This is a genomic window from Microbacterium sp. 67-17, from assembly GCF_001898325.1.
In the GTDB taxonomy this organism is placed as follows: Bacteria; Actinomycetota; Actinomycetes; order Actinomycetales; family Microbacteriaceae; genus Microbacterium; species Microbacterium schleiferi.
On the sequence record NZ_MKTR01000028.1, the window covers coordinates 1 to 52,910 of the forward strand.

Consider the following 52,910-nt stretch of genomic DNA (forward strand, 5'->3'; position numbering starts at 1 on the left):
CCCCACCATCGACGAGGCGGTGATACTCCCCGAGATCACCGCCGCCTAAACTCCCCACCATCGACGAGGCGGTGATACTCCCCGAGATCACCGCCGCCTAAACTAACGACAGCTGATCATCGCAACGAAGCCCCCACCATCGACGAGGCGGTGATACTCCCCGAGATCACCGCCGCCTAAACTAACGACAGCTGATCATCGCAACGAAGCGAAAGACCACCACTCAAACGGACGCGGCCCTGTCACGGCGGCGAGAGCGCTGGAGGTCACTGCAGCTGGCCGAGCTCGAGCATCTCACCGTCGAGGAAGAACGTCGGAGGGGAATGCTGAAGCTTCGGTTGACTCTGGGACTGCCAATGACCCCACCACGAACGGATGCTCGCGGTCTCACTGTCACCGTTCCAGCACGACGGCGAGGCCTTGACCCACGCCGATGCAGATCGCCACGACGGCGACGCCGCCTCCGCGTCGCGCAAGCTCATGCGCGGCATGCCCGAGAATGCGGCCCCCCGAAGCGCCCAGCGGATGGCCGATGGCCAGCGCTCCGCCGTGGATGTTGACCCGCTCAGGATCAAGTTCAGGCCACCCGGCGACGCATGCGAGCGACTGTGAAGCGAACGCCTCGTTGAGCTCGACCACGTCGACATCGGCCCAGGACCGGCCGGCGCGTGCGAGCGCCTTGTTCGCCGCCTCGATCGGCGCGATCGGGAACAGATGCGGATCGACGCCATGCGCCCCGCGTCCCGCAATCCGCGCGAGTGGCTCGCCGGGCAGCGCACCCTCCGCGGCGATCAGAACGGCGGAAGCGCCGTCGTTGATCGGCGAGGAGTTGCCGGCGGTGACGGTGCCTTCGCCGTCGCGCGCGAACAGCGGAGTAAGCCCGGCGAGCTTGTCCACGGAAGTGTCGTCCCGGATGCCCTCGTCGCGTGCCAGGTCGGCCCCTGGCACGTGCACGATCTCGCCATCGTAGACCCCGTCAGCCCACGCTTTAGCTGCCAGCCGGTGAGAGCGCACGGCGAACTCGTCCTGGGCATCTCGGGAGATTCCCCACTCTCGGGCGATCTTCTCCGCCGATTCTCCATTGGAGATGGTCCACTGCTTCGGCAGCTTCGGGTTGGTCATCCGCCACCCGATGGAGGTGTTCCACAGTGTCTGGTTACCGACCGCCGGCCACGGCCTCGGCGACTTCTCCACGATGAACGGCGCCCGGCTCATCGACTCCACTCCGCCGGCGAGCACGAGACCGGCGTCGCCGGTCTCGACAGCGCGGGCGGCCTGGATCACCGCTTCCAGCGACGACGAGCAGAGTCGGTTGACGGTCACGCCGGTGACACTGGTGGGGAAGCCTGCCAGCAGCGCCCCGAAACGGGCGACGTCGCGGTTGTCCTCTCCTGCTTGGTTCGCATCGCCGAAGATCACGTCATCGATGCGCGCGGGGTCGAGGCCCATGCGCGCGACGGTCGCCTTCATGACGACTGCGGCGAGATCGTCGGGCCGGATGCCGCTGAGCGCGCCACCCGCCCGCCCGAAGGGGGTGCGGACAGCATCGTAGACAAAGCTCGCGGTCATGGCGGGCTCCCTTCCGTGGTCGGCCGAGGGTCAGGCGAACGCCGATATTCCGGTGATCTGGCGGCCGATGATGAGCGACTGGATGAAGTCGGTCCCCTCATATGTGTGGACGACTTCCATGTCGGTGAGGTGGCGGGCGACGTGGTTCTCCAGAAGGAGTCCGTTGCCGCCGAGGAGGTCGCGGGCATCCCGGCAGAGTGCACGCGCGTGCTGGCCGGTGAACATCTTCGCGAGCGAGGCCTGTTCGTTCGTCAGTCGCCCTTCATCCTGCAGAGTGGCTGTGCGGAAGCAGAGCAACTGCATCGCGGTGAGATCGGCGAGCATGTTGGCCAGCTTGTTCTGCACCAGCTGGAAGCTGGCGATGGGCTTGCCGAACTGGACACGTTCCTGGACGTAGACCGCCGCTGCCTCGTACGCGGCGAGAGCGTGCCCGAGCGCCTCCCACGCGACGGCGCTGCGGGTGCGGTTGAGGATCGCGGAGACGTCACGGAATGAGGTCGACTTCGCCAGCTTGTTCCCGGCAGGGATCCTCAGTCCGGAGATCTCGATGTGCGCCTGCTGGATCGCGCGCTTAGCGATCTTCCCGGTGATCGCCTCCGCAGAGTACCCCTCGGGATACTGTCCGTCAGCGCCTTTCTCGAGCACGAATGCCTTCACTTTGGCATCCGCTGTGTCGCGGGCCCAGATGATGACGAGGTCCGCAACGTGTCCGAGCCCGATCCACCGTTTGGCACCGTCTATGACATACGCGCTCCCGTCGCGGCGGGCAGTGGTCTCCAGGGCGACGGAGTCGGAGCCGTGATCGGGCTCGGTCAGCGCGAACGCGCCGAGCTTGCGGAGGGCTGCCATTTCGGGCAGCCAGCGCTGCTTCTGCTCGTCGTCGCCGAGCAACGCGATGCTGCCCATCGCAAGTCCCGAGTGCACGGCATTGAGCGTGTTCACACTCCCGTCTCCACGAGACAGTTCCATCGCGACGAGGCCGGTCTGCAGTCGGGTCAGTCCCGGACAGCCGTAGCCCTGGATCGCGGTGCCCACGATTCCCAGCTCGCCCAGTGCGGGGAGGATCTGGTAAGGGAAGTCCGCTAACTCCCAGTACTCGTTGATAACTGGCAGGACCTCGGAATCCACGAATCCGCGCACACGTGTGATGAGATTGCGGTCGTCGTCGCCGAGAAGATCACCGATCTGATAAAAGTCCGTATCCACCGGATGTGCCGCCTTCGTGATCGTCATCTCTCAGCGTCCCTCTTTCCGAATCGCCGGGACGGTAACCCGATCGCCGACGTGGTCTTCATCGTCTTCCGCGACTTGCAGCCACCGTCGGACCGCCTCGCCATCCTGGTCGAGTGCAGGAGGCGCGGCGCGGTAACTCGCGGGGGTGCGGGAGAACGTTATGGGGTTGCGAATGGTGGGCACCGCGTGGTCGCCGGTGCCGGCCGCGACGCTGGGCTCCAGGCCGATCTTCGCAGCGAACTCGACGCCTCCACGGACATCCAGGACCGGCGCACACGGGACCTGCAACGGGCTGAAGATGTCGAACCACTCCCATGCGGTCTTGGTGACCAGCCGCGCTGTCAGCAGCGGGCGCAGGGCGTCTCGGTGCGCGCTGCGGTCTGCGTTGGACGCGAAGCGAGTGTCTGCGGCCAGCTGCGGCAGCCCGATGGCGTCGCAGAACGTAGCGAACTGCGCGTCGTTGCCGATCGCGAGCACCAGTTCCCCGTCATGGGTGCGAAACGGTGCGTAGGGGTAGATACTGGGGTGGTCATTGCCCATCCGGGTCGGAGACTGCCCGCTCAGCAGAAACCCGCCGGTCTGGTTGACCATGCCCGACAATGCGGAGGACAGCAGGTTCAGTTCGACGTGCTGTCCCTCTCCCGAGCGCTGTCGGTGGTAAAGGGCGGAGGTGATCGCGATGCACGTGTGCAACCCGGTGATCACATCGAACACCGCGACGCCCGCGCGGAACCCTTCCGTGTTCGGCGCGCCGGTCACGCTCATCAGTCCAGACAGCGCCTGTGCGAGCAGGTCGTAGCCGGCGAGCCCCGCGCCTCCCGCGGTACCGAAGCCGGTGATCGACGCATAGATCACACTGGGGTTCTCCCGCTTGACGGACTCGTAGTCCAAGCCGAATCGCCGGAGCCCGCCGGGTTTGAAGTTCTCTGTGACCACATCGGCTCGGGCCGCGAGACGCTGTGCGAGGACAAGGTCATCGGGGTTGCGGAAGTCCAGCACCACAGACTGCTTGTTCCTGTTAATGGAGAGGAAGTAGGTCGACTCGCCTCGGTACTCCGGTGGCCGGTAGCTGCGTGTCTCGTCCCCTAGCGGACTCTCCACCTTGATGACCGTCGCCCCGAGGTCCGCGAGCAGCATCGTGCAGTAGGGGCCAGCGAGTACCCGGCCGAAATCCGCGACCAGGAGACCCTCGAAAGGACCACCGGCCACGTCCTGCACCGTCCGGCCATCCGGGAGCGAGCTCTTCATCATCGGGAACACCTCAGTCGTCGTGTTCGTCCAGACTCCCAGCAGCCGTTTATGTCCGTCCAATACCTGATCAGGCACGTATTGATGCTCTAATCTCATGAAACGAGGGCTGTTCCAGAACGGCACACTCGAGGCTCCCCATTTCGACGCCACCCTGGTGGTGTCGAGGCGATGGGGCCGGGAGCGGCCCGCGCCTGGGCGTGATCAGCAATGAGGCTAAGGAGAACCCATGGGTAGCAGGCTTGCAGGCAAGGTCGCGATCGTCACCGGCGCGGCGAACGGGATGGGGCGCGCACATGTGCGCCGCCTCGCCCAGGAAGGGGCGAGCGTCCTCGCCACCGACGTCGACTCGGCCGGGCTCGAGCACACCGTCGCCGAAGCGAACCGTGACGGCGGGACGGTCGTGGGGCTGGAGCAGGATGTCGCGATCGCGGCGAGGTGGGACGAGATCGTGGCAGAAGCCGAGCAGCGTTTCGGCCGGCTCGACATTCTGGTCAACAACGCGGGGGTGCTCATCCTCAAGCCCGTCGAGGAGACCACAGAGGAGGAGTGGGACCTCATCTTCCGCATCAACGCCAAGGGTGTCTTCCTCGGCACCAAGGCCGCGGTGCCTGCTCTGGTCCGCGCAGGCGGGGGATCGATCGTGAACATCTCGTCGATCTACGGCATCATCGGCGCACCGAGCGCCGCCGCGTACGAGGCGTCAAAGGGCGCCGTCCGGCTGCTGACCAAGGCCAGCGCGGTGGACCTGGCCAAGTACGGCATCCGGGTGAACTCTGTGCATCCCGGTGTCATCGCCACCCCCATGACCACGGGGCTGCTGGCGACGCCGGAGTCGACGAAAGCCGTGCTGTCCACGACGATCCTCGACCGGCCCGGCCAGCCCGAGGAAGTCTCGAACGTCGTACTCTTCCTCGCCTCGGACGAGGCTTCCTTCGTCACCGGCGCCGAGTATGTCGTGGATGGCGGCTATACCGCGCAGTGATCTCGGTCGGCCGGGGTCTGCGCGACCCCGGCCGACTCATCCAGACTTGTATGCCAATCCACCTTCCATCGGTACGGATTATGCAATAATCCCTGGATGGATCTGCAGCAGCTGCGCACCTTCCTCGCCGTCGCCGAGGAACTGCACTTCGGACGGGCAGCCGAGCGCCTGCATATGGCGCAGCCGCCGATCAGCCGCGGCATCCAGCAGCTGGAGCGGGAGTTGGGTGCGCGGCTGTTCGAGCGGAGCACCCGCAAGGTAACGCTGACCTCGGTGGGCGAGGCCCTCGTCGCCCCCGCCCAGGAGGTCCTGGACGCGCTGGACCGGGTGAGCAGGGTCGCCCGCGCAGCCGGGACGGGCGAGATCGGTCACGTCCGTCTGGCGTACGCGGGTGCGTCCTCCAACGTGATGGTCGGATTGCTCGCCCGAGCAGTCAACCAGAACCACCCAGGCATCCACCTCGAGCTGCTCAGTCAGCACTTCGCCCAACCGGCGATGCAGCTGCTCACCCGCGGCGACATCGACATCGCCCTCGGCAGGTGGGACCACATTCCCGCCGCCGTGCGCACCCGCGTGATCGCTGTCGAGGAACTCGTCATCGCCGTCCCGGAGACCCACCGTCTAGCCGACGCCGGTGCCGTGTCGATCGCGCAGTTCGAGGGTGAGCCGTTCGTGTCGCTCCAACCGCAGACCGGCACGTTGCTGCTGGAGCGGCTGCGACAGATGAGTAGAGCCGCCGGGTTCAACGCCGATGTCGTCCAGCACGCACCGGACTCGTGGACGCTGATGTCCCTCGTCTCCGCCGAGATCGGCTGCTCATTGACCCTGTCCTCGGTGATCGACAGCATCGCCGACCCGCACTTGCGCTTCCTGCGCCTGACCGACGACGTCGCACCTGTCGAGCTGCGGATGGCGTGGCTGCGCGACAGCGACGACCGTGCCTTGCACGCCGTGCTCCGGTTGTCCGAATCCGTCCTCCCGACGCCGCAGGACTAAGCCTCGATCCACCGATGGACGGGGCGTTGAGCGAGCGTCGTGACGTAGAAATGCCCCTCTGATCAGGAAGAATAGAGCTTGCTTAGGGTTCTGTTCGTCTGGTCGGAGAGGCATCTCGTAGATGCAATTCAAGCACGCCCCCGCCGCAGTGTCTGCGGTGTTCGATGATCCGAATCTCGTGTCGGCCGCGGGGCTGGTGCCGATGCTCCGCCTGGCGCGTTCCGCGGGGTTGGACGAGCTCGCGCGTGAGCGGTTGAGCGTCCCGACGGATAAGGGCGCCAACGCGGGTGCGAAGGTGATGGCACTGGTCGCGGGCATGCTCGCCGGGGCGGACTCGATCGACGACATGAACCTGCTCCGCCATGGCGGAATGGGCCGGTTGTTCGACCGGACGTATGCGCCGTCGACGCTCGGGTCGTTCCTGCGGGAGTTCCGGTTCGGACACGTCCGCCAGCTCGACGCCGTCGCCTCCCGGGTGTTCGCGAATCTCGCTGTCGACGCGCCGCTGCTCCGAGCAGGCGATGGCGAGCGGGTGATGGTGGATCTGGACGACACCATCATCGAGGTCCACGGATACCAGAAGCAGGGCGCCGGTTTCGGGTACTCCGGCGTCCGGGGGCTGAACGCCCTCCTCGCCACGGCATCGACCACCTCGTCGGCGCCGGTGATCCTGGCCCAGCGGTTGCGGCAGGGGAAGACCGGGTCCCCGAAGGGGGCCGCGCGGATCGTCGGCGATGCTCTCGCCACCCTGCGCCGCACCCGCGCCGCGACCGGGGCCAGGCCGTTGCTGCGGGCGGACTCCGCGTTCTACGGACACGCGACCGTCGGCACCGCGATCAAGGCGGGCGCCGACGTGTCGGTGACCGTGAGGATGGACCCGGCGGTGAAGGCCGCGATCGCGACCATCCCGGATGATGCGTGGGAGATGATCGAGTACACCGACGCGATCCGTGACGAGACCACCGGGCAGCTGATCTCCAAAGCCGAGGTCGCCGAGGTCCCGTTCACCGCGTTCCGCTCGAGGAAGAAGGCGGAACAGGTCGCCGGACGGTTGGTGGTGCGGCGCATCCCCGATCTGAACCCGAGACAGGTGGAGCAGCCGACCCTGTTCGACGTCTACCGGCATCACGCGTTCTTCACCACCACAGCGAAGGAGGTGATGGACACGGTGGCCGCGGACAAGACCCACCGCGGTCACGCGATCATCGAGCAGGTCCACGCCGACCTCAAAGCGGGGCCGCTCGCGCACCTGCCCTCCGGGGTGTTCACCGCGAACAGCGCCTGGCTCGTCATCGCCGTGATCGCATTCAACCTCACCCGCGCTGCCGGTCTCGTCGCCGACCGAGCGGGACGGCTCGCGAGAGCAACGACCGCGACGATCCGCCGCACCCTGATCCACGTCCCCGCACGGCTGGCGCGCTCCGCGCGCCGAATCACGCTGCACCTGCCCGAGGCCTGGCCATGGCAGACCGCGTTCGACCGGCTCTTCACAGCCACGCACGCGCCACCGCCAACGGTGACCACCTGACCATCGCCGCAACGCGGCACGACCGAGGACCAAGTGGACGACCGGGATGCGACGCCCGGAACTCAACCCTGCCCTCGACGCGTCACCGCGCCCCGATCATGCCGCCCCGGCACACCCACGGCTCATCGGTGGATCGAGGCTAAGGGTCGCCAGGTATCAATCCGCCTGCCATTTGGTATTGGAGAGAATCAGAACGAAGTGGAAGCGTGGAGTCCACTGTGCGTATATCAACGGCGAGGACAACCATGCACGCATTCGCGATCTTCCAAGACGATCACACGGTGACCGATGTGGAATTGCCGACCCCGACCCCCGAAGGCACCGAAATCCTCCTGCGCGTGGTTCGGTCCGGGGTGTGCCACACCGACATGCACCTGCGTGAGGGGTACTACGATCTCGGCAGCCGGGGGCGTCTGAATCTGATCGACCGGGGCGTCACCTACCCGCTTGTCCTCGGCCATGAGGTCGTCGGCGTCGTCGAAGCGGCCGGCCCCGACGCCGACGGGGTCTCGCCGGGTGAGCATCGCCTTGTCTACCCATGGATCGGCGACGGCTCCTGCGACGCATGCCAGGCAGGTCACGAGAACCTGTGCCCCTCGCCCCGTAACCTCGGCGTCGCCCGCCACGGCGGGTATGCCGAGTTTATCCTCGTCCCGCACCCCCGTTACCTCCTCGACGTCACCGGGATCGAAGAGCGGTGGGCCGCAACTCTCGCCTGCTCCGGCCTGACCGCCTACAGTGCCGCGCGCAAGGCCCTTCCGGCCACCGCATCCGATCCGGTCGTGGTGATAGGCGCCGGCGGTGTCGGGTTGATGGCGATCGCCACGCTGCGCGCGCTCGGCCACGAAGCAGTCCTCGCGGTGGACCTGCAGGAGCGCAATCTGGAACTGGCGCGGCAGCTCGGAGCGACCACGACGATCTCCGCCCGCCAGGAAGACCTTGCCGCCGCCATCGTCGCCGGCGCCGGTGGGCCGGTCGCGGCGATCGTGGACTTCGTCAACAACTCCACAACAGCTCCCGCTGCGTTCGCCGCGCTCCGCAAGGGCGGAACGATGGTTCAGGTCGGGCTGTTCGGCGGAGAGCTGGTCATCCCCACCGCGTTGCTCACTCTGAAGATCATCACCATCCGCGGAAGCTTCGTCGGGTCCCTCGGCGAGCTCGAGGAGCTCGTCGGGCTCGCGCGGCGCGGCGCGCTCCCGCATCTCCCGATCATCGACGGGGAGTTGTCTGCGACGGCGGTGCAGGATGCGCTGGACCGGCTCGCCGCGGGCGGCGTGCCCGGCCGGATCGTGCTCAGCGCGTGACCGCGCCGGGCGTCCAGCCGGCCACGACTCACGCGTAGTCGAAGAAGCCGCGTCCCGTCTTGCGTCCCAGCTCCCCGGCCGCGACCTTGTCGCGGAGGATCTGCGGCGGGGCGAACCGCTCGCCGAGCGTCTCATAGAGGTATTCGGCGATCCCGAGACGCACGTCCAGCCCGACAAGATCGGAGGTGCGCAACGGACCTGTCGCGTGACGGTATCCCAGCACCATCGCCGTGTCGATGTCCTCAGCGCTGGCCACCCCCTCTTCGAGCATCCGCATCGCTTCCAGCGCGATTGCCGCGCCCAGGCGGGAGCTCGCGAAGCCGGGCGCGTCGTTGACGACGATCGGGGTCTTCCCCAGCGATGTCACCCACTGCTCCGCCCGTTGCCGCAGGTCCGGGTCGGTCGACGGCGTCAGCACGATCTCGACGAGTGACGAGGGCGGCACCGGATTGAAGAAGTGCAGTCCGCACACGCGCTCCGGCCTCGCCAGCTGCGCCGCGAGCCTTGTCACCGACAACGATGAGGTATTCGTGGCCAGCCACGCCGACTCCTCCACGATCCCCTCTGCTCTCTGCATCGCCTCGACCTTGAGTGCGAATGTCTCTGGGACAGCTTCGATCACGAGCTCGGCATTCCGCAGCGCCTCGTAGTCGGCGCTGGCCGCGACGCGGCCGGCGATTGCGTCGACGTCGACCGAGGCATCCCGCTCCGCGGCCTTGCGGATCCCATCGGCCAACCGCGCGGCGGCCGCGCCCGCCGCCGCCGGGTCACGTTCGATCACGGTGACCTGGGCGCCCGCCTGAGCGAACACTTGCGCGATACCGGCGCCCATGCGGCCGCCCCCGATCACGCCGACGGTGGAGGGAACAGTGATCATCGGGTCTCCTGAGAACGGTTGAGGAATCGGGTCATCAGCTGCGTCTTGGCGTCCGACTCGAACAGGATCGCCTGCGCGAGTTCGTCGACAAGGGGGTGGGCGTCCCGCGGCGCAGCGAGCACGCGCTTCGAGAGGCGGAGGGCGAGCGGATCCTGGCCAGCGATCCGATCGGCGACGGTATCCGCCGCGGCCGCTAACTGGTCGGGTTCATGCACCGAGGCCACCAACCCACACCGCAGCGCCTCCTCGGCGTCCAGCCGGCGCCCCGTGAACAGGATCTCCTTGGCCAGCGGCTCCCCCACCAGCTCGGCGAGCCGCCAGGTCGCCCCGGCCGCGGCCAGGATTCCGATCGCCGTCTCGGGGTTGCCGAACACGGCGCGGGTGGACGCGATCCGGATGTCGGCCGCGTACGCGAGTTCCGCACCGCCCCCGATCGCGAACCCGTCGACCGCGGCGATCACCGGCATAGGCAGCCGCGCGATACGGGTGAACAGCCCGGAGTTGATGCCGGCCAGCGCTTCGTCGCGGCCGCGCTCGAGCAGCTGCCGGATGTCTGCGCCAGCCGCGAACACACCCCGTTCGGGCGTGGAGGTTCCGGTGAGAATCAGGATGCGGGGCTCTCGCTCCAGGCTCGTGCATACCGCGTGAAGTTCGTCGACCATGTCGTCGTTGATCGCGTTTCGCACGTCAGGACGGTTCAGTTCGACGTGAAGCCGGTCCGCGCCCTCGCGGAGTATCAGAGTGGTCACCGTCCCAGCCTCCCATCACCGATCAATGCGCGTCCAATACCCGATCCACGTACATCTGATGCGCCATCGTCATCAATCTCGGCCGGGATCGGTATTGGACGAACTCGGCCACGGCGCGACAGGCTGAGTGGGCAGTACCGCGCCAGACGACCGCCGATCTGGGCGGGCGTGGCCCGAGAGACGCACGACAGCAATGAAGCGAGGAGACCACGATGGGTGCATACCGGACCATCAACCCAGCCACCGGCCAGACGGTCGCCGAGTACCCCGTGATCGGCGATGCGGACGTGGCCGACATCGTCGCCCGCTCGCACACGGCCTACCGCAGGTACCGGGAGCTGCCGCTCGCCGAACGGACGGGGATCCTGGCACGCGCGGCGCAACTGCACCGGGACCGCATCGATGAACTGAGCGCGCTGCTGACCCTCGAGGTCGGCAAACCCGTCACGCAGGCCCGCGGGGAAGTCGAGCTGGTCGCCTCGATCTACCAGTACTACGCCGACCACGCCGAAGCGTTTCTCACCGACGAGACCCTCGACATCGTCGGCGGAGGGGAAGCGCTCGTCCGCACCGAGCCGATCGGGCCGCTGTTGGGGATCATGCCGTGGAACTACCCGTACTACCAGGTGGCCCGGTTTGTCGCCCCCAACCTCGCACTGGGCAACACGATCATCCTCAAACACGCCCGCAACTGCCCGCAGTCCGCCCTCGCCATCGAACGCGTGCTCCACGATGCCGGGCTTCCGGCCGACGCGTACATCAACGCGTTCGTAGACAGCCGCCAGATCGCCGGCATCATCGCCGACCCGCGCGTGCAAGGGGTGTCGCTGACCGGCTCCGAGAAGGCGGGCTCGGCTGTCGGCGAGGTGGCCGGCAGGCATATGAAGAAGGTCGTCCTCGAGCTGGGCGGCTCGGACCCGTTCATCGTCCTGGAGGATGCTGACGTCGACGCGGCCGTGGCAGCCGGCGTGCGCGGCCGCATCGCCAACGGCGGCCAGGCGTGCACGGCATCCAAGCGGTTCATCGTCGTGGATGCCGTCTACGACGAGTTCTCCCGGAAGTTCATCGACGCGATCACGAAGATCACCCCCGACGACCCCACGGACCCCGACACGTTCCTCGGCCCGCTGGCGTCCGCGGATGCCGGCAAGGAGCTCGAGGAGCTCGTCGAGGACGCGGTCGCCAAGGGCGCCACCCTGCACATCGCCCCCGGTGCACGCCGAGAGGGCGCCTTCTACCCGCCCAGCGTGCTCACCGGGGTCACCCCGCCGATGCGAGCCTACGAGGAGGAGCTGTTCGGACCGACCGCGGTCGTGTACCGGGTGCCCTCCCCGCAGGCCGCGGTCGCCCTGGCCAACGAATCGCCCTTCGGGCTGTCCAGCAGCGTCTTCACGCAGGACCCTCTGGCGGCCGCGCAGATCGCCCGCGAACTGGAGGTCGGGATGGTGTGGATCAACAGCACCAGCCGCAGCGCACCGGACCTCCCCTTCGGCGGCGTGAAGCGCTCCGGCATCGGACGCGAGCTCGCCCGGTACGGCATGGACGAGTTCGCGAACAAGAAGCTCATCCGAACCCCCGCCTGATATCCCCGCGTAACGCCTCCGCCGCGCCGAGTACGCAACTGCGAATCCAGGCCTCCCTGGTCGGCAGGCGGGGGCGCTGTTTTCAGGAGATCAGGGTGTTCTGCCCGTCGAGACCGTACGCGCGCAGTTTCCGGTACAGCGTCGTGCGCCCGATACCGAGGATCTCCGCTGCACGCGAACGGTTTCCGTCCGCCTCCCGCAGCGCCGCATCGATCGCCCGGTACTCGGATGCGGCGATGCCGCGCAGCTGGCGGGCACGTGTGCGCATCTCGACGGGCAGAAGGTCGACGTCCAGGACGGTGCCGACGGGGCGGTACGCCACCATCGCGGCAATCAGAACCCGCAGCTCCGAGGCGCCACCAGGCCAGTCCCACCGGGAAAGCGCCTGCAGCAGAGCAGGGCTCAGTGTCACCGAGTGCTCCTGAGCGAGTCTCACGGCCAGGCCGATGACACGGTCTGGGTCATCGCGCAGCGCTGGGAGGTCGAGTCGCGGCCCCAGGCGGCCCAGGAAACTGAAGACGACGCCAGTCAGGTCGTCTGCGACACAGAACACCACCCGGGCGGACCGGACGGGATCTGCCGCGCCGGCCAATTGCTGCAGGACCGGGAAGTCAGCGTCGGTCAAAGACTCGACGCTGCGGACGACCACCGACGTGCCTGTGCTCAGCGCCTGCACCGCCGTGACCACGGCCCCCGGTTCCCGAAGCGCCGGGGCGTCGATGACGACCGGGTCGTGGCGGTCGCGTTCGCGCAGCCAGAGCTGGGCGAGAAGCGTCTTCCCGCTGTCGCGGGGACCGTGGATCGCGATGCACCCGCTGGTGCGACCGAGCACGTCGAGGTGCGCGGCAAGGCGGGAGAGTCGGGTGGGTTCCGGCGCTGCGGTCGGCTCGTCCTCGGGCAGTTCAACGAGGTAGATGCTCTCGCCTGCCCGATTCACGATGCGGCGGGCAGTGCTCGGCCGACCCGCGAGCAGGACGGATGCGACATCCCCCTGCCAATGGTGAGCCTGCAACTCGTCCCACAGCGTCACGTGCCGCTCGGCCGAGAGCATCGGCAACGCGCCCGTCGAGGCGAGCACGCCTCCTCGACCGATGGCCAGCACGCGGTGGCCGGCGGTGCCGCCCGCGAACCGGGCCAGCAGCGCCTGCAACTCCAGCGGTGCGGTGTTCAGGAGCGCGTCCTGGAGGTCACGAGCGGCCTGCTTCGCGATCGCGAGCATCGCGGGATGGGATGCCCCGACTGGAGAGGCGAGGGCGAGCGAGCCGATGACACGCTGCGAGAGGGGGTCGTGGATGGGGGCGCCGGCGCAGGCTAGGGTCTGCAGCCGGTCGTTGACGTGCTCGGCGCCGCGCACGAACACTGCGGATCTTTCCTCCATCGCCGTTCCGAGTCCGTTCGTGCCCAGCGCGGACTCCGAGAATTCGAATCCTTCGGCGGCGGACACCTTGTCGAGCCGTCTCGCGTGGCTCGGGTCGCCTACCTTTCGGGCGAGGATCCGTCCGGATCGGTCGCTGACCAGCAGCGCGACACGCATGTCAGCGAGTGATTCCGCCCATCGCGCCAGGACGGTCTCAGCGGTGTCCTGGAAGCGTCCCGCCAGTTCGGAGAACGGGTGGTAAGCAGGAGTCGCAGTCGGATCGCAGCCGCCACCGGTGGTGATCGAGCGACGCCAACTGCGCTCGATCACCGGGGGGACGTTCAGTGTTCGGGGAGTGAGACCGTGCGCGCCGACGCCAGCTTCGAGAAGGCGTTCACGAGCCTGCCGCACGCTCGCGGCGGAATAGGTGTCGATGGACATAGCTGGGACCTCGCGTCACTGCAAGTGGTCACACCCAGTATCCGCCTCCCTATTGGAACCCGCCAATACCTAATCCGCTGTGGATCTATCCTCTGTGCGCATGAGTCCATGGTGGTGGGGAAGCCGGTCGCGTTCGTAGGTGATGTCGGTGTAGCCGTGAGGAATGGGCTGGCCGTGGTCATCGAGGCCGACGAAGACGATCTTCTCGATCGTGAGAATGCGTTCACGAGTGATCATGTTGCGCACCTCGGCGCGCATCGTGAGGGAGGTGCGCCCGAACGCGGTGGCGCGCAGTCCCATCTCGATCAGATCGCCTTGTCGCGCGGAACTGACGAAGTCGATCTCGGAGATGTACTTGGTGACCGCCCGGGAGTTTCCGAGCTGGATGATGGCGTAGATCGCGGCCTCTTCATCGATCCAGCGCAGCAGGCTGCCGCCGAACAGGGTGCCGTGCGCGTTCAGGTCCTCGGGACGGACCCAGCGGCGTGACCGGAATGTGACGTCTGCTGACATGGAGTCGCTCATAGGACGACCGTAGGCCGGGAAGCACACTCCCGGCCTACGGTTACCGTCGATCAGGCCGGGACGGGCTGTCCGATGCTGAATCCTTCGAAGTCCTTCGCCTGGATCTCCGAGAGGAGGCCGCGGTAGGCGCCTAGGCCGCCGAGGTAGAACATCACGGCGTGCTTCTTGCCGGGGATGTTCGCCCCGAAGATCCACGAGTCGGTCTTGGGGAACAGCGTGTAGTTCGCGATCGTCGTGCAGGTCTCGGTCCATTCGTCCTCGACCTGCTGCGACACCTCGATGAGCCCGCCTCTCCGCTCCGCCTCGGTGACCAGGGTCGTGATGAACTCGACCTGCGCCTCGATGCTGGGCACCAGGTTGGTGAACGGCCCGTTGGGGCCGAGGATCATGAACATGTTCGGGAATCCGGCCGTCATGATGCCGAGGAAGCTGGTCGGGGCGTCGGCCCAGTGCTCGTCGACGCTCACCCCTCCGCGCCCGCGGATGTCGATGCGGCGGTAGTTGCCGTCGACCGCGTCGAACCCGGTAGCCAGCACGAGCACATCCAGCTCGTGCTCCACGCCGTCCGCGGTCTTCACGCCTCGCGGGGTGATCTCGACGATCGGGTTCTCCTTGATCGACACCAGCTTCACGTTGTCCTGGTTGTACACGTCGTAGTAGCCCTGGTTGCACAGCGGCCGCTTCGCATACGGCTGGGTCGGGGTGAGCAATCGCGCCGTCTCCGGATCCTTGACCGTCTCAGCGATCTTGCGGCGGATGAACGCAGCGGCTGCCTCGTTCGACTCCGGGTTGATAGCGATGTCGTTGAACGTGCCGAACATGAAATAGAATCCGTTGCCTCGGTCCCATGCCGCCTGGAACACGCGCTCCCGCTCGGCCTCGTCGACATCGGTGGCCGCGACGGTGGACTCCTCGAACCCGAACGCGACGCCCGAGTTGCGGACCTGCTCCCAGATCTCCGGGAACCGGGACTTGTAGTTCTCCACCTCTCCCGGCTCGACCGGTCCGTTGCCAGAGGGGACGCTGTATTGCGCGGAACGCTGGAACACGGTCAGGTGCGACACCTGCTTGGCTGCGGCGACGATGAACTGGGTTCCGGTCGAGCCGGTGCCGATGACGCCCACCCGCTTGCCCTCGATCGACAGGTCGTCCGGCCACTCCGCGGTGTGCACGAGGCGGCCTTCAAACGAGTCGATCCCGGGGATGTCGGGGATGTTGGTTGCTGCGAGCAGTCCCAGCGCCGTCACCACGTATCGGGCCGTGAAGGACTCTCCGGCGGAGGTGCCGACCGTCCAGGTGTTGGTGGCTTCGTCGAAGACGATCGACGTGACTTCGGTGTTCAGCCGGAAGTCCTTGCGGAGGTCGTACCGGTCGACGACGGTCTCAAGGTAGCGGAGGATGTCGGGCTGGTCGATGTACTTTCGCGCCCAGTCCCACTCCTGCAGCAGTTCGTCATCGAACGAGTATCGGTAGAAGGGGCTCTCCGTGTCGGACATGGCGCCGGGATACCGGTTCCAGTACCAGGTGCCTCCGATGCCGGCGCCCTTCTCGAAGCCGCGGACGCGCAGGCCGAGCTTGTCGCGCAGGGTGTGCAGCTGGTAGATGCCGCCGAAACCGGCGCCGACGACGATCGCGTCGAAGTCCGTGGTCTGTGTGGATGTCATGGTGCAACTCCTTCGTTGAATAAGCGGGGGTGTGTTGCAGGTCAGTGGCGAAGCCACTGGCCGATCGCCGCAAGCTCCGCGTCGACGTCCGCGTCGCGGCCAGCCAGGAACGGGTAGACGTGCTGCTGTCCTTCGGCGACATGCAGGGTGACGTCAACGCCGGCGCCCTTGGCGCGCTCTGCCACGCGGATGGCATTGTCGACCAACGACTCGACCGAACCGGCGTTGACGTACAGCGGGGGGAACCCGGTGAAATCCGCGTAGAGCGGGTTCGCGAGCGGCGCCGACGGGCTGGTGGTCGCCCCCAGCACGCCGGCGATCATGCCCTCCAGGAGCGGCACGGAGATCAGCGCGTCGGTCGCATCGTTGGTGACCAGCGTCGCGCCGCGGTTCTCCATGTCCAGCCACGGGGAGAACGCGATGACGTGCCCGGGCAGCGGCCGCCCCTTCGCCTTCAACGCCAACGGGATGGCGATGGCGAGATTGCCTCCCGCCGAGTCGCCGATCGTGGTGACGTCCTCGGGGTGGACCCCCCGCTCCAGCAGGGCCTCGAACGCCGCGACCCCGTCGTCTACCTGGGCGGGGTGCGGGTGCTCGGGCGCGCGACGGTAGTCCAGCACGAACGCTGTTACCCCGGCCGCCTTCGCGACGTGCGCGGCGAGCTTCCGGTGGCTGGCCGCAGAGCCGACGGCGAACCCGCCGCCGTGCGTGTAGAGGAGGACCTTGGAGCGATCGGCTCCGGCCGGGAACGCCCAGATGCCGGGCACGCCGCCGACCGTCTCCTCCTTGTAGGTGACATCTTCCGGTTCGATGGTCGGCTGATGCCATTCATCGAAGATGCTGCGGAACAGCCGCATGTCCAGCTCGTGAGTGGCCATGAGCTCGGACCAGCCCAGATACAGATCACGCAGGGCGCTCGGGACGACTGCGGTCGCGGTGGATGACGAGGACATCGCATAACTCCTTCGTTGATGCTCGGCGCCTGCAGGAACGAGGCGACCACTCGGTGGATGAGCTCTACTCTCAGGGAGGATTCCGCCACAGCGCTGTGCCGATTTGGAACAGCTCACCCGGGTTGCCCGGTGACCACGACAGAGATCGGCTCCGGCGCACGGCATGATCAGGATCCAGCGCACGAACGAGACCGGATCGGGCACGGTGCCAGACGATCAGCGCCGCCACGACGAGAGTCGCGGCGGTCACCGCCATTGCTCCGACCCAGCCGCTCTGCGTGAAGACCGTCGCCAGGACGAGACCGACAGCCGGGATTCCATCTCCACGGAGAGCGACGGCAGCACACGCCGGACGGCGAAGATCTACTCACCGCCACCGTCTCCGCTTCCGACGACGACGACAGCTTCGGCTTCTACTCCCGGCCCACCAAGGCCCACATCATCGCCGCCGGCATCCGCCGCACCGCATGAACGAGCGCCTCATGAACAGCCGCACCAGCCTCACCATCTACCCCGCCCACGACGAGCAAACCCTGCTCCCGCCGACGCCGATCCTCGTCGACGAGCACTACTTCGTCCGCGCCGGGCTCGAGCAACTCCCCGCCCGCCTCATCGGGTTCAGCCCCGCCGGCGCGCTCGCCATCACGGCGTGGGTTCACGACGTGTTCCGTGCCCCGGAGCTCGCACGCGACCTGTACCCGACTTTCATCATCGCCGGTCGCGTCCAGGCATATCCGATCCCCGCCGCCAGGGTCACCGTGCGCGAGCCCGCCGGCGTCGTCCAGGTCGTGATCACCGACCCTCGCGGCAAGAGATACCGGCCATACCTCGGCGAGGACCGCGACATTGCCGACCGCATCGCCGCGGCCTGGGGCTCCCACCGCGGATACTCCGCCACCGTCCAACCGATCACCTGACAATCACGAACGGAGACACCATGCGCTGCTTGATGTGCGAAGAGCCCACCACGATGTACATCCCCTCGGACGACGTCGACGGCATCGGGCTGCATAGCTGCGGTGTCTGCGGGTTCGAGATCGAAGGCCCCCGCGACGAACCCGCGCATGTCGCCGACCATCGGAAGCTCACTGCAACGACGACCTCGACGACGTGTGGGTTCCCGCTCGAGATGGCATGAACCCCTCGCGATTCCACGGTAGTTGGCAACGGTTTCAGGGCCAGGATTCCACGCGAAATGGCATTTTCCTACAGTTGGTCCGACTCAACTCAGATGCCCGCTTGCGGCAGGCAGATCGACCTAGAGTGTGTTAACGAGTGAGCAGCCGCGCCGTTCAGAGGCGAGGGCGATCGCCGACGGGGCGGCTCACTCTTCTCCTCATCCCGGTGTTGCTCAGCGCGACCGGCGTCCTCGATCTCCGCATTCCTTGGCCGTGGCTCCATGGCGAGTCCGCGGGGGATCGTCCGGTCGAGCACTCACCCCTGAGAGCCCTGTCAAGGTGAGCTGGACCGGGACAGCCGCTGGAGTGCTCTATCTCGCGTGGCTGGCGTCCGCAACCCTGCGCCCCGGCGGCAACGGGCTATTCGAGACACAATCCCACGCGCGCGACTCCCGGTCGAAGCTGTTCCGGATGGGGCTCGTCACCAACCTGCTCAACCCCAAGGCCGCTGTCATGTAACTCGCGATCATCCCGCAGTTCATAGATCACGGGCAGGGAAACACGACCGCTCAGGGATTCGTTCTCGGCGGAGTTCAGATCATCGTCAGGATGATCGTCAACTCCCTCATCGTGCTGGGCGCCGGCACAATCTCCGGATTCGTGTCGACGCGACTCACATGGATCCGGCACCCCGCTCGGCGCAGTGGCGGTCACGCTGGCCAGAGAGGTCCCGCAATGCATCTCGCCCCTGAACCGGGCGATCATGCTGCAGGACCTCCGTGAGACGCCGCTCAGATAGACCGTCCTCCGGAAGCTCGACGAGTACGAATGACCCTTTCTGAAGGGATTGAACAGGACTGTTGTTCTGCACAGACTCTGCTAGGTAGAGTGGGATTCCATCCGACGGAACCCGCCGTCGGTGAACAAAGGAGTTCCAGAATGCGCATCGTCTTGGTTCATGGAGGTTGGCAGGGTGGTTGGGCGTGGGACGGCGTTGTCGCTGAGCTCACGAAGGCAGGCCACGAGGTATGGGCCCCAACCTTGCAGGGTCACGGTGACAACGACGACCGTGCAGGTGTCACGCTCTCGACCATGGCGGACAATCTCATCGGCCGGATCGCCGACAAGGGGTGGGACCGGTTCGTAGTAGTCGGCCACAGTGGCGGCGGCCCGCTCATCCAACTCGTAGCTGAGGCGATGCCGGAGCAGGTGGAGCAGGCGATCTTCATCGACGCGTGGGTACTCGCCGACGGCGAGTCGATCAATGCGATCCTCCCCACCGAGTTGGCGAATTTCGCCCGTGGCACAGCCGCATCCTCGCCCGACCAGAGCGTGCCGATCCCGCCGCAGCTATTCATGACGGCTTTCTTGCAGGACGGATCGGAGGAGCTTCACGCGCAGGTCGAGCCCCGTCTGGTGCCGTCGCCTGGCGGTTGGCTCGACGAGCCGATCCGTCTTCGGACGGCCGGCACCGGTGACGTGCCGAGCGGCTACATCTTCCTGCAAGAGGATCGGGCTGTGCCGCAGGAGTTGTACCGCGCATCAGCAGACCGGCTCACGAACCCGACGACCGCGAGCTCGCCGGGGAGCCACATGGCCATGTTGACGCGCCCGGTGGAGCTGGCAGCAGCCATCGTCTCCGTTATGTCGTGACGACGTTTCGCTCTTTCGCGACTTCCGCTGGGACCGTCGCTTACGCCGAATGGCTGCCCGGCGGCCCCGCCCGTGCGACGGTGCTGCTCGTTCACGGCGGGGGGGTGGGCCCCGATGGCTGGAGTCGAGCGATCGGCGGGCGACCCGGGTGGGCGCCCCGTCTCGCCGAAGCCGGATACCGCGCGGTCGTGATGACGTGGCCTGGGTTGTCGGCTGGCGGCGCATGGGACCCCGACACGCGGCTGGATGGGGCGGCGGTCGCCGGCGCGATCGTGGAGCTAATCGCTGCGCTCGGCGTTCCGGTCGTCCTCGTGGTCCACTCCATGTCCGCCGCTTTCGGTTATCGGGTCGCTTTCCACCATCGGGATTCACTGATCGCCCTAGTCGCGCTGGCACCCGCTCCCCCCGGGGACATCCAGCCCGAGCCCGCCGTGCTGGAGGAGGACGCCGATCACATCGTCGTCCAGGGACGCCCGCTCACCTGGAGGCTTCCCCGTCGCGGCTGGTGGCATCCCGGATCAGAGTTCATCGAGACGAAGCTGGTCGGTGCAAGCGAGCAATTCCCACCCGGTCACCTGGACGAGCTCCGTTCGCAGCTGGTGCCAATCCCAGCCGGGCTCCTCCTCGAGCGGCAGAACGTTCGCGGTGCGCAGGTCCATATCGGCGACAGGGAGTTGGACGGCCTACCGACCCTCGTGATGGTCGGTACCCACGACACCGATCATCCGATCGAGTCGGACCGCGCGACTGCTGACTGGCTCGCCGAGCGAGGCGGCGATGTCAGGTTCGTCGCGTTGACGGCAGCGAACGTGGCTGGCAACGGCCACATGCTGATGCAGGAGTCGAACAGCGATGCGGTGCTCAACCTTGTAACGGAGTGGCTCGGTCCAAATGTACGCCCGCGGCGGTGAGGATGGTGCAGCTGATCGCGACCCGGGCGCCGGTCATCTCTGATGGCCCGAGTACAGCAGGAGCCGTTGCTCAGCAAGTTCCTGCAGCAGGAATCGCCAGAGATGCCCGTCGTTGAATGCGTCACCCAGGTCGGGCAGGTCGGCGAGATCGTTGTCGTCGATCGGCATAGGCTCGGCCCCTGCCTGCAGAACGGCGAGGTGCACGCGAGCCAGGCTGTCGACATTGATCGCGCGGATGACGGCCTGCGGGACGCTCTCGCCGACGGCGGTGAGGCCGTGACCGCGCAGGATGCCGACGGGCCGCGTGCCGAAATCGTCCGCCATGGCCGTCGCGCGTGCGTGGTTGCGGATCAGCGCAGACGAGGAATGCGCGGGGATGCCGCCGCGCGCCATCCGCATAGCGGGGATGTTGAAGGCACCGACAATCGGTAGCAACGTCCGTCCGGTCAGCGAGAACGCGACGACAGCCGGCGGATGCGCGTGGACGACGGATCGAGCCGCAGGATTGCGGCGCAGCAGCTCAAGATGCAGAGACAGCTCGTTCGGCGCCCGGTACCCGCCGGCGAGCTCGAACGATCCCTCAAGGGGCACGGCGAGGATGTCGTCGGCGGTGGTGAAACGCAGCCCTCGCTCCTGCGGTCCGCGGGCTCGGATGAGGACGGTGTCGTCGTCGACCCGCAGGCTGACGTGCCCGAGGATGTCGTCCACGAGCCCCCGGACCGCGAGCACGCGGCAAGCATTGGCGACGAGCATGCGTTCGTCGACGTAGTCGTTCATCATCCACTTCTCCTTCGAGGCGTGATCTCCGATTGCGAATTCCTGGAAAATCTAGCAGAATCAGATTCTGTCTTAAAGAAAACCGGTCTCGACCGACATCATCTTCAAGGCGCGGAATAGGACTCTGACATCAGGAAGCAGCGGCCCAATGGCGAGCAAGACGACGATCTTCGAGGACGTGCGGCGCGGCATGATCCCGGCGCACATCTATAACGACGAGGAGATCTTCGAGCAGGAGAAGAGCAAGCTCTTCAGCCGCGCGTGGATTTTCGTCGGACATGAATCCGAGATCCCTCAGCCCGGTGACTACGTGGTGCGGCATGTGCTCGACGACTCGTTTATCGTCGTGCGCGATGAGAGTGGTGAGATTCGGGCGCACTTCAACATGTGCCTGCACCGCGGGATGCAGGTATGCCGCGCCGAGGTCGGCAACGCCTCCCACTTCCGTTGCCCCTACCACGGGTGGTCATACCGCAACGACGGCCGGATTATGGGCCTCCCGTTCCACGAGGAGGCCTACGGGGGTGAGGCAGGGTTCAACAAGAAGGGTGCACGACTGCTCCCGGCGCCGAACCTCGACACATACAACGGTCTGATCTTCATCAGCATGGACCCGAACGCGCCGACCCTGCGGGAATACATCGGCGACTTCGCGTTCTACCTCGACTACTACACGGGGCAGAGCGCCAAGGGCATCGAGCTGCGTGGCCCGCAGCGGTGGCGCGTCAAGGCGAACTGGAAGATCGGCGCCGAGAACTTCGCCGGCGACATGTATCACACGCCCCAGACCCACACCTCGGTCGTCGAGATCGGGTTGTTCCGTGAGCCGAAGGCGGAGAAGCGCAAGGACGGCAACACGTACTGGGCCGGCAACGGCGGCGGCACGACCTACAAGCTCCCGCCTGGCAGCCTCGAGGAGCGGCTGCGCTACGTCGGATATCCCGACGCGATGATCGAGCGGATGAAGGAGCAATGGTCGCCTGAGCAGCTCGATGTGATTGGCCGTGACGGGTTCATGATCTCTGCGGCATCGCTCTTCCCGAACATGAGTTTCGTGCACAACTGGCCGAAGGTGGAGGACGGGGACGACGTGCTGCCCTTCATCTCGATCCGTTCGTGGCAGCCCATTAGCGAGAACGAGACGGAGGTCTACTCCTGGTTCGCGGTCGATGCCGAGGCGCCGGAGGAGTTCAAGGATCTCTCGTACAAGGCCTACCTGATGTGCTTCGGTAGCACGGGAATGTTCGAGCAGGACGATGTCGAGAACTGGGTCTCGCTGACCACGACTGCCAAGGGTTCGATGGCTCGACGGCTCCTGCTCAACAGTCGGATGGGGACTCTCAAAGACGACACTCCGGTCGTCGCTGCGCTGACTCCTGAACAGTTCGCCGGTCCAGGCGTCGCGCACGTTGGTTACGGCGAGTACAACCAGCGTCATCTGCTCGATCGCTGGGCCGACTACCTCGACACCGATGACGAAGTCGAGGTGCAGGTCGCGAGCATCGGTACAGGCATCACCAACAACGGGGAGGCACCCGCATGATGAACACCGAGACCGGTGTCCAGATATCCGAGCAATCGCCTCTCGGCGCCCACGCCACGCGCGCCGATCGAGTCGGGCGGTCCCTATTGTTCTCCGACGAACTGCATCTCGAGGCGCATCGTTGGTTGATTGAAGAGGCTTACACCCTCGACGAGCAACGGTACGAGCACTGGCTTGAGACGCTTACAGAGGATATTCACTACATCATGCCGGTGCGTCAGACGACGGCTCTCGGGTCTTCCTTCACGACGGCGAGGGGGATGTCGCACTGGGACGAGAATAAGTACTCGCTCAGCCGCCGGGTCGCGCGATTCCTGACTGAACACGCTTGGACGGAGGACCCTCCCTCACGCCTGCGTCATTACGTGACGAACGTGCGCGTGTTCCTGTCCTCGGTCGAGGACGAGCTCATCGTCGACTCCGCCGTCCTGCTGTTCCGCAGCCGGGGAGACGTCAACGAGCCGTCAATCATCTCCGCTCACCGCGAGGACGTATTGCGTCGCGTCGGTGACGACCTGCAGCTGGCACGTCGGGTGATCATGGTGGACGAGTCGGTGCTCCGCACCCAGAACCTGGCGATCTTCCTGTGAGCGGCCTCGACTGGGAGGGTGCCGACGTCGATCGTGATGCCGCGGCGGCTGCGGCGGCGGAGCGCGAGCGTCTTATTGCCCGCACCGTCGGAGAGCCGCTCGTCATCGCCAACGAGTTTTCGGAGATCGAAGTGCGCCGCGTGGAAACTCACAACGGCACGAGGCTACTGATCGACGCCCCGAAAACTGGCCAGTGGATCGCGATCGACCCCATGGAACTCGAGGCCCTCACCTGGCAGACCACGCAGACGTTCTCCGAGATGATCGCGCGGCCTGACCAGCCGATGTTCCCCGAAATGCGACCGCAGTAGAAAGGAGAGACCGATGGCACGGATCATCGCAGACCGCAGCGCCTGCCAGGGCTACGCCAATTGCGTTGTCGCCGCGGGCGACTACTTCGACCTCGATGACGACGCCCTAGTGATCGTTCTGCGCGAGGACCTGCCCGACAGTGACCGCAAGCGAGTAGAGGAGGCGGCGCGCAGCTGCCCCGTCTCCGCCTTGGTTGTGGAGGACTGACGTGTCCCGGGTCGTCATCGTCGGCGCCTCTGTTGGTGGGCTCAAGACCGCCCAAGCCCTTCGAAGCGAGGGGTTCGAGGGCGAGATCGTCCTGATTGACCAGGAACGCCATCCCACCTACGACAAACCTCCGCTCTCGAAGAAGTACCTCACCGGTGAGACGGCGCGACACGAGATCGAACTTCTTTCCGAGCACGAGACGCGGGGGATCGGAGCCATCTCAATCTTCGGCACGCCCGCGGCATCCCTCAACCTCGAAGGCCAGGTTGTGACGCTCGCGGACGGTACAGCCGTCTCATACGACACACTCGTGATCGCCACCGGGTCACGCGCCCGTCGCTCTCCGTGGGGTGAAGGTGAGCATATTCACTTGCTGCGTACCAGCGGCGATGCCGAGCGCTTGCGGGATGAGCTGGCCACAGCGCGGCACCTTGTGGTCATCGGCGCAGGCTTCATCGGGGGGGAGGCTGCCGCAACCGCGATCACGGCGGGCGTACGGGTCAGCATGGTTGACCCGTTCCCGGCGCCGATGTCGCGGGTGCTCAATGCCGAAGTCGGCCAGATCTTCAGCCGCAAGTATGCCCAGGAGGGCGTCGAGGAGTACTTCGGAAGGACAGTCGAAGGCGTCGAACAGACGGCAGACGGGGTGCGCGTGGTGCTCGATGGCGGCGAGATCATCGAGGCCGATGCAGCTCTCGTCGGTATCGGAGCTGTGGTCAACACAGAGTGGCTCGAGGGTTCCGGCATCGAACTCGACAACGGGGTGACCTGCGACTCTGGGCTGCGGGCCATCGGGCATCCTGAGATCTTTGCCGTCGGCGATATCGCACGTTGGGCGAGTGCGTCGCGCAACGTCTCGCTGCGCCTCGAACATTGGACCAATGCCGTTGATCAGGCTCGCGTCGTCGCACACAACATCGTCCACCCTGATGATTGCGAGGACTACGACACGACCGAGTATGTCTGGAGCGACCAGTACGACTGGAAGATCCAGGTGGTCGGGCGCACCGGCGCCGACGACATCGTCATCATCGGGTCCGAGGAGGACCAGCGCTTCGCCGTGCTCTACTCGGAGAGTGACGACTCACTGACCGGCGCGCTCGTCGTCAACTGGCCGCGGGCGCTCGTTAACACGCGGCGAGCGGTGGCTACGAGAACCGATCGAGCCGAGGTCGCGGCGCGCCTGACCGGCGACGGCGCGCGGTCGGTCACGCCCGCGGTCTGAGGATGGTCCCCGTGACCACAAGGCGATACGATTTCTGTTGTGCAGAAATCGCCCGGCGACGGTGTAGCGCCCCAATACCCGATCGAGTCAGTGGACAACGCACTGCGGTTGCTCCTCCTTCTTGGCGAGCGTACGGAGGAGGTAAGGCTGACCGACGTCAGCGCCGAACTCGGGGTGGCGTCTTCGACGGCGCACCGCATCCTCGCAATGCTCATCTGGCGCGGATTTGCCCGTCAGGATCCGCGCACGAAGACCTACGGTCCGGGTCCGACACTCACGAGCGTGGCCTTCTCGATTTTCCGGCGCATGGATCTTCCGCGCCTGGCGCAGCCGATCCTCGAGGATCTCAGTTCCTCGATGGGCGAGACGAGCCATCTCGGCATCCTCGAAGGCGCGAACGTCCGCTTCATCGCGGCGTCCGAGCCGGCGGCGGCAGTCCGCGTCGCCTCACGCCTTGGACGGGAGATCCCGGCGTACGCGACCTCGACCGGCAAGGCGATGCTTGCCAGCCTGCCGACAGAACAGCTCGGGCGCTTGTTCCCAACGGACTCGCTCCCCGCGGTGACCTCGCACACCGTTCAGTCCCTTGCGGACCTCGAGAAGGAACTCGAAGCCGTTCGGCGCCAGGGCTACTCGACGAACCGCGAGGAGAGCGAGGACGGTGTGGCGTCGGTCGCAGTCTCGGTCGCGAACTCAGCGGGCATCAATCTCGCCATCAACCTCGCTGCCCCAGTCCATCGTCTTCCGGTCTCGAAAGTCGCGACCTTCGGGCGAGCACTCAAGGACGCCTCGATGCGGTTGAGCGAGGCGTTGGGCTAATCACGGGGGTGCTCCAGTGAACCCCGCCCCGATCCCCCTCCTCCACGGACACTCGATTCCGCGTCTGGGTCTCGGCACGTGGCCGCTCGAGGGCGACGCGGTGCACGAGATGGTCGCGCTGGCGCTCGACATCGGCTATCGACTGATCGACACGTCTCACAAGTACCTCAACGAGGAACCGGTTGGCGCGGCGATCCGAGAGAGCGGGATCGCTCGCGAGGAGATCTTCGTCACCAGCAAGTTCAACAAGGAGGATCACAGCGTAGATGGTGTCCAGCGCGCCTATGACGAGAGCCTCCGACGGACCGGGCTCGACTACCTCGATCTATTCCTCATTCACTGGCCAGTGCCTTGGCTCGACACCTATGTTGCGGCGTGGCGGGGTCTTGTAAGACTCGTCGAGCAGGGGCGGGTCGGAGCAATCGGCGTCTCAAACTTCAAACGACCACATCTGGAACGGATCGTCGCCGCTACCGGACGCGTGCCCGACGTCAACCAGATCCAACTGAGTGCCGACCTGGCGCGCGACGATATCCGTGATCTGCACAAGCGGTGGGGCATCGTGACCGAGGCCTGGAGTCCGCTCGGGCGCGGAGGCCCCTTGCTCACAGATCCCGTCGTGGTAGACATCGCAGACCGGGTCGGTCGCACCCCCGCGCAGGTGTTGTTGCGGTGGCATGTGCAGCACAACATCGTCCCGATTCCGCGCGCGGACGACCCCAGACAGCTGCGGGAGAACGCGCAGATCTTCGATTTCAACCTCACTCACGACGACCTTGCGGAGCTGAGGAACCTCGATCGCGGTGAATCAGCGGCACGAGATTCCGACTCAAAAGAGAACGGACATTAGCGCGTTTCTCCCTGACTCGATCGCGTTTCAAGTTTCAGGGGCCGAGCGATCACGTCGAATCCGGAAACGATCAATTTCGGGATGCGTGCGGAGGCTAACCGTTGTCGAGCAGTTCGAGCAGCCGTGTAGTTACGCGCCAGGTTCGGACTGTCATCTGTTGAAACATCGGCATAGCGAGTACGCGCTGAACGCGGGTCTTGGTCGCTTGCGCGGCTACCCGCGAGAAGTACAGGACACCCGGCCCGATTGCCATCGCGTCGACGCCCTCGCGCATTTCGGGAAGATCTGCAAACGCCGCTTCGGCCGTGAGGGGATCCTTTACGAAGAACACTTCGCTGCGTAGCCGATCTGATCCGTGGTCCGATGGTGCTTGGGCGATAATCGCTGCTAGCTTCCAACAACGTCGCCGGCCAGTACGGTCGGAACCAAGACAGTGCTCAACGCTGTAACCGGGCTCTATGCAGCCCCACGAATTTTCTGCCCGAAGGAACAATGCTGACGAGCTACACGGAAGATTCAAACTCGATGCTGGAGTCGGCTGGCGATGCGGCAGAGGATGACTGCTCGGCTTCCGATTCGGAACCATGCGAGAGGTCGCCGGGGGCCGGTTAGGCGCACCTTGCGGGCGCGGGTCGTCACTGCGATCACGGTTCCCTCGTCGAGTACCTCTTCCAGCGAATTCAGCATGCCGTCGAGGCCTCGTGCAGCATCCGGTCCGTGCCACGCTGTCTGCTCGCCGTAGGGGATATCGGTGACCACGACATTGGGGCGTCGCCCGTTCAACGCGCGCCGGAGTTGTGCGGGGTCGAAGACGTCGGCTGGTGCGATGTTGTAGTCGAATGAGCCGTCGCCTGACGCGAGCCGGCGAGCGAGTCGCTGTGCAGCGGCGGCGGCATCGAGGTAGGCGGGTTTGCTCAGGCGCTCGGCGCGGGCCTGCAGTTCATTCGCGCGGGCGGTCATGCCGTGCTTGCTCAGAAGGGCGAGGTTCTTCCGGGCGAGTTCCAGCGCCGCGTGATCGACGTCGGAGCCGAGGACGCTGGTGATTCTGTCTCTATGCAGGAGTGTGAGAGTGGTGAGGAGGTGGCCGCTGCCGCAGCATGGATCCCATACCTGGGCGGTGGGGTTCGGGGTGAGCGCCAATGCTCGCTGGAACATCTCGCTGGCGAGGCGTGCGGGGAAGGCGGGGAACCCGGGGGCAGAGTGGAGCACGCCGCCGGAGAGGTCGGCGTAACTCTCTCGCGTGACGGCGTAGCGGTAGGCCATTCGCGTGCCTATGCCCGTCCGCGCTGGCGCGCGGCCTCGTAGAGAGCGATCGATGCCGCGTTGGCAGCGTTCAGCGAGCTGGCGGCGCCGCCGATGGGGATGCGTGCGACGACATCGCACGCATCGCGCCATCCCGCGCTGAGTCCGGCGTTCTCATTGCCGATCGCGAGCAGGACGGGGCCTGTCAGATCCACGTCGGCGATGTCGTCGGACCCGTTCTCGTCGGTTCCGACGATCGTGAGGGGGATGCCCGCAGCGCGTTGCTCCCGTACCCAGGTCACCAGTGGTTGATGAGATGGTTGTCGGATCACCGGCACCGCGAACAGCGACCCAGTGGAGGCGCGGACGGCTCTGGGGTCGTACGGATCTGCGCCGTGTCCGGTGACGATCAGGCCCGACCCGCCGAAGGCATCCAATGAACGGATGATCGTGCCGATGTTGCCGGGCAGGGAGGGGCGGTCGAATGCCATCCCGAGGAACGACGGCCCCATAGGTATGCGAGACAGCTGATCGTCCGGCACGGCGGCTACGGCGATCAGCTCGGGGGAGCCGTCGTCTTGGTCGCTCAACTGATGCAGCAGCTGAGCCGCGACGGCTACCCGCTCGCCTCCTGATCCTTCGATAACCTGTGCACCCCACCGCGACAGCGGCCGATCCGCGTCATAGAGGACTGCGCGGATCGGCCAGCCCCGCTCGAGTGCGAGGCTGATGGGGCGCACACCCTGCACGATGAACTCGCCGGCCCGCTGGCGCTTGTTGCGGTTGTGGAGCAGAGCTTCCCACTGTTGGAATCTTGCGTTCGGCCGGGAGACGCGCAGAGTTGGCTTACGCGCGTTCAACGGGAATCCAGACCTCGGCGGTTGCGGCGCGCTGCTCGCCTGGTCGGCGCTCAGTGACGATCGACGGCCCCGGACGCAGGCGCCACGGGTGTGACGGAAACCACTCGCTGACAATGTCCATCCAGGCCGACGCAAAAGGAGCGCCCGTGCGGAACACCGCCCATTTGCCGGCAGGAACCTCGATCACATCGAGGCGCTCAGGTGCGGGCGGAGCCGCATCGAGGGCGACACCGACCATGAACGTGAACCGACTGTTCACTGCGTAGTCGGCGTCGACCTCCGTACTCACCTGAAGCAGACCCGAGGGCTCCGAGCAGCCCAGTGCTCGGAGCCGCTCCACGTTCTCCGCAGACAGCGCCGTGATGTGTGCCTCGACATGAGGATTCCGGAATTCCGACACGACCGGGACGCACGCGGCGTAACCGATCAGGCGGAAGGCCGTCCGCTCGACGATACGGGCGTCTAACATGCTTCCCTTCAGCTTGGACTCTCGTGGTGCGAGACGATTTCCAGGGTGTTCGTCACGCCGGGTCCAGCGCCCGACAATTGGAGACCGATCAAGTCGGGTGAAGGCGCCCGGGACGCCTGATGGTGTGTGGTGTTGCGTGTCGTCGGACGTCGCCGGCCGTCACGAGCCGGCCCGCTCGGATCGGAGTCGCACGTTCGGACAAACCACTGCACCCCGGCAAGCAGAATTGGAATGAAGGGAGGCTTGTGTGATCAGTGAGCTCAACAGGCTCATCGAGGTCGTCGAAGCGGATCTGTCCGACGACCTCGACATCGGTGCGCTGGCTGCTTCCTTCGGCACCACGGAGTACCACTTGCGGCGGATGTTCGCATCGCTTGTCGGCATGCCGTTGTCCGAGTATGTGCGGCGTCGGCGGATGACGGTCGCCGCGGCCGACGTCATCGCGGGCGATCCGCTTCTCCAGGTTGCGGTTCGATTTGGTTATGGCTCGGCCGAGGCATTCGGACGTGCGTTCCGGGCGGTCCACGGTGCGGCGCCTATCGAGGTGCGGACGAACGGCGGCCCGCTTCGGTCACAGCCGCAACTCACGCTGCGACTGACTGTCCACGGCGCCACGTCGATGGACACGCGTATCGTGGATCGACCCGCGTTCCGGCTCGTCGGCCATGCTGCACGCGTTCCGCTCATCCACCGGAGCGCGAATCCTCACATCCAAGCGCACGTCGCTTCTCTGCCGGCGCACGAGCACGCGCGACTGACGGCGCTCGGCAACACGGATCCTCACGGACTGCTTCAGATAAGCGCAGATGTCGATTCCGACTACACCGAGGGAAGCACACTGACCTATCTGCACGGCGTTGCCCGGGACGCCGCGACGACCACGCCGGAAGGACTCGACGTGATCGAGGTTCCTGCCGGCACGTGGGCTGTGTTCCGGGCATCTGGACCATATCCCGCGGCTCTGCAGGAGACGTATGCGGCATCGGCATCCGAGTGGTTTCCGTCGAACCCGTGGCTGCTGCGACCAGGCCCCTCGATCGTCGCGATCCTCGATCGCGCTGAAGACTTCCGTTCCGCGACGACGGAGTTGTGGCTGCCGATCGTCCGCCAGCGTGATGACGTGTAACCGCGACACGACCATGACCTCGCTACCCGAGGGGCGCGACTTCATGCCATCCCGATCTCGCGGACGAATGTCTACACGGTGTCCATCTGGGCGATTCGCTCGTCTTCGGCTGATCGCTCGTGTATTTCGGGATTACGCGGACGCGGTACTGTGCGGAAGCAACGACTCTCGAAGGACGACGATGAGCATTGCATTCCTGCTGACCACCCTCGTGGTGGTCGCCACCCCCGGCACCGGCGCCGTCTACTCGATCGCCGCTGGGCTCTCCCGCGGCGCAAAGGCTGGCATTATTGCGGCGTTCGGCTGCACCCTCGGGGTCATCCCTCACATGGTGGCCGCGATCACCGGACTGGCCGCGATCCTGAATGCCTCCGCGATCGCGTTCCAGACGATCAAGTGGCTCGGTGTCGCCTATCTGCTTTACCTCGCCTGGCAGACATTCCGCGACAAGACGATGATCGACGGCGACGCGAACCCCGCCCCGGTTTCGTTCTGGCGGGTCATCCGTACCGCCGTGCTCATCAACCTGCTTAATCCGAAGCTGACCATCTTTTTCTTCGCGTTCCTCCCTCAGTTCGTTCCCGCGGGCGAGGCGAAAGGCACGTGGCACATGATCTGGCTCAGCCTTGTGTTTATGGCGTTGACGTTCGTCGTGTTTGCGCTGTATGGGGTGTTCGCCGCGGGGATGCGCAACCAGGTCATCACGCGCCCGAAGGTCATGGCGTGGCTGCGTCGCACCTTCGCGGGCACGTATGGGCTGCTCGCCGGCCGTCTCGCCCTCGAAACCCGCTGATGCAGCTCAGTTCATGACTCGGCGCTGCGCGCTCATTTCCCTCAGCTCGCCGTCGCGACACTCACCCTCGATGGCGTGACCGACACGGCGGACGTCTCGGCGACCGCGGCACCATTCCGCGAGCGGGCCTCCATGCGCCTCTCCGAACGACCGGAGAGCGAGTTCCCCGAGATCGTCGCCTGGCGGCGCGCATTCAGTCAGATGGGACTCAAACCCACCCAGTACCGGTGCGCGTCGGAAGCGCTGCCACGCTGATTCAAGAGCGACGGGGAATTGCCCTCGATCCACCCGCTCGTCGACCTGTGCAACGCCGTCTCACTCGCTTACGCGATTCCCATCGCCGTGTTCGACCTCGTCCACGAGGCGCCCCTGCCCGGTGGCAGCGGCACCTGGGCGGAGAAGGTTCTCGTGACCAGTGCCCACGTCGCGCGCGTGCCCGACGGCTTGGCGCCGGCGGCCGCTCACGCGGAGTCAAGTACGTGATCGAGCTCTGACAGCGCCGGACGTGAACGCCGGGGTCCTCGCTGCGCCCACGAGTTGTTATCGATAGTTCAGGGCGCTCGTGCCCGTCATTGTGGCGCTCGTGGTGTCGGCCATTTGCTTCACGATCATCGTCGCGGGCTCCGGATATGAATCCGGCCACGATGAGTGGAATTGGCACGGGCCACGGCAGACTGCCTACGCGCGTTGTTCCATGCACTCGTGGTCGTCAACAACATCGGTGCGCTGAGCATCTGCTCCCGTTCGGAGGGGGTGAGGGGAGGATCGCCGATCGGTAGCCGACCTTGCATTCCAGTAACAGACGCTCTCGGTGCGGTCTGGGTTGCTTGGGCCAGCCGGAATCTTGCCGCGCTGCGCCAGCGAGTCGTTACGCTCGGCAACGCTCACTAACTGGTGCCGAGGTCCTTTCCGAGCTTGGCGTACAGCTCTATCACCGACCGGGGTGGATCTCGTATCGGGTTCGCTACCCGCGGCGGGCTTGCTCAGGGGGCGAGCCGAGGATGACGACTCCGAGCGGCTCGGTGACATCGACTTCATCCCGGTAGCGCAGAAGCGCGTCGATGAACTCCTGCTGCGCGGGGGACGGAACGTAGGTAGACCGAGTGATGAGGAGTGCGCGGCGGTCGGCCCATTCCTCTGCCACCGGATGTATGGCAGCAGGCAGTGTGGGAGAGCGGCTGACGGTCCCATACGGGACGATCGCCGCGCCAGCCCCAGTGCTGGCGACGGCGTACACCGCGTTGAGGGTTGGCAACCGCACGCGGTACGCCGGTGACACACCGAGGATGCGCGCCTGCTCGTCGATGAGTGTCTGAAGCGGGTTTGCCGCTGGCAACCCGATCAGCGGCCCCCGCATCACCTCCTCGAAGGAAGGAGCCACGTCGTCTCCGCGGAACACCGAGCCACGAACGACGACAAGGGGATCCGCCCATAACTCACGAGCGATCAAACCGTCGCCCGTCGGTGGGAGGGAAACGATCCCGAGGTCAGCACCCCCCTCGCGGACCCGAGACGCGACCTCGACGCTGCTTGTCTCGACCACCGCGATCCGCATCGTAGGGAATCGTGCGAGAGTCGCGGCCAGGAACTCGGTCAAGGTATCGACGGCTGATGTGTTGCTGGCGAGCCGGATCTCGTGGGCAGAGTCCCCGCGCAGCCCGTCCATCGCCTGCCGCAGTTCATCAGCACGTTCGAGAAGGGCACGGGCATGTATCGCCAGGGTCGTGCCGGCCGTGGTCGGCACGATCCCACCTCGTCGACGCGACAACAGCTCGACTCGCTCTTGCCGTTCCAGTAGAGCGATCCGGCTGCTGGCCGACGACAGCGAGACCCCCACGGCGCGGGCGCCCGCCGTGATCGAGCCGGCGTCGATGATCGCGACGAACAGCTCCAGATCCCGCAAGTTGGGCGCCACGAACTAGCTTTCGGATTTCGCGTACATCCCTTCCGATTCTATCAACCTGCGTCCAGCGCACTTTTGGAAGCCTTGAAGGCCTCCGGGACATCTTGTGACCCGGGCGAGGAGGAGGCCAACGTGCTGATAGAAATCGCGCCGCTTCTGCGAGGAGCGGCGGTCGTCGGCGCAGGCTTCCTTGCAGGAGGTCTGAACGTCGTCGTAGGCGCGGGGACACTGGCGTCCTTCCCCATCCTCGTTCTGCTGGGGTTTCCGCCGTTGACGGCGACGATGGCGAACACGGTCGGCATCGTGCCCGGCAGCCTGTCGGGGGTATTCGTCTACCGACGCGAGCTGCGCGCACACTACCGCGTTACTCGCCTACTGCTTCCCTCATCCAGCGCCGGCGGCGTCACCGGCGCGCTCCTCCTCCTGCACTTGTCCGCCGACATCTTCGCTGCCGTCATCCCTTGGCTGATTGGTATCGGTACGCTTCTGGTACTCAGCGGACCCGCCATCAAGAACCGCATCGGCCGCGTGGCGGCAACCGACGACGTCGACGCGACGCCATTCCCTCGCCGAGGTTCGAAAGTCGCCTCCGTGGTCGGCGCGTTCCTGCTCGGAGTTTATGGTGGCTACTTCAGTGCAGCGCAGGGGATCCTCCTCGTCGCCCTGCTCGGGATCACGACGACGTTGCTGATGCAAGAACTCAACGCCGTGAAGAACGCCAGCGTCGCCGCGGTCAACATCATCGCCGCCACGGTCTTCATCTTCGTCTCACCAGAACTGATCTCGTGGCCCATCGTCGCCCTCGTTGCTCTCGGCTCGATCCTGGGAGGATTGGTCGGCGGCAGGTTCGCAAGACGACTCCCCGCAGGCCTGTTCCGCGGGTTCGTCGTCATCGTCGGCATCACCACCGTCACGGCAACGGTCTTAAGCCATTGACCACCCTCGGTCGGCAGGAACGGTCGAGCCAGATGTCAGCGCCGGAATCACCCCGGCACGCGACGATCGATCTGCCCGTCCGGGCCCCGGGCGTAGGCCGAACTCGTTGACGTGGAACCGGTTCACGGAGTTGCTCGCTCAGTGCAGCCGCTGGCGGCCGCCGCCCGCGAGGTCGGCGCGATGCGGACGGCCGCGTACCCCCGGCGCGATGGCACCGCGGTGCGGCGCAAGGATAGCGCGGTGAAGGTCGTGCCACAGCCCTGGCCCGCTTTCGCTTCTCCCCATCTCCTCGAGGCTTCTTTTCGAAGAGGAGCGCGTTCTGATCGCGATCTCGCGAGCCGAGGTGCGCGGCCAACGGAGATCGCCGCGCTGCATGACCGATCTCCGTCCACAACCAGCCGGGAGTTGCGTCGCAGCGCGCACGGTCGCACGAGAGGCGCGTGACTCCTCCGTCCGTCGCCTCTGCAGCAGTCAGCGGATCGCATCGAGCGCTGCGATGATGTCCCGCGGTTCCGCACGTCTGGTGTGGTCGCTGTCCACGAACGACCACGATATAGACCCGCTCTGCCTGATCACATAGGTCGCGGGGATCACAAGCGTTCGACCATCGCCACCGTTTCGACGGATGAGATCGTGACCTCGTCGCTCGTAGAGCGCAGCCAGCTCCGTAGGAATGACGAAGGACAGGCCGTAGCTTTGGGAGACAGTGGCCCCCACGTCGCTCAGAACGTCAAAGTGAGGCTGTGTTTCTCAGCGGTCGACAATGACTCGTCAGGCACCTGCGGCGAGATCGCAACGAGCCGCGCGTTGCGCGCCTTGAACTCCATGATGTTCGCTTGAAGCGCCCGCAGCTCGAGATTGCAATACGGGCACCAGCTGCCTCGGTAAAAGCTCAGCACCACGGGGCCATCCTCAAGCAGATCACTCAAGGTCACCGTTTCGCCAGTGGCGCTGGGGAGAGAAAACACCGGCGCCACATCTCCGACGGCCTTCGCGCGGTCTGCCGTACCGGCGTCGAAGAGCTCCGCAGCCGCACGATCCGTCGTCTCGTTCTCCTCGGAGGACCGGTTGGACCGCGCGTCCTCGTAGACACGCAGAAGCTCTTCCCGCAGGTTCATCTCGCTCCCATTCTGCGGCCGTTGACATACACGCTCAGCTGTCCACGCCCTCGGCTTCTGATGTACGGGGTTGCCGTCGTCGGCGCTCGTGCGCACGTGGCACTCACGACGTGTGCCGCGAGAGCGATCAGTCGATGTCGCAACGAATCGGTTGAACGGATTCGTCCATTTCAGGTTACATCGGCGCTGCGATGGCTGGCGCGCTGGCCACACGCGCGCGACCACCTGCAGGTTGTCTACGCGCGGGCAGCCTGGGGAACTTCCCTGGCCAGCATGACGGCGACCGCGGCAAGAAGGCTGCCGGTGATGCGGCGCTGCCACTTGAGCCAGGACGGGCGGGTTCCGATGAATCCTGCGATCGTCCCGGCGGCCAGCACGATTGCTGCGTTGACGATCACGCTGACAGTGATCTGGACTGTGCCGAGCGTGAACCCCTGCGCAATCGGGTTGCCGTGCGATGTGTCGATGAACTGCGGGATGATCGCCAGGTACATCACCGCCGCCTTCGGATTCAGCAGGTTGGTAAACAGCCCCATCCGGAAGAGCTTCCCGTGCGTATCGCGGGTGAGCGGTCCGGGTTCGAACAGTCCTGTCCCTCCTGGGCGGAACGTCTTGAACGCGAGCCAGGCGAGGTACAGCACTCCTGCGGCCTTCAGACCGATGTAGAGCCACGGAACCACAACGAACACGACACTGAGCCCCAGGTTCGCCATCGTCATGTAGGTGAGGAATCCCACGCCCGTCCCCGCCAGCGAGACCAGACCTGCGATTCGCCCCTGAGCGATACTGCGCGACACGAGATAGATCATGTTCGGCCCAGGCGTGAGCACCATCACCAACGCCGCCAACCCCATCCCGCCGACCGCGGCCCACGGGAGTCCAGTACCCAGCACCGTCATAGTCAGTTCCTTCCAACGATTCACGTTCCAGTGTGATGTAATGCCCTTATGCATCTCAACCCTTACGGCGAGTACGCGGTCCTGCTCGCCGCGTCACTGGCAAACGACTGGCCCGAAGATCGAGCGGGCATTGTCGACCGTGCGGAGTCTTATGGGATGCAGACGCCGTTCGCGAATCCGCAAGCGGACGACTACACCGGTGTCCGCAGGGTAATCGACCGATGGCTCGAAGTCGTTGATGAACCTTTGCCGCAACGACGCGCCGACCTCCTCAACCAACACCTCGCAGAGGCGGCCGCCTACCCGCGCCTAACCGACCACCATGATGAAGGCTGGCACCTCCACTATCGAGACCAAGACCAAGCCCTGCCGCATGTGCTGGAGGCCGTCATCAGCGTCGGCACCGCACTCCACCTGACAACGCGGGGAATGCACCGCCTTCACCGATGCGACGCCGGCAAAGTCCCGGGTGACCCGTGCCACAACGTCGTGGTAGACGTCACGCGCAACGGCCGCCAGCGGTACTGCAGCGTCCGCTGCGCCAACCGCGCTGCAGTACGTCGGCACCGCGCGCGACACGCGTGAACATGGAGACCTGACTACGCCCGGCCACCCACATCGCAATGAGCCTCATCGCCAGCAGCACCGGATCCCACACGCCGGTAGCGGCATCGTCGCCTCCCGCTGGCCCGCTCAGAAACGGAACTACGCCTCTCGACCTCCTCGAGGAAGGCGCCGACGCCGGGGAAAGTACGGCACCAACGTCGCATGCCGTGGCTCCACGAGCGGGGCGGCAACGCGGCTGACTCGCCCTCACCGGAGTCGGTCGACGCCCAGGTTCCAGATGGTCACGTTCGGTTCCGCGCCGTCGTGGCGAGCGGCGTACTCATGGAGCGCGTCCGTGCGCACGTGCTCCGGGTCCTCGCCGTCCGCGAGTCGGCGGATGAGCGGAGCCATCCATTCCCATCCCTGATCGACGAGCCGACTGGACCACCGCGACAGGAACCCGTCCGCCGTCCAGACTCCCGCGTGATCGTCGGGACCGTACCTCTCGCCGGTCGCGACGAGGCGCTCCTCGAACGCGACCCAGACGAACACGGAGCGGTAGGGCTGCGGCGTCCACCCAGCGAGCTCGGTGAACCGAACCGGGGACGTCATGCTTCCGTGATGCGCACAGGCGAGCGACTGGTCAGAGTCGGTCGTGGTTCGCCGGACTGTTCTGCACGAGCCACCTCCCCGTGAACGGGTAGACGAGGTCGACCGGATCCACCGTAGAAGCTCCGCACGCCGAGGTTCCAAAGAAGGTTGTGCAGGTTCGTGTTATCGCTGTACCCGAGGAACGGCTTCGGGTTCGCCGCGATCACGGCGGCATCGAAGTGCGGAATGACAGTGATCTGGTCATCACCACCGATGGCGGCCAGCACCGCGCGAATGCTCCGATCCGCGAACACCGCGTTCACGTCTGCCGCACGGGCTTCCGCGCTCGCGCCGAGTTGCCGCGTCGTGGGGTACTCGACCGGGATGAACCCGGTCGCCTCCTTCAGACGCCGCATCGCTTGCTCGTGGAGAACGGGCGAAATCGCTGGGGCGGCGAATGCCGGCGAGATCACGGCGACACGATCACCCGGACGGACTTTGGGAACGGCTTCAACGAAGCTGCGACCATCCACCGATTAGACCAGACTCCCGCACCGCGGCCCCGTTCGTCGGAGAATACGCCCACTTCGAGCGTATCTACACGCGGCCCCTTGGCTGGCGCGCCAGCGGCGGCGGGCGGCGGGCAGCGGCGGCGGCGGCGATTACGTCCCCACGACACTGCAATTCGCAACTCGCTCGAAAGACCTCGTGGAATTGGCATCTCGTATCGAGAACCTTCAACTGCCGGTCGTGTCGGCCCTCAGGCCTCTCCCGGCCTTGAACTGACCACGATTACCTTGGGTTCGACTGGTGCTCCGTGGGAACCCTTCACATACGACGCGATCCAGATCAGTCGGGTGCGCACGTGGCCGTCGTCGTCGAGCCCGAGTGAGGGGTAGGGCTGTCGCCGCCAGTGGCCGCGAACCGACCAGGCCGCACGATCGGGCGGCTCGCCGTCGCTCCCCTCTCGATAGACGGATACGTGATCGCTGCCCGCTTGCACGCGCACGATCGTCAGCTCGCCCTGCGGCTCGCCGCTGGGCACGACGACGCCTGTGACGCGTTCCGACTCAGTTATGCCGCCCTGGGCCATTAACGCCCACACCGCGGCAAGCAGTTTCTGTTCCGGTCGGGTGTCATCCCAGACCGGGACGAATGGCACGCGGCCGGACAGCTGCGGCCCGACCTGTTTGACATTGACCGCGCCGGATCCCGCAACGCCAGCAACGTATGTGCGTATGCGCCACATCGAGCCGCCCTGCCGGTACCAGACCGCGCGGACATGGCGGTCGCTGTCGCCCGCCCGCTGCATCACGATCGGGCGCGCGAAGAACCAGATCGCGTTGATATGCACGGGCAGCGGATCGAGAACGTCCGCGTCGACGAGGCTGTCGACAGCCAGACGCAGAAGCTCTTCGTGAAGGAGGAACGCTTCTTCGGGACGATCCGACCCCTCGCCGACCGCCGCGACGACGGACGGCACTTTGTTGGCGGTGAAGAGCTGTGCGCGAGGGTTGATGCGGGGCGGTTCACCGGCGCTAGGGGGTGGCACCCGCACGAGCGAGTCCGCAGCCAATCGTTCACCAGGATGCCCGATCGTCTTCAGCGACCTTCCTAGCCAGACGTGTTGATGGGCGAGGTCGAAGGCGATGTAGAGATTGGGTGGCGTCCACCCGCGAGCGACATAGTCGCGGTCAACGTCCCGCAACGGCGCCAACAGCCTCCGTGCATCCGAAGCGTTGAGCACAGTGGGTGGCAGCGGCCCGCCCGACAGGGTGCAGAACCCGTACCGCGCGACGGCGTCACGGTTGTGGAATGCGACGATGACTTCGTTACCCTCGGGCAGCCGAGCGGCAACGGTCAAGCCCGCCGCGATGGTGGGGATGACGCGACGGATTGCGTCGTCATGCTGCTCCCGAATGCCTTGAGCAAACCTCGACCGGCGGCGCGCTGGCTCCACACCCCGCCGCCGCTCCGGCACAGCCCCGCCACCATTCAAATGCACTCGCACCTTGCGAGCGAGCGACTCACTCAGCTGCGCCTCAGGGCGCACTTCCGCCTCACCCAGGCTCCGCAGCGCGTCGAGCACGGTGCGCACGTCAACGCCGAGCTCATTTGCAACCTCGAACACTCGGCGTCGGTACACGAAGTCCATGATGACTTGCCGAGCGTCACCGCCGAACCGCGAAGGCCGCCGACATAAAGCGAGGACAGCCGAGTGCCGATCAGATGCACGCCCCACCTGAACAGCGGCGGCCGCGCCGGCGGCCCTCGAGGTAGCTCCTACCCGCCCACTGTCTATGCCGGTGCGTCTCCTTCGATCTATGCCGGTGCGTCTCCTTCGATGGTGTCGAGACGCAGGGAGGCGACCTCGTCGATGCGGTTCCCTGACGAGTAAGCATTGCCGCTGAGATCCAGGACCCATACGGCGGTGTCCCGATGGGTGGCGTAGTCGCCGGCGTCCTCGTCGAGGATCTCGACGCTCTCGAGCTTCACGAGGCACGTTGCCTGGGCGGTGTAGTTGATCCATAGATCGCGCGACTTTCGCTCGATCTGCACCCCTTCCACGTTCACATCCAGTAACAAGACTTCAAGCACATCAGCAACGTCGAACTCGGTCTTCGCTGCCAGCGAGTGAGTGAAGTCCTTGGGTGTTCCGCCTGCCAGCACCGCATCCTGTACCGCGTCGTGAAGCTGTCGCTCCTGCTCGTAGTCCAATGAGCCCTCGTCATCGAGGAACTGCCCGGGAACCTTGAAATCGGAGATGCTTTCAAGGATCTTCACCTCCCACTCCACATCGAGTTTCTCGATCTCGGCCAAGAGTTCGCGCCGTCGCGCTGGTCCGAACGCACGCTTGTCAGCCGACAGAAGAAACGCGTGCGGATCTTCGGGTTCGCACGTGAGAAGCAGATCGACAAAGACGTACCAGTGCAGCGCGTCACGGTATCCGTTGCCCTCCCTGTCGAACGGTGCCGACCGTGAGATCGCCCGCAACGCGACCTCACGATGCTCTACCTCCGGGTAGCCGACGATCTCTGCACCCATCTGTTCGAGGCGCGCCCGCAGAAGACTCTCGTACTCGGCGGCGAAGGACTCTGAAGCGTTGATGGCTTCCTGGACGAGTTCCCGTGACCTCGGCGGCCATGTCTTGAGAGCCTTCTTCGCCTCGCGTTCACGCAATGCTGCACTGTCGCGGTACCGTGCCACGGCTTCATCGACCGCAAGCTCGGGCACATAAAGATCGAGCGCTTCGGAAGCGACCGCATCCGCGACGGCGTCCCACTGCCGCCCGCGCAGAAGCGGATTGCCGACGATCACGTTGGCGTCAAGCAGCAAGAACACAGCTCGACGGTACCCGGTGGAGTGTCAAGGTGAACGTGGGGCCGCTCCGATGAAGCAGAGCTCGTGATTCGTTACAGGTTCAGCCCGTGAGCACGCGCCAGCAGATCGGCGACATCGTTCAGCCCCTGATGGCGGAGGTAGGGGATGAAGTGGGTCATGGGTGGCTGATTCGAGCGGTACGGGTTCGGGTCTGCACCGTCATACAGCCCACCCCCAGGCAGCGAGGAGAGACCTCCGCCAGGAAGCGTAGACAAGCCGCCCCCGGGAAGCGTCGACAGACCACCGCCAGGAAGCGTCGACATACCGCCACCAGGGAGCGTGGATAAACCGCCACCAGGAAGGGTCGACAGGCCACCACCTGGGAGTGTCGACAGACCACCGCCGGGAAGCGTAGAGGCCCCGTCACCCGGCAGGGTGGACAAGCCGCCACCAGGAAGCGTCGACAGGCCACCGCCAGGAAGCGTCGACCGGTTGCGTGGCCAGGTGTTTCGTTCAGTCATCCGATCAGCGTGCCCCATCTCCCGCACCAACTCCAGCGGCCCGCGCGACGCACAGCTCGGCGTCCTGTCAGGGCGACGATAGAGTCGGCGGTGAGCAGCGCGTTCCATGGACACCGCTGTCGCGACGGAGGTCGGTCGATGACGGACGCGGTGCAAGCGGACACACGGGTGGACCCCCGTCAGCTTCTTGGCGCGTGGGCGAACAGTTCCGACGAATGGGTGCGGTACATCGTGCGCGTCGTACTCACCGGAGCTGGCCCTCTCAACTCCGACGAAGAGGACCACGCGTACACGCTGTTCCGGCAAGAGAAGGCGCTGGACGCCCGGGAACTGTCGACCGAGGATCAGCTCGCGATGATCGACGGGGAGGACGAGGCGCTCGAACCTTTGACCGTGACCTCACTGTCAGAGGTTGCGGGGGTGAACGCTCTGATCGGTGGTGGGGTCATCGAACCGCATCAGGGCCTCACCATTCTGTTCGGTGAGAACGGCACCGGCAAGACCGGGTACTCGAGAATCTTCAAAGCGCTTGCTGCCAGCCGCACCGCGGACGTCATCCTCGGGGATATCGAGGCGACGGCGCCGCAATCCCCGTCCGCGACGATCGGCTACCAACTCGGAGCGGAAGCGAAGACGTACGCCTGGACAGGGCAACGGGGGGTTGCCCCGTTCACGCGCATCTCGATCTTCGACAGCCCATCGGTGAGCTTCCATGTCGACGAAGACCTCGAGTATGTGTACGTCCCCGCCGCGCTTGCCTTGTTCAACCACGTCATCGCCGGAATCAAGGCCGTCCAGGCCCGCATTGATGCGGCAATCAGCGACCTGCGATCCGGCCCCACAGGACTGCTGGGCCGATTCCCGCGAGCGGCGTCGGTGTACCCGCTGATCGAGACGCTCGGCGCCGCGACAGACCTGGACCAGCTCAGGGCGATGGCCGACCACCACACCGACGCTGATACCCGCATCGGGACACTGCGCCGCACCGTGGCCGCGCTGGAGGCCGACACGATCAGCGCCGAGATCACCCTGCAACAACGCGCCGAGCGTGTCCTAGCCGAGGCGAGCACGGCCGCACAGATTCTCGGTCGGTTCAGCCCCGCCACGTACAGCAGCGAGCTCACCGCCCTGGCGTACCTGCAGGAGGAGTATCGAGCCTTCCGCGCGGCGCTGTTCGAAGCGGCGGACCTGCCCGCCGCCCCCGACGACACCTGGACCCGGTTCATCCAGGCCGGTGAGGAGTACGAAGCACACCTGAGCGCACACGACGCGCACGACGCAGACCGGTGCCTCTACTGCCGCCAACCGCTCAGTGACCCGGCACGGGCGCTGATCGGAAAGTATTCCGAGTTCCTCGAGGAAAAGATCGCCGGCGACATCGAAGCCGCCAAGGGGCGGCTCAGCGCCCTGACCTCACCCGTGTTCGGCATCCGGACCAGCGATGTCGACGCCTACGCGCGCGACCACGCCACGAGCAACCCGCAGCCCGTGTTCTTGCCACTGCTGGAACGCACGCTCAGCACTGCCACCGCGCTCCTTGACCACCTCCGCGACAACACCCCCGTCACAGCCGACCTCCTGGCTCACGTGGCCGCCGACGCAGATGGCCTCACCGAAGCACTCGAGACCACCAGCGGCGCCCTGGTGGAACTGCGAGGACAAGCCGCGCGGCGCGCGGAAACACTCGCTGAGAAGAAGAAGGAACTGGTCGAACTCGAAGCTGCCGCCGAACTCGCCCGGTCCTGGGCGATCATCGAACAACAGGTGCGCGACGCGAAACAAGCCGACCGCCTCGCACTGCTCGCCAAGCCCATGCCTGCGCTACTACGCGCGGTCACTGGCCTTGCCAAAACCGCGAGCGACCAGATGATCAACGAAAGCTTCGACGCGCTGTTCGCCGAAGAACGCACCGCGCTCCGTGCACCCGAACTTCAAGTCGAGTTCGTGGGCCGTCAGGGACGAGCGCACCGCCGCAAGGTCCTCACCGGCAAGCACAAGCCGTCGAAGGTCCTCTCCGAGGGCGAGCAGAAGGTTCTCGCGATGGCGGACTTTCTCGCCGAAGCACGCCTCGCCGGCATCACCGCACCGGTGATCTTCGACGACCCGGTCTCCAGTCTCGATCATCGCCGCATCAACGAGGTCGCGCAGCGTGTCGCGGCACTCGCCGACACGACCCAGGTGATCGTGTTCACCCACGACATCTTCTTCGCCACCACACTGCTGAACCTGATGGCAGCGTCCAAACGATGCTCGTACTTCCACATCACCGACGAGGACGGCAAGGGGCAGGTCACCCGAGCTACCGGGCCCCGCTGGGACAGCATCAGCAATCTGAAGAAGAACATCAACGAGACCATCCAGGCCGCCAAGTCCCAGCAGGGTGATGCGCGCGCCGCGCTCGTACGCACCGGCTACGACTGGATCCGGGCCTGGTGCGAGGTGTTCACCGAAACTGAGCTGCTGCAGGGGGTGACGCAGCGTTACCAGCCCAACGTGCGGATGACCGCGCTACCGAACATCAAGACGGCCGCCCTGCCTGCCGCTATCGAGACTGTGAACCGCGTGTTCGAAGAAGCCTGCCGCTACATCGACGGACACTCCCAGCCGCTCCCCACCCTGAACGTCAGCCCCACTCTGGCCGGCCTCGAGGCGCACTGGGCAGAGTTGAGCGAGGCCAGAGCCGCGTACCTCAGCGCCGGCGCGTGATTGGCCGTCGTTCGGGTGGGAGGAGACCCCGGCCTCGACAAGAACGCTACGTACCCCGGGCTGCCGACCCCGACCACATACCGCCGAGGGCATCTGGCGGATGAGGGTGCCCAGGCGCACGCATCCTCGCCCTCCTCGAGCCCCCGTCCGCCCGCCAAAGCGGCACCGTGTCGTCGGTATAGGAGATACTGGCGACACCTGAGGCCGGCAGGGGGGACCCGTTGACAGCAACACCACAGCAGTTGGCTGAAGCCGTCGACACCAACCCGACTCTTCGTCTTCTCGGCGCATACAGTCGCGACTGGGTCCTGCCGCTGTTCGCCACCCACCTGGGGACCATCGATGGTTCCGTCTCCGCGGAGTGGTTCCATGAGCGGGTCGCTGAGACCATCGACGCCTTGCCGAGCATGACGGGAGATCGTACTCCCGCCGAGCACTGTAAAAAGTGGGTCGAGGACCGGTGGCTGGAAACGGAGATGGACGCTGGCCGCCTGCGATACCGGCTCTCCGCCTACTCGCTGCGAGCCCTGCAGTTCGTCCGTGAGATCGTCGACGGTGAAACCACTGTCACCACGGCTCGGTTAGAGAGCATCGCGCATGCCGTCCACACGCTCGCGGATATGACCAACCCCGACCGGCGCGTGCAGGTTCGTCGGATCGATCGGGAGATCTCCCGGCTCAAGAAGCAGCGGGACGACATCAAGTCTGGTCGGACCCGGCTGTCTACCGTGGAGGAGCAGCAACAGCAGCTGCGTGAGATCTTGGCGATGACCCGCACGCTGCCTGCGGACTTCCGGCAACTGCGCACCCTTGTCGAGGACCGTCACCAGCGAGTCGCCCGACGAGCGATGGCCGACGGTCCTACCAAAGCAGAGCTCGTCGAGGACTACCTCCACGAGCACGACCTCCTCGGCGACACCCCCGAGGGCCGCTCCTACCAAGGGTTTTCGAGGCTGTTGACGTCCAAGCAGGCCCAATCCATCCCGGACGACATCGATCAGATCCTCTCCCAGGAGTTCGCCCGCGAGCACATGACTGTGACCGAGCGGGCGCAGCTCGAGACGATGTTCTCGACCCTGCTCGCCGCGCAACTTCGCGTACAGCAGAGCTACGTCAAATGGACCTCGTCACTGCGGCGCTTCCTCACCAGGAGCACACACGAGAAGCACCGGCGCCTCCTCGCCCTCGCTGACCGGGCGCTCAGCGCCGGCGCCGAATGGGTCGAACGGCACCCCGGCCCCGCGGTGATCGACAGCGACGTGCTCGGCATCGGAACGATCGACACCACCGACATCTCCCAGACCCAGTTTTGGATCGACCGGGGACCTCAAGAGGTTCAGGTCCGCGCGATCTCGCCGCACGCAGACCTCCCGACTGCGGATCGTGAGGCGTTGCGGCTGGCGGCTGGGACGAGCCCGAGAGTCGTCGCCCGGACCGTGAACCGGCTGATCCGTGAGCGCGGTGCGGTGACCGGCAGCGAAGTCTTCGACGCGACGCCGCCAGACTTCCGACGGCTGGGAGCACTCGTCTCCCTCCTTGATCTAGCCATCACCTACGGCCAGGTATCAGACCACATCAGAGATCGCGTCGCACTCCAGCCCGCGCAGGAACGTGCACTCCACGTCGCGCTCCCCCATCTACGCTTCGACACACCCATCATGATCGGTGAGCACGAATGAGCGACGGACACGGCACCACCGATACAGGAGAGCTAGCGCCTGACGCCCCCGAGGATTTCCCTGACGGTGCCCGCCGCGCGCTCGTCGTGCTTCTCACGAACCGGTTCATCACCCGGACGAGGAATCGCGCCGTGTGGGACATCCTGCGTGGGTATGAAGAAGAGATCCGCGGCCGCCTCGCAGATCTCTACCTGACACTGGAGATCGACCACGACCACGGCGTCGCATTCAAACGGCAGATCATGGAGGAGGACACTCCCCGCATCCTCCGCAAAGATCGCCCGCTCAGTCGCGACGCCTCGTTCCTGCTCATCTTTCTCTGCCAGGAGTGCGCCCACGCCGACCCCCAGGACGAGCTCGTCGTGGTCACCCGGGCTCAGATCGACGAGTTCCTTAGCGCCTACCGCCAGGATGACGACGGCGACCAGGCGAAGTTCGATCGTCGCGTCACCGCCGCCATCCGGCAGCTGCAGGATCTGCGGCTGCTCAACCAGGACCCTGACGCCGACTACCTCTACACGATCTCGCCAGTCGTGGTACCTCTTGTCGGTGTCGATGAACTGACGCGGCTGGAAGCGGCATACCGGCTCGGGGCAGGCGCCACCGCAAATGACGGGAATGGCACCGAAAACTCAGCCCAGCTCCTTGACGAGGAGTCCTGATGCTAATCAATGGGCAGTTCCGCATCGAGAAGGTCCAGGTCCTGAACTGGGGCGGATACTCCGACCTACAGGTCATGCATGTCGAACGTGCCGGCACCGCGATCCTCGGACCGTCCGGACGCGGCAAGTCCACCCTGCTCGATGCGATGGCCTCGGTCATCCTTCCCAACCCGCAAGAGTTCAACCAGGCCGCACGCGACGACAAAGGCCAGAAGCGCGAGCGCACCGTATACACGTACGCGCGTGGGCTCACTGACCGGCGGCGTGACGAGAACCGACGCTCCGGCACAACCACCTACGTGCGTCCACCCGGCACAAACGGGTTCGCCAGCGGCGCTGCGATCACGTGGGCTCATGACGATGGCCGACGGGTCACGGTGTTTCGACTCGCATGGGTTGCCAGCGACACCACCGGCGCCGACGCGATCAACGCGAATACGATCTACGGGTTCGTCTCCGGCGACTTCGACCTGGACCGCCTGAACGGGCTCACCGGTGTCCGCTCCGGCTCATCGCCCCTGACCAAGACGACGCTCAGCGGCCTGATCGACACCAGCCGCGGTGATCTCGTCGATTCCTCACAGAGCAAGATCCACGCGAAGATGCGCTCCGTGATGGAGATGGGCAAGTCCGACGAATCCCAGCGCCTTGCCATGCACCTGCTGCGCCGCGCCCAGGCCTCCAAAGGCATTTTCAACATCAACGCGCTGTTCAAGGAGTTTGTGCTCACCGAGCCGCTCGCGCTCGACCGGTGGGGAACCGCGCTCGAGGCGTACCGAGAGGCGTCACGTCTGTATGACGAGTACGAAGCCACCCGACGCCAGCTGGAGACCCTCACCCGCCTCCCTCAGCTCGCCGAGAAGTACCAGCACGCGGGCAAAGACCACACACGCAAGACTTCACTCCTCTTGGAGCGGGCCGAAGGGACCCCCGCGCGCCTACGGATCTGGCACGCCCACAAGCTCCTCGACTGGTTGCGCGCACGGATCGATGACAATCGCCTGACGACGGCAGAGACCAACGAAGATCTGCAGGCAGCGAACACGCGAAGGACACACGCGAAGACAACGTTCGACAACCTCCTGCTCAGCCTCACCTCGGCCGGCGGAGACAAAGCACCCCTCCTCAAGGTCCAACTCGACACCGCCCAGCACAACCTGGACCGGATCGGCATTCACCGCGCAGCCGTCTCCCGTCGCCTATCTGAGTTCGACCGCACCCTGCCCGCCTCGCAGGGTGATCTGTTGCTTCTGCAGGACGACCTCAGCGATATGCGCACCCAACTGGAGACCCAACAGATCGCTCTTGACGCCGAGGCCAAGGCTGCGGTGCTCCGCGCGGGCATGATCGCCGGACAACGGAAGTCGGTCGCACACGAGCTGCATCAACTCAGCTCCCGACGATCCAACATCTCTCCCGAGGCGGCTCAGCTGCGCGCCGACATCGCCGCAGCTACCAACGTGCCGCTGGACCGGCTGCATTTCTTCGGTGAACTCATCCAGATCAAGGCCGAGCACCAATCATGGGAGGCTGCCGTCTTCAGTGTTCTGCGCGGCGTCGCCAAGGATCTCGTCGTCGATCAGGAACACTTCATCACCGTTCGGCGATTCATCAATGAGCATGACACCCGGATGCACGTGTCGCTCGTTCCCGTTCGCGAACAGGGCTCTCAGCGCGAGCCGGTACCCGGCACCGTACCGGCGATTGTCGAACTGGCGGACTCACCGTTCGCCCCGTGGGTACTCAACGAGCTCGTCGACCGATTCTCCTACCAGCTCGTGGAACGCGACTCGGATCTGGACACCAAACGTGCGTCACACCTCAACGGCGCCGTCACCCGCGCAGGGATGCGCACCGCAGCATTCGGACGGTTCGCGAAGGACGACTCGGTACAGAGGTACTCGTTCATCGGCTGGGACACCGCCGATCTACGCCGCGACCTTGAGCAGAACCTCGCGTCGCTTACCGCGGAACTGGCACCCGCTGACGCCGCGTCCAACACCGCTCAAGCCACACGCGACGACGCACGCGATCGGGCACAGCGCCTCACGACACTCCTCGAAGAACTCGACTGGTCATCCATCGATACGGCACCTGCAGCCGACCAGGTGCGACAGCTCCAAGAGGAGATCGCCGAGGCCAACACCCCCGAAGTCACCGAACTCCAGAAGCAACTGGACGACGCGCGAACAGAAATGACCGAGTCGGAGCTGCACGCACGCGAGATCGAGACGAAGCTCACGACTCTGAACGCAGCGTGGGGAGTGCTGGTCGACCTGGAAGACGAGTCATCTCTTCTCATCGACGACTCCGCCGTGTTGGACGCCGACGAACGCGAGGCCACCGGCACACTCGGATTCCTCGCACCTCCCGTCGATGTCACGACGGCGACGGGTCGCGCGCTCCGTGCGGCAATCGAAGCCAGCTACGGGCAAGCGGCCACGGATCTGCAGAACCAGCTCGTCTCACTCAGGAAGGAACGCGAAGCACTCGAGACCGCTGTCCTCGCCACCATCCGTGCATTCCGCGGCCTGGAGGATCGAAACCAGAGGGAAATCGACGAGAGCATCGACAGCCTGCCGGCGCTGCTCTCCATTCACGACCAGCTGCTCACCGATGACCTCCCCCGCACCAAGCAACGCTGGCTCGAGCAGGTCGACCAGGACATGAACACACAGCTGCGAGGACTTCTCGTCCAGATCGATGACGATCGCCGCTCAATCGTCCGAGGCCTCGCCCCCATCGATAGGGTTCTCGAGCGTGTGGCGTTCCGCGTCGACTCCACCCTCACGATCGACGTCTCCGACAAACCCAGCGGTGAGCTCAACGAGTTCCGCTCCACGATCTCGGAGTACACCAGCAACACCCTCCACCAATCCATCGAACGCGACGCGGAGAAGATCGAACGCGACTTCAACCGGCTGCGCCGCAAACTGGCCCTCCTCGACGACCTCACCCGAACCGGCGAGAGCTGGCGTCGCCGCGTATTCGACGCGCGCGAACACGTCGAGTTCAAGGCAATCGAGAAGAGAGCCGACGGCGTCGAAATCGTGCACGACGGTGTCTCCGGGATGAGCGGCGGGGAGGGGCAGGAACTCATCGCATTCATCCTCGGCGCAGCCCTGAGATATCGGCTGGGCGAAGGAACGGACGCCCCTCCCACCTACGCGTCGATCGTGCTCGATGAAGGATTTGTCAAAGCCGATAGCGACTACACCGGACGGGCCCTCGCCGCCTTGTCCGCGCTCGGGTTCCAGCTCATCATCGGCGCGCCGCGTGAGAAGGCAACGGCGTTCGAGTCCCACGTGGAAACCGTCGCATACATCAACTCCGACCCAGCCAACCCGCAGGGCGTGCGCATCTTCGAGATGACGATCAGCGAAGCGCTCAGTATCGAGGAAGCCGCGTGAGGAGCCCCGCAGACGTTGAACGTCTTATCACCACCCGCTACAAGTCGTCCTGGCGCGCCTGGCTCACACAATCCTCCCCTGAACAGATCACCTTCCCCCTCCAGCCACCCACCGCGTCAACCATCCCCGCACAAGAAGAGGCCGTCCGGACGTGGCTACATGCGTGGCGTGCCTGGCACGACCTGCACCCCGCTACCAGCCTGCGAACCGCGACCGTCCGCACGGCCGCTGGCGCTCAGGTCGTCTACACACACATCGACATCCCTGGGCCAACAGCGCTCGCTGGACTCGACCCCGCGACCGCTAACCACTGGCAGACCGCGATTTCCCGCTACCCCCAACTGGCAGACCTCGACGTCTCCACCGACCAGCTGCGGCCGATCCTGCCCCGCATTGTCGACCTCGACGATTACGACTTCGAACTGCTCCTGCGCGTCGTGGAATGGTTCCGCAACAACCCCGCATCCGGGCTCACCGCCCGCCAAGTCCCTGTCACAGGTCTCCACACCAAGTGGCTGGGACGGCACAAGGCGATCGTCATCTGCCTGCTTCGAACCGACATCCCCAACCGGGTGGCTGATCTTGGCGCAGAAGCCGTCGACCCTGAACTCGACATCAACGACCTCGATCTACTCGGACTGCGGCGACTGCCGAACCACGTCGACGTCATCCTCGCCGACCCCGCCGACCGCCGACTCGTGGGCGGCATCCGCCAACTCCGAGCACCCGTCGAAGAAGTCGCCGGCCTCCCCCTCACCCCCGATGACGTCCTGATCATCGAGAACAAGGAGGCCGCGACGCCAATAGAGGACCGAGCAGGGCTTGTAGTGATTCATTCGCTTGGCAACTTTCTCGACGTGCTCGACGCGCTCCCATGGCTGCGGTCCGCACGCACCTGGTACTGGGGAGACCTCGATCGAGCCGGGATCACACTGCTGTCGCGTGCCCGGGCTAGGGTGCCCGAGATCGCCTCCCTACTCATGCACGCCGACACTGTCCGGGAGTTCGAACCACTCGCGAACGCCGACCCGAGCGGTCGCGTAGACCCACCCGAACCAGTCCTCACGCAAGATGAACGTGCCGCGCTGGAATATCTCGACGCTGGACAGCCGCCGCTCCGCCTCGAACAAGAACGCATTCCATGGCACACAGCGCAAACCACCATCAACCTGGCGATCGACCAGGCCGCTGTCCTCGATTAGCGCTCGTGTGGCACCATCCCAGACCACCTCGAGGACACCCCGACGTGGACGGGCTCTGATCCCCGATGCCGTGGACACCGCGTCATCGGCATGACAGACTGCTCTGTTCTGCTGGAAGGGGAACCACCGTGCCGCACACAGACGACCACACCGACTGGGAACAGATCATCCGCGACATGATCGCGCGGAGCAGCGAATCCGCACCTACCGAGCCAGGCGTGTACCGGATGCCGTGCGGGAACTGCTACGTCGACTTCTTCCGCACCTCGGACGGCACCGAAAGTTGGCTCGTCCCCGGCGACGAGCGCAGCTACACTCGCGACACTGTCGCCATCGACCGGCACGGCGACCACCCGTGGGAGCGGATGTACACCCTCGGCCACGCCGCCGCCGAGATCCGACGCCGCGCGACCGCCGACGATACGCCCGTCGAGGTGCTGGTCGAGCAGCTGGCGGCGATCGCCGCGGTGGAGGACGCGGCCGAGGCGGAGGAGATCGCCCGCATCGCCCGGGAACGTCCCGCCGACAGCCCGGACGTCCCGCTCGCCGATGTCGCTCGGAAGTTCGGGATCGATCTCGACGAGCTCTAGCGATACCTGTCGTCGCCTACTGGCACGCTAGAGACACCAGATCATGCGAGACACCGATCACCTGCGAGAGGGGCGTCGTCGTGAACCTGTATCCGCGGTTCGACTTCGACCAGGTCGACTTCGTCACCGCGGACACCCACTTCAGCCACGCGCGGATCAGCGAACTCGCGGATCGCCCGTTCGCAACGGTCGACGAGATGAACGCTGAACTCATCCGCCGCTGGAACGAAACGGTCAGTCCGACAGAGGTGGTGCTCCACCTCGGAGATGTCGCGCTCGGCCCGATCGAGGAATCGATCGGTATCACCGCGCAACTGCACGGCCGCCGATTCCTGGTCCCCGGAAACCACGACCGGGTGTCACCGGCGACGCAGTCGAAGAAGGCGATCGAACGGTTCGCGGCGCTCTACGAAGCGGCCGGTTGGACGATTCTGCCGGAGGTCATCGAAGGCACCCGACGCGGGTATCGGATCCTCGCTTCTCACTACCCATACAAGGGCGACTCGCAGGAGTCGGATCGGCACACCACCCATCGACCGCGCTGGGACGACGGGATCCCACTCCTACACCCACGCCCGCGACCACGGACCGAACGGGCACCAGTTCCACGTCGGCGTCGACGCCCACGGCTACACGCCCGTCCCCTTCACCGAAATCGACGCGTGGATCCGCGGCCTCCCAGACGCCGAACCATGGCTCGACATCGCAATCCGTGAGGCCCGCCAGACCATTACCGACCTCGACGGCAGCGAAACCTCAAACTCCGACGCGCTGTTCTACACGATGGGCTACAACGAGCTACGGGTCGCGCTGGAAGAACTCCTCGGCGCGTTCGACTCCGCCCACCCCGACTCGCCCCCGGGGACTGTCTAGGCGCGGGACTTCCGCGTCGGCGTATACCGCGTGGGCCCGAGTGTAAACAGTTCGCCTGCCGCGGGACCTGATCGGAGGGTACGCGGTTCCCGTCGGAAGCGGATCCATCCGCGACGCCGCCAGTGCACCATCGTCAGGTACCGCACCGACGCCGAAGACCACGCCTCCTGACGCTCCGCGGCGTCGGGGTCGTGGGCGGCGAGCTCCGCGAACACCTCACGGAAGGTCGGCGGCTGACCACGCTCGCGGGTGTGGCGGTGGATGAACCTCACGGCGCGGCGCGCCCACACCGGCGCTGTCTCATCAGCGGTGAGTTCAGTGAACAGCGGCACGAGGTGCGGGCCGCGTCCGTTTGAGTGGTGGTCTTTCGCTTCGTTGCGATGATCAGCTGTCGTTAGTTTAGGCGGCGGTGATCTCGGGGAGTATCACCGCCTCGTCGATGGTGG

General features: G+C 65.6%; 52 protein-coding genes and 1 pseudogene. 30 read left to right on the forward strand and 23 right to left on the reverse strand.

What is annotated here, in order from left to right; genetic code table 11:
* Window positions 1-393: 393 nt before the first annotated feature.
* From BGO47_RS12170 to BGO47_RS12180, 3 genes are read right to left on the reverse strand one after another with little or no spacing between them, the layout of a single operon-like run.
* Window positions 394-1,569, reverse strand: coding sequence for a thiolase family protein (locus tag BGO47_RS12170; protein WP_005055005.1), 1,176 nt, complete (start codon window positions 1,567-1,569; stop codon window positions 394-396).
* A gap of 30 nt (window positions 1,570-1,599) precedes the next feature.
* Window positions 1,600-2,802: an acyl-CoA dehydrogenase family protein gene (locus BGO47_RS12175; protein ID WP_194384091.1), complete on the reverse strand. Its 1,203-nt coding sequence runs from the start codon at window positions 2,800-2,802 to the stop codon at window positions 1,600-1,602.
* A gap of 3 nt (window positions 2,803-2,805) precedes the next feature.
* Window positions 2,806-4,128, reverse strand: coding sequence for a CoA transferase (locus BGO47_RS12180; RefSeq protein ID WP_228179441.1), 1,323 nt, complete (start codon window positions 4,126-4,128; stop codon window positions 2,806-2,808).
* A 151-nt stretch (window positions 4,129-4,279) separates the two neighbouring features.
* On the opposite strand from BGO47_RS12180, the gene BGO47_RS12185 reads away from it, so the two are divergent.
* From BGO47_RS12185 to BGO47_RS12200, 4 genes are all read left to right on the forward strand, one after another.
* On the forward strand, window positions 4,280-5,035 hold the full coding sequence (locus BGO47_RS12185) for a glucose 1-dehydrogenase (RefSeq protein WP_135950158.1): 756 nt from the start codon (window positions 4,280-4,282) through the stop codon (window positions 5,033-5,035).
* 96 nt (window positions 5,036-5,131) lie between these two features.
* Window positions 5,132-6,031, forward strand: coding sequence for a LysR substrate-binding domain-containing protein (locus tag BGO47_RS12190; RefSeq protein WP_135950159.1), 900 nt, complete (start codon window positions 5,132-5,134; stop codon window positions 6,029-6,031).
* Window positions 6,032-6,152: 121 nt separating this feature from the next.
* The gene (locus BGO47_RS12195; protein ID WP_135950160.1) at window positions 6,153-7,559 is read left to right on the forward strand and encodes an IS1380 family transposase; all 1,407 of its coding nucleotides are present in this window, start codon (window positions 6,153-6,155) and stop codon (window positions 7,557-7,559) included.
* 281 nt (window positions 7,560-7,840) lie between these two features.
* Window positions 7,841-8,863, forward strand: a complete 1,023-nt coding sequence (locus BGO47_RS12200) for an alcohol dehydrogenase (RefSeq protein ID WP_228179553.1) — start codon at window positions 7,841-7,843, stop codon at window positions 8,861-8,863.
* 28 nt (window positions 8,864-8,891) lie between these two features.
* On the opposite strand, the gene BGO47_RS12205 is transcribed toward BGO47_RS12200, so the two are convergent.
* Together BGO47_RS12205 and BGO47_RS12210 are read right to left on the reverse strand one after the other, a co-directional pair.
* On the reverse strand, window positions 8,892-9,740 hold the full coding sequence (locus BGO47_RS12205) for a 3-hydroxyacyl-CoA dehydrogenase family protein (protein ID WP_005054991.1): 849 nt from the start codon (window positions 9,738-9,740) through the stop codon (window positions 8,892-8,894).
* The gene (locus BGO47_RS12210) at window positions 9,737-10,489 is read right to left on the reverse strand and encodes an enoyl-CoA hydratase/isomerase family protein (protein WP_135950161.1); all 753 of its coding nucleotides are present in this window, start codon (window positions 10,487-10,489) and stop codon (window positions 9,737-9,739) included. The genes BGO47_RS12205 and BGO47_RS12210 overlap by 4 nt, the downstream gene beginning before the upstream one ends.
* A gap of 212 nt (window positions 10,490-10,701) precedes the next feature.
* Here BGO47_RS12210 and BGO47_RS12215 point away from each other — a divergent pair, with 212 nt between their 5' ends.
* A complete protein-coding gene (locus BGO47_RS12215) occupies window positions 10,702-12,072 on the forward strand; it encodes an NAD-dependent succinate-semialdehyde dehydrogenase (RefSeq protein WP_135950162.1) in 1,371 nt (456 codons plus the stop codon).
* A gap of 82 nt (window positions 12,073-12,154) precedes the next feature.
* Here BGO47_RS12215 and BGO47_RS12220 read toward each other — a convergent pair whose 3' ends face one another.
* The 4 genes from BGO47_RS12220 to BGO47_RS12235 form a co-directional block, all read right to left on the reverse strand.
* Window positions 12,155-13,870 (reverse strand): helix-turn-helix domain-containing protein, encoded by a 1,716-nt coding sequence (locus BGO47_RS12220; RefSeq protein ID WP_135950163.1) that lies wholly within the window; start codon window positions 13,868-13,870, stop codon window positions 12,155-12,157.
* Between the two features lie 69 nt (window positions 13,871-13,939).
* Entirely contained in the window at window positions 13,940-14,395 is a 456-nt protein-coding gene (locus tag BGO47_RS12225; protein ID WP_228179554.1) for a hotdog domain-containing protein, read from the reverse strand.
* Between the two features lie 50 nt (window positions 14,396-14,445).
* Entirely contained in the window at window positions 14,446-16,059 is a 1,614-nt protein-coding gene (locus BGO47_RS12230; protein ID WP_194384092.1) for an NAD(P)/FAD-dependent oxidoreductase, read from the reverse strand.
* 41 nt (window positions 16,060-16,100) lie between these two features.
* Window positions 16,101-17,012: an alpha/beta hydrolase gene (locus tag BGO47_RS12235; RefSeq protein WP_194384093.1), complete on the reverse strand. Its 912-nt coding sequence runs from the start codon at window positions 17,010-17,012 to the stop codon at window positions 16,101-16,103.
* 482 nt (window positions 17,013-17,494) lie between these two features.
* Here BGO47_RS12235 and BGO47_RS12240 point away from each other — a divergent pair, with 482 nt between their 5' ends.
* From BGO47_RS12240 to BGO47_RS12260, 5 genes are all read left to right on the forward strand, one after another.
* Entirely contained in the window at window positions 17,495-17,929 is a 435-nt protein-coding gene (locus BGO47_RS12240) for a hypothetical protein (protein ID WP_101305219.1), read from the forward strand.
* Window positions 17,930-17,949: 20 nt separating this feature from the next.
* Entirely contained in the window at window positions 17,950-18,150 is a 201-nt protein-coding gene (locus tag BGO47_RS12245; protein ID WP_292712313.1) for a hypothetical protein, read from the forward strand.
* 319 nt (window positions 18,151-18,469) lie between these two features.
* Window positions 18,470-18,649: a LysE family transporter gene (locus BGO47_RS12250; RefSeq protein WP_005050722.1), complete on the forward strand. Its 180-nt coding sequence runs from the start codon at window positions 18,470-18,472 to the stop codon at window positions 18,647-18,649.
* Between the two features lie 420 nt (window positions 18,650-19,069).
* Complete coding sequence (locus tag BGO47_RS12255) at window positions 19,070-19,783, forward strand: alpha/beta hydrolase (RefSeq protein WP_292712315.1); 714 nt, start codon at window positions 19,070-19,072, stop codon at window positions 19,781-19,783.
* Window positions 19,780-20,694, forward strand: coding sequence for an alpha/beta hydrolase (locus BGO47_RS12260; RefSeq protein ID WP_194384095.1), 915 nt, complete (start codon window positions 19,780-19,782; stop codon window positions 20,692-20,694). Before BGO47_RS12255 ends, BGO47_RS12260 begins: the two co-directional genes overlap by 4 nt.
* Before the next feature lie 33 nt (window positions 20,695-20,727).
* Here BGO47_RS12260 and BGO47_RS12265 read toward each other — a convergent pair whose 3' ends face one another.
* On the reverse strand, window positions 20,728-21,474 hold the full coding sequence (locus tag BGO47_RS12265) for a class II aldolase/adducin family protein (RefSeq protein WP_292712318.1): 747 nt from the start codon (window positions 21,472-21,474) through the stop codon (window positions 20,728-20,730).
* Between the two features lie 145 nt (window positions 21,475-21,619).
* Here BGO47_RS12265 and BGO47_RS12270 point away from each other — a divergent pair, with 145 nt between their 5' ends.
* From BGO47_RS12270 to BGO47_RS12300, 7 genes are read left to right on the forward strand one after another with little or no spacing between them, the layout of a single operon-like run.
* Complete coding sequence (locus BGO47_RS12270; RefSeq protein ID WP_194384097.1) at window positions 21,620-23,014, forward strand: Rieske 2Fe-2S domain-containing protein; 1,395 nt, start codon at window positions 21,620-21,622, stop codon at window positions 23,012-23,014.
* The gene (locus BGO47_RS12275; protein WP_100226817.1) at window positions 23,014-23,604 is read left to right on the forward strand and encodes a 3-phenylpropionate/cinnamic acid dioxygenase subunit beta; all 591 of its coding nucleotides are present in this window, start codon (window positions 23,014-23,016) and stop codon (window positions 23,602-23,604) included. The genes BGO47_RS12270 and BGO47_RS12275 overlap by 1 nt, the downstream gene beginning before the upstream one ends.
* Window positions 23,601-23,915: a hypothetical protein gene (locus BGO47_RS12280; RefSeq protein ID WP_005050731.1), complete on the forward strand. Its 315-nt coding sequence runs from the start codon at window positions 23,601-23,603 to the stop codon at window positions 23,913-23,915. The genes BGO47_RS12275 and BGO47_RS12280 overlap by 4 nt, the downstream gene beginning before the upstream one ends.
* A gap of 13 nt (window positions 23,916-23,928) precedes the next feature.
* Window positions 23,929-24,123 (forward strand): ferredoxin, encoded by a 195-nt coding sequence (locus BGO47_RS12285; protein ID WP_005050734.1) that lies wholly within the window; start codon window positions 23,929-23,931, stop codon window positions 24,121-24,123.
* A 1-nt stretch (window position 24,124) separates the two neighbouring features.
* On the forward strand, window positions 24,125-25,348 hold the full coding sequence (locus BGO47_RS12290; protein ID WP_292712325.1) for an FAD/NAD(P)-binding oxidoreductase: 1,224 nt from the start codon (window positions 24,125-24,127) through the stop codon (window positions 25,346-25,348).
* A gap of 39 nt (window positions 25,349-25,387) precedes the next feature.
* Window positions 25,388-26,167 (forward strand): IclR family transcriptional regulator, encoded by a 780-nt coding sequence (locus BGO47_RS12295; protein WP_292712327.1) that lies wholly within the window; start codon window positions 25,388-25,390, stop codon window positions 26,165-26,167.
* 16 nt (window positions 26,168-26,183) lie between these two features.
* Window positions 26,184-27,017, forward strand: coding sequence for an aldo/keto reductase (locus BGO47_RS12300; RefSeq protein ID WP_292712329.1), 834 nt, complete (start codon window positions 26,184-26,186; stop codon window positions 27,015-27,017).
* A gap of 94 nt (window positions 27,018-27,111) precedes the next feature.
* Here the strand turns inward: BGO47_RS12300 and BGO47_RS12305 are convergent, their stop codons facing one another.
* The 4 genes from BGO47_RS12305 to BGO47_RS12320 form a co-directional block, all read right to left on the reverse strand.
* Window positions 27,112-27,348: a hypothetical protein gene (locus tag BGO47_RS12305; protein ID WP_138173441.1), complete on the reverse strand. Its 237-nt coding sequence runs from the start codon at window positions 27,346-27,348 to the stop codon at window positions 27,112-27,114.
* 185 nt (window positions 27,349-27,533) lie between these two features.
* Window positions 27,534-28,280, reverse strand: coding sequence for an rRNA methyltransferase (locus tag BGO47_RS12310; RefSeq protein WP_175987716.1), 747 nt, complete (start codon window positions 28,278-28,280; stop codon window positions 27,534-27,536).
* A gap of 8 nt (window positions 28,281-28,288) precedes the next feature.
* Window positions 28,289-28,999: a TrmH family RNA methyltransferase gene (locus tag BGO47_RS12315; RefSeq protein WP_363250044.1), complete on the reverse strand. Its 711-nt coding sequence runs from the start codon at window positions 28,997-28,999 to the stop codon at window positions 28,289-28,291.
* A 106-nt stretch (window positions 29,000-29,105) separates the two neighbouring features.
* On the reverse strand, window positions 29,106-29,588 hold the full coding sequence (locus tag BGO47_RS12320) for a GyrI-like domain-containing protein (protein WP_138174566.1): 483 nt from the start codon (window positions 29,586-29,588) through the stop codon (window positions 29,106-29,108).
* Between the two features lie 247 nt (window positions 29,589-29,835).
* Between BGO47_RS12320 and BGO47_RS12325 the strand changes: the two genes are divergently transcribed.
* The 4 genes from BGO47_RS12325 to BGO47_RS12340 all read left to right on the forward strand — a co-directional run bounded on the left by BGO47_RS12325 (window position 29,836) and on the right by BGO47_RS12340 (window position 31,990).
* Complete coding sequence (locus BGO47_RS12325; RefSeq protein ID WP_138174568.1) at window positions 29,836-30,714, forward strand: AraC family transcriptional regulator; 879 nt, start codon at window positions 29,836-29,838, stop codon at window positions 30,712-30,714.
* A 181-nt stretch (window positions 30,715-30,895) separates the two neighbouring features.
* The gene (locus BGO47_RS12330) at window positions 30,896-31,507 is read left to right on the forward strand and encodes a LysE family translocator (RefSeq protein ID WP_138174570.1); all 612 of its coding nucleotides are present in this window, start codon (window positions 30,896-30,898) and stop codon (window positions 31,505-31,507) included.
* A 75-nt stretch (window positions 31,508-31,582) separates the two neighbouring features.
* Window positions 31,583-31,762 (forward strand): hypothetical protein, encoded by a 180-nt coding sequence (locus BGO47_RS12335; RefSeq protein ID WP_212743495.1) that lies wholly within the window; start codon window positions 31,583-31,585, stop codon window positions 31,760-31,762.
* Between the two features lie 18 nt (window positions 31,763-31,780).
* Entirely contained in the window at window positions 31,781-31,990 is a 210-nt protein-coding gene (locus tag BGO47_RS12340) for a hypothetical protein (protein ID WP_212743496.1), read from the forward strand.
* A gap of 481 nt (window positions 31,991-32,471) precedes the next feature.
* Here BGO47_RS12340 and BGO47_RS12345 read toward each other — a convergent pair whose 3' ends face one another.
* Window positions 32,472-33,422: a LysR family transcriptional regulator gene (locus BGO47_RS12345; RefSeq protein WP_138174572.1), complete on the reverse strand. Its 951-nt coding sequence runs from the start codon at window positions 33,420-33,422 to the stop codon at window positions 32,472-32,474.
* A gap of 120 nt (window positions 33,423-33,542) precedes the next feature.
* On the opposite strand from BGO47_RS12345, the gene BGO47_RS12350 reads away from it, so the two are divergent.
* On the forward strand, window positions 33,543-34,346 hold the full coding sequence (locus tag BGO47_RS12350) for a sulfite exporter TauE/SafE family protein (protein ID WP_138174624.1): 804 nt from the start codon (window positions 33,543-33,545) through the stop codon (window positions 34,344-34,346).
* Between the two features lie 722 nt (window positions 34,347-35,068).
* Here BGO47_RS12350 and BGO47_RS12355 read toward each other — a convergent pair.
* Window positions 35,069-35,464, reverse strand: coding sequence for a peroxiredoxin-like family protein (locus tag BGO47_RS12355; protein WP_212743497.1), 396 nt, complete (start codon window positions 35,462-35,464; stop codon window positions 35,069-35,071).
* Between the two features lie 236 nt (window positions 35,465-35,700).
* Complete coding sequence (locus BGO47_RS12360; RefSeq protein ID WP_228480872.1) at window positions 35,701-36,363, reverse strand: LysE family translocator; 663 nt, start codon at window positions 36,361-36,363, stop codon at window positions 35,701-35,703.
* Between the two features lie 48 nt (window positions 36,364-36,411).
* On the opposite strand from BGO47_RS12360, the gene BGO47_RS12365 reads away from it, so the two are divergent.
* Window positions 36,412-36,948: a CGNR zinc finger domain-containing protein gene (locus BGO47_RS12365; protein WP_138174574.1), complete on the forward strand. Its 537-nt coding sequence runs from the start codon at window positions 36,412-36,414 to the stop codon at window positions 36,946-36,948.
* Window positions 36,949-37,176: 228 nt separating this feature from the next.
* Here the strand turns inward: BGO47_RS12365 and BGO47_RS12370 are convergent, their stop codons facing one another.
* The 5 genes and pseudogenes from BGO47_RS12370 to BGO47_RS12390 all read right to left on the reverse strand — a co-directional run bounded on the left by BGO47_RS12370 (window position 37,177) and on the right by BGO47_RS12390 (window position 41,342).
* Complete coding sequence (locus tag BGO47_RS12370; protein WP_138174576.1) at window positions 37,177-37,521, reverse strand: hypothetical protein; 345 nt, start codon at window positions 37,519-37,521, stop codon at window positions 37,177-37,179.
* 104 nt (window positions 37,522-37,625) lie between these two features.
* Window positions 37,626-38,033, reverse strand: a pseudogene (locus BGO47_RS12375) (LD-carboxypeptidase); the annotation flags it as partial.
* 227 nt (window positions 38,034-38,260) lie between these two features.
* Complete coding sequence (locus tag BGO47_RS12380; RefSeq protein WP_292712344.1) at window positions 38,261-39,646, reverse strand: hypothetical protein; 1,386 nt, start codon at window positions 39,644-39,646, stop codon at window positions 38,261-38,263.
* A gap of 176 nt (window positions 39,647-39,822) precedes the next feature.
* Window positions 39,823-40,842, reverse strand: coding sequence for a PIN domain-containing protein (locus BGO47_RS12385; protein ID WP_138174582.1), 1,020 nt, complete (start codon window positions 40,840-40,842; stop codon window positions 39,823-39,825).
* A 71-nt stretch (window positions 40,843-40,913) separates the two neighbouring features.
* On the reverse strand, window positions 40,914-41,342 hold the full coding sequence (locus BGO47_RS12390) for a hypothetical protein (protein WP_138174584.1): 429 nt from the start codon (window positions 41,340-41,342) through the stop codon (window positions 40,914-40,916).
* Between the two features lie 138 nt (window positions 41,343-41,480).
* Here BGO47_RS12390 and BGO47_RS12395 point away from each other — a divergent pair, with 138 nt between their 5' ends.
* From BGO47_RS12395 to BGO47_RS15130, 7 genes are all read left to right on the forward strand, one after another.
* The gene (locus tag BGO47_RS12395; protein WP_138174587.1) at window positions 41,481-44,048 is read left to right on the forward strand and encodes an AAA family ATPase; all 2,568 of its coding nucleotides are present in this window, start codon (window positions 41,481-41,483) and stop codon (window positions 44,046-44,048) included.
* Window positions 44,049-44,269: 221 nt separating this feature from the next.
* A complete protein-coding gene (locus tag BGO47_RS12400) occupies window positions 44,270-45,727 on the forward strand; it encodes a DUF3375 family protein (RefSeq protein WP_292712348.1) in 1,458 nt (485 codons plus the stop codon).
* Complete coding sequence (locus BGO47_RS12405) at window positions 45,724-46,389, forward strand: DUF4194 domain-containing protein (protein WP_138174591.1); 666 nt, start codon at window positions 45,724-45,726, stop codon at window positions 46,387-46,389. Before BGO47_RS12400 ends, BGO47_RS12405 begins: the two co-directional genes overlap by 4 nt.
* The gene (locus BGO47_RS12410; protein ID WP_138174593.1) at window positions 46,389-49,799 is read left to right on the forward strand and encodes an SbcC/MukB-like Walker B domain-containing protein; all 3,411 of its coding nucleotides are present in this window, start codon (window positions 46,389-46,391) and stop codon (window positions 49,797-49,799) included. Before BGO47_RS12405 ends, BGO47_RS12410 begins: the two co-directional genes overlap by 1 nt.
* Window positions 49,796-51,001 (forward strand): Wadjet anti-phage system protein JetD domain-containing protein, encoded by a 1,206-nt coding sequence (locus tag BGO47_RS12415; RefSeq protein ID WP_138174595.1) that lies wholly within the window; start codon window positions 49,796-49,798, stop codon window positions 50,999-51,001. Before BGO47_RS12410 ends, BGO47_RS12415 begins: the two co-directional genes overlap by 4 nt.
* Before the next feature lie 128 nt (window positions 51,002-51,129).
* The gene (locus BGO47_RS12420; RefSeq protein WP_138174597.1) at window positions 51,130-51,591 is read left to right on the forward strand and encodes a zinc ABC transporter ATPase; all 462 of its coding nucleotides are present in this window, start codon (window positions 51,130-51,132) and stop codon (window positions 51,589-51,591) included.
* A gap of 80 nt (window positions 51,592-51,671) precedes the next feature.
* Window positions 51,672-52,307 carry a metallophosphoesterase gene (locus BGO47_RS15130; RefSeq protein ID WP_171024259.1) on the forward strand — a complete coding sequence of 212 codons (636 nt, stop codon included), beginning with the start codon at window positions 51,672-51,674 and terminating at the stop codon, window positions 52,305-52,307.
* 153 nt (window positions 52,308-52,460) lie between these two features.
* Here BGO47_RS15130 and BGO47_RS12425 read toward each other — a convergent pair whose 3' ends face one another.
* Window positions 52,461-52,796: a hypothetical protein gene (locus BGO47_RS12425; protein ID WP_292712351.1), complete on the reverse strand. Its 336-nt coding sequence runs from the start codon at window positions 52,794-52,796 to the stop codon at window positions 52,461-52,463.
* Window positions 52,797-52,910 lie beyond the last annotated feature (114 nt).

Excerpts from the sequence above, each read along its gene's own strand:
- BGO47_RS12330 (WP_138174570.1), top strand. The coding sequence starts at position 30,896 with ATGAGCATTGCATTCCTGCTGACCACCCTCGTGGTGGTCGCCACCCCC.
- BGO47_RS12245 (WP_292712313.1), top strand. The coding sequence starts at position 17,950 with ATGCGCTGCTTGATGTGCGAAGAGCCCACCACGATGTACATCCCCTCG.
- BGO47_RS12360 (WP_228480872.1), bottom strand. The coding sequence starts at position 36,363 with ATGACGGTGCTGGGTACTGGACTCCCGTGGGCCGCGGTCGGCGGGATG.
- BGO47_RS12405 (WP_138174591.1), top strand. The coding sequence starts at position 45,724 with ATGAGCGACGGACACGGCACCACCGATACAGGAGAGCTAGCGCCTGAC.
- BGO47_RS12390 (WP_138174584.1), bottom strand. The coding sequence starts at position 41,342 with ATGACTGAACGAAACACCTGGCCACGCAACCGGTCGACGCTTCCTGGC.
- BGO47_RS12270 (WP_194384097.1), top strand. The coding sequence starts at position 21,620 with ATGGCGAGCAAGACGACGATCTTCGAGGACGTGCGGCGCGGCATGATC.
- BGO47_RS12185 (WP_135950158.1), top strand. The coding sequence starts at position 4,280 with ATGGGTAGCAGGCTTGCAGGCAAGGTCGCGATCGTCACCGGCGCGGCG.
- BGO47_RS12355 (WP_212743497.1), bottom strand. The coding sequence starts at position 35,464 with ATGAACCTGCGGGAAGAGCTTCTGCGTGTCTACGAGGACGCGCGGTCC.
- BGO47_RS12220 (WP_135950163.1), bottom strand. The coding sequence starts at position 13,870 with ATGTCCATCGACACCTATTCCGCCGCGAGCGTGCGGCAGGCTCGTGAA.
- BGO47_RS12285 (WP_005050734.1), top strand. The coding sequence starts at position 23,929 with ATGGCACGGATCATCGCAGACCGCAGCGCCTGCCAGGGCTACGCCAAT.
- BGO47_RS12190 (WP_135950159.1), top strand. The coding sequence starts at position 5,132 with ATGGATCTGCAGCAGCTGCGCACCTTCCTCGCCGTCGCCGAGGAACTG.
- BGO47_RS12240 (WP_101305219.1), top strand. The coding sequence starts at position 17,495 with ATGAACAGCCGCACCAGCCTCACCATCTACCCCGCCCACGACGAGCAA.
- BGO47_RS12265 (WP_292712318.1), bottom strand. The coding sequence starts at position 21,474 with ATGATGAACGACTACGTCGACGAACGCATGCTCGTCGCCAATGCTTGC.
- BGO47_RS12175 (WP_194384091.1), bottom strand. The coding sequence starts at position 2,802 with ATGACGATCACGAAGGCGGCACATCCGGTGGATACGGACTTTTATCAG.
- BGO47_RS12170 (WP_005055005.1), bottom strand. The coding sequence starts at position 1,569 with ATGACCGCGAGCTTTGTCTACGATGCTGTCCGCACCCCCTTCGGGCGG.
- BGO47_RS12395 (WP_138174587.1), top strand. The coding sequence starts at position 41,481 with ATGACGGACGCGGTGCAAGCGGACACACGGGTGGACCCCCGTCAGCTT.
- BGO47_RS12310 (WP_175987716.1), bottom strand. The coding sequence starts at position 28,280 with ATGGCCTACCGCTACGCCGTCACGCGAGAGAGTTACGCCGACCTCTCC.
- BGO47_RS12230 (WP_194384092.1), bottom strand. The coding sequence starts at position 16,059 with ATGACATCCACACAGACCACGGACTTCGACGCGATCGTCGTCGGCGCC.
- BGO47_RS12215 (WP_135950162.1), top strand. The coding sequence starts at position 10,702 with ATGGGTGCATACCGGACCATCAACCCAGCCACCGGCCAGACGGTCGCC.
- BGO47_RS12320 (WP_138174566.1), bottom strand. The coding sequence starts at position 29,588 with ATGTTAGACGCCCGTATCGTCGAGCGGACGGCCTTCCGCCTGATCGGT.
- BGO47_RS12275 (WP_100226817.1), top strand. The coding sequence starts at position 23,014 with ATGAACACCGAGACCGGTGTCCAGATATCCGAGCAATCGCCTCTCGGC.
- BGO47_RS12410 (WP_138174593.1), top strand. The coding sequence starts at position 46,389 with ATGCTAATCAATGGGCAGTTCCGCATCGAGAAGGTCCAGGTCCTGAAC.
- BGO47_RS12225 (WP_228179554.1), bottom strand. The coding sequence starts at position 14,395 with ATGAGCGACTCCATGTCAGCAGACGTCACATTCCGGTCACGCCGCTGG.
- BGO47_RS12255 (WP_292712315.1), top strand. The coding sequence starts at position 19,070 with ATGCGCATCGTCTTGGTTCATGGAGGTTGGCAGGGTGGTTGGGCGTGG.
- BGO47_RS12370 (WP_138174576.1), bottom strand. The coding sequence starts at position 37,521 with ATGACGTCCCCGGTTCGGTTCACCGAGCTCGCTGGGTGGACGCCGCAG.
- BGO47_RS12235 (WP_194384093.1), bottom strand. The coding sequence starts at position 17,012 with ATGTCCTCGTCATCCACCGCGACCGCAGTCGTCCCGAGCGCCCTGCGT.
- BGO47_RS12205 (WP_005054991.1), bottom strand. The coding sequence starts at position 9,740 with ATGATCACTGTTCCCTCCACCGTCGGCGTGATCGGGGGCGGCCGCATG.
- BGO47_RS12195 (WP_135950160.1), top strand. The coding sequence starts at position 6,153 with ATGCAATTCAAGCACGCCCCCGCCGCAGTGTCTGCGGTGTTCGATGAT.
- BGO47_RS12365 (WP_138174574.1), top strand. The coding sequence starts at position 36,412 with ATGCATCTCAACCCTTACGGCGAGTACGCGGTCCTGCTCGCCGCGTCA.